Here is a 56,169-nt window from a genome sequence, read left to right on the forward strand (position 1 = left end):
CAGAACCGCATCTGCTCGATGGGGGAGACGTCCCAGCGCTCGACCTTCTCCAGCGCCTGCAAGAAACGCGTCTCCTGCTCCATGACCGCCGGGGAACAGAGTTTGCGGGTACTGCCGATCTTGCCGAAACTCAGCCGGTCGCCCTTCAGGGTGTACGGCGCGAACCAGTGGTTGCAGCCGGCATTGCCATAGGCCCGGCCATCATCGCCGAGGGTGATGGTCAGGTGGCTGTAGTCCATCAATGGCCGCTCGCCGATCCATTCAAGGATGTAGCTGCGGTTTTGTTGCAGCTGCACCGGCTCGCTGGCGCAACCCATCAGGCCGACGCCGATCAGTACCGCCAGGACCAGGGATTTCATCAAGCGGCTTCCTGGCATTGAGGGCACAGATGCTTCTCGCCAACCGTTTTCCAACCCAGTTCGGCGATGCGCGCGGTGGCGGCGGGTTTCTGGGCCTTGGTGCCGAGCTTGGCATCGACGGCAAATTCGAAGCTCAATTCCTTGGCGCAGCGGTCGCAATTGACCTGCCAGGTGTGGATCGCCAGCTCGCCGAACACCGGACCGGTGGTCATGGCGGTCCACTGGCCCATCGGCTTGAGCAAATGGCGGACGGTGTCCACGGTCAGGCGCATGGACAGGTCCTTGCTGCCCTTGAGGGTCACGAGCAATACGTCGTTGGCCTGGATCGAACCGCCATTGCCGGTGACCTGGTAACGGCCCGGCGCCAGTGCGCGGACCTCGGTCAAGGTGTGCTGTGGGTTCATCAGGGTGTAGCGAAAATCGTGTTCGGCCATGGGTCCTCCAAATAGGCGCGACATGCTAGCACGGGGCATGGCTTGGGCATGGACTCGATGAAAGGTTGGCCGACGAAATCCCTCCCAGGGGGGTTAGTTGTCCACCAGGTTCTGAGGTGCGCCAGCTGCCCAGGCCGCAATGTTGTCCAAAGTGGTGGCGGCAATCGCCGCCAATGCTTCCCGAGTCAGGAACGCCTGGTGGGCGGTGACCATAACGTTGGGGAAGGTCAGCAGCCGCGCCAGTACGTCATCCTGCAAAGGCAGGTTGGAGCGGTCCTCAAAGAACAGCTGGGCCTCTTCCTCATAGACGTCGAGTCCCAGGTAGCCGAGCTGACCGCTCTTTAGCGCCTCGATCAATGCCGGCGTGTCCACCAGGCCGCCACGGCCGGTGTTGATCAACATCGCGCCGCGCTGCATGGTTTCCAGGGAACGGGCATTGATCAGGTGCCGGCTCTGTTCCTTGAGCGGGCAGTGCAGGCTGACGATTTGCGCGTGCGCCAGCAAATCTTCCAAGGACACGTAGCGAGCGCCAAGGGCCTCGACCCGGGGATTGGGGAACGGATCGTACGCCAGCAACTGGCAGCCGAAACCGGCCATGATCCGGGCGAAGGTCGCGCCGATCTGGCCCGTGCCGACCACCCCCACGGTCTTGCCCACCAGGTCGAAACCGGTCAACCCGTTGAGGCTGAAGTTGCCATCCCGGGTGCGGTTGCAGGCGCGATGCAGGCATCGGTTGAGGGCCATGATCAGCGCCACGGCGTGTTCGGCCACGGCATGGGGCGAATAGGCCGGTACCCGGACAATGCTCAATCCGAGGCGTTTGGCGGCGGGCAGGTCCACATGGTTGTAGCCGGCCGAACGCAAGGCGATCAGTCGCGTGCCGCCCTCGGCCAGCCGCTCCAGCACCGGGGCGCTCAGGTCGTCGTTGATGAAGGCACAGACCACTTCGTGCCGTTCGGCCAGGGCCACGGTGTCCAGGTTCAGGCGTGCGGGTTGGAACTGCAGCGCCAGGCCAGCGGGCAAAGGCACGTTGCTGAAACTGTCGCGATCATAGCTCTGGCTGCTGAAAAGAATGGCACGCATGACCGCCTCCTGGCGTTGGGATGGAACCAGCGTAGCAGCCCTTGCGCCGGTAACCATTGCCCTGGGTCAGGCGCTGATGCGTGCCTCTTCGGCCAGGCGATCAATGGCGCGCTCCAGATCTTCGAGGGCCGCTGCCGCTTTGGGGTCCTGTTGCTTGAGCAAGGTTTCGCTGCGCTGGCAGGCGGCGCGCAATTGCGGTACGCCGCAATAACGCGTGGCACCGTGCAGGCGATGGACCCGCTCGATCAGTGCATTGTGATCATTGGCTTCGCTGGCCTGGCGAATCGCTTCGCGGTCGGCTTCCAGGGAGGCCAGCAGCATTGCCAGCATGTCCGCGGCCAAGTCGGCCTTGCCGGCGGCCAGGCGCAGGCCTTCTTCGTGATCGAGCACCAGCAGTTCACCGCTGCCATGGATGGCCAGCCCGCGGTCCGACACTTGGTTGCGCAATGCCAAGCCGGTCCATTTGAGCACGACCTGGGCCAACTGCCGCTCGCTGATGGGTTTGGTCAGATAGTCATCCATGCCGCTTTGCAGCAAGGCACGTTTCTCGTTGGCCATGGCGTGGGCGGTGAGGGCGACAATCGGCAGCGGCGTGCAGTGCCGCTCGCTTTCCCACTGACGGATTGCCTCGGTGGTCTGGCGACCGTCCATGCCAGGCATCTGCACGTCCATCAAGACCAGGTCGAAGGTTTCCTTTTGCACGGCCTTGACCGCGGCATAGCCGCTTTCCACCGCCAGCACTCGCGCGCCCATGTCTTCGAGCAGGGTTTGCACCAGCAACAGGTTGGCCGGGTTGTCGTCCACGCACAGTACTTTCGGGGCGCGGCTGGGCGCCGGTTCGCTGGGTTCGTTGCGCGGTGGACGCGGGTTGACCAGATCGGAAAGCGAGCGCCGCAACTTGCGCGTGCAGGCCGGCTTGGCCTGCAACTGGCTGTGGGGGTTGGGAACGGAGAGGTGATACAGCGTCTGCTCGGTGGTCGGGCAGAGCACGAGGACCTTGCAGCCCAGGTGTTCGAGGTCCCAGATGTGCTGGTTGAGACGCTCCGGTGGCACCTCATTGCTGGTAACGCCCAGCACCGCCAGATCGATGGCCTGGTCGGTCTGGTGAGCAACCGTGACCCCGTTGGTCAGGTTTTCCAATGTGTTGAACGGCGTGACTTGCAGCCCACAATCTTCTAGCTGGTGCTGCAAGGCCTGGCGGGCCAATTCGTGATTTTCCAGGACGGCCACGCGTCGGCCCAGCAGCGGCGGCCCCGGCAGGTCCTCGGCATCATCGCGGGTCTTGGGCAGGCGCACGCTGATCCAGAACTCGGAACCTTCGCCCGGGGTGCTGTCCACGCCGATCTCGCCGCCCATTTGTTCCACCAGCCGCTTGGAAATCACCAAGCCCAGGCCGGTGCCACCGGGTTGCCGGGACAAGGAGTTGTCGGCCTGGCTGAACGCCTGGAAAAGCGCCCGTACGTCCTGGGCGGAGAGGCCAATACCGGTGTCCTGGATGCTGATGCGCAATTGCACGCTGTCTTCGTGTTCTTCCTCCAGCATGGCGCGAGCGACGATGGTGCCTTCACGGGTGAACTTGATCGCGTTGCTCACAAGGTTGGTGAGGATCTGCTTGAGGCGCAGCGGATCGCCTACCAGGGACAACGGTGTGTCGCGATAGACCAGGCTCACCAGTTCCAACTGCTTGGCGTGGGCGGCGGGGGCGAGGATGGTCAAGGTGTCTTGCAACAGGTCCCGCAAGTTGAACGGGATGTTGTCGAGCACCAGCTTGCCGGCCTCGATCTTCGAAAAATCGAGGATCTCATTGATGATCCCAAGCAGGCTGTCGGCGGATTTTTCGATGGTACCCAGGTAGTCGAGCTGGCGTGGAGTCAGTTCGCTTTTCTGCAATAGATGAGTGAAACCGAGGATACCGTTGAGCGGTGTGCGGATCTCATGGCTCATGTTCGCCAGGAATTCGGATTTGATCCGGCTCGCTTCCAGGGCCTCCTTGCGGGCCAGGTCCAGCTCGATGTTCTGGATTTCGATGGTTTCCAGGTTCTGGCGCACATCCTCGGTGGCCTGGTCGATGCTGTGCTGCAATTCTTCCTGGGCGTTCTGCAACGTGCCGGCCATGCGATTGATGCCCGACGCCAATTCGTCCAGCTCCTGGCTGCCCAACGGCGGCAAGCGGGTTTCCAGGTGGCCGTCCTTGAGCTGCGCCACGGCTTGCTTGATCTGGCTCAGCGGGCGGTTGATCGTGCGGCCCATGCGCAGGGCCAGCAGCGCGGTCAGGCACAAGCCGGCGGCGATCAACAGCAGGCTGGCAAACAGGCTGCGATAACCACGCAGCAACATGCCGCTGTGGGACAACTCCAGCTCGACCCAGCCGAGCAGGCGGTCGGCTTCTTCGGGAATCAGTTCGCCGGCCAGGTTGCGGTGCTTGCCGAACACCGGCAGCAAGTAACGGGTGGCATCGTTGCCGGTACGTTGCAGCAGTTGGGTACTGTTGCCCTCCGGTGCCCGGTTGAGCATGGTCGGGCCGGCATGGGCCAGTGGCGCGCGGTCGGGGGCCAGGAAGGTCACGGCGCGTACATCCGTTTGCTCGAGAGACTGGGTGGCGACTCGCTCCAGCAGTTCGATGTCCTGGCGGCTCAGCGCAGGTGCGACCAGCGGTGCCAACTGCTCGGCGATCATCTCGCCCCGTTGCAGTAACTGGGCGTGCAGGTCCGATTGCTGCATCCAAGTGAAATAGCCGCCCAGGACCAGCGCCATCAGGCTGGTCGGCAACAGGGTCAGCAACAGGACGCGGCCTTTGATTCCCAGTTTCTTGAGCACACTTGTCTCCTGCATCCAGCGGTTTTATTGAGCTTTGCGCGCATCCGGCACGCAATACCTGCGCAGTGTAGCGACTTGCGGGCGAGCCTTCTCCGTAAAAATCATGTCGCCGTGCATCTGGGCGCCGGGCATTTTGCTGCGCAGACAAGCGGTGCTGGCCTTTGGAATCAATCTTTCAACGACTTGGCAGGAAACATCGAAGCACGTGTCGGCTCTGACTCGCCGTAAGACCGTCGGTCGGGACTGTCAACTTTGACAGGTGTCCAATGCCTTCTAGGTATTTAAAACTCGGCGTTGTCGAGTGATACAAAACCAATAGGAGAGCAACGTGAATATCTTGAACAAAGAAAAGCAACTAGCATCGCTAAAGACGGCTCCTAAATTTGTTGCGGAGGGAAAAATAACTTTTGAAATTGATGGGAAAACTACCGAAGCTACGGATGTTATTATTCAAGATTCGCCTGACAACTCACTCGTAGGATTGATGGGGGCGGATATAGTCATCGTGCAATTCCCCACTTTAACGAAGCCTGGCACTTACAATCTTAAGGATGAGAAGCATGTCTGGATCTATATATCGCTTAATGGTGTTCCCTGGGATGCGGAAACAGGCAGTTTAACGCTTGAAATAATCGAGATGAGAAGCAGCTACAAAGGTTCTTTTGACTTTAAAACCAAAGATCATCGTAAGGTAGACGGGACATTTAACGTTCGGAGGATCTAGGCTTGAATATCGCTGGTCGGCAGGCGTTTTGATTCCACAGTAAAGGCGACCCTGGCTGCAAGCGCCTTTCCCCGCAAGGGCGGGCAGGTGTCGGAACAAGAATGGCGCAACAGGGTTACGCTTGAGTCCGCGGTTGTTGGCCGCTGAGCCGGACAAAGCGCTTGTGGCGAGGGGGCGAGCTGTCTCGCCACGGGAGCACACCTGTTTTTCCATGGCTTATTCCCATAAGCCATAACCACTACACTTTGCGTGATATGGCCTTGCCGGGTTTGCCGGTATGATAGGCGCCCCCGCAGCCCGGATTGCGAATACGCCATGACTCTGCAGTACCCCACCATCGCCGATTGCGTCGGCAATACTCCGCTGGTTCGCCTGCAGCGCCTGCCCGGTGCGACCAGCAATACGCTGTTGCTCAAGCTCGAAGGGAACAACCCGGCGGGTTCGGTCAAGGACCGCCCGGCGCTGTCGATGATCACTCGCGGCGAGTTGCGCGGGCAGATACAGCCCGGCGATACGCTGATCGAGGCGACGTCCGGCAACACCGGCATCGCCCTGGCGATGGCGGCGGCAATCAAGGGTTACAAGATGATCCTGATCATGCCCGACAACTCCAGCGCCGAGCGCAAGGCCGCGATGACGGCCTACGGCGCCGAGTTGATCCTGGTGACCCAGGAAGAAGGCATGGAGGGCGCCCGCGACCTGGCCGAACGCATGCAGGCCGAAGGCCGTGGCAAGGTGCTCGACCAGTTCGCCAACGGCGACAATCCCGAGGCCCACTACACCAGCACCGGCCCGGAGATCTGGCGCCAGACCGACGGCACGATTACTCATTTCGTCAGCTCGATGGGCACCACCGGCACCATCATGGGCACGTCGCGCTATTTGAAAGAACAGAACCCGAACGTCCAGATCGTCGGCTTGCAACCGATGGAAGGTTCGGCGATTCCCGGAATTCGCCGCTGGCCCCAGGAGTACTTGCCGAAGATCTACCAGGCCGAGCGCGTGGACCGCATCATCGACATGGCCCAGAGCGAAGCAGAGGATGTGACCCGTCGTCTGGCGCGTGAAGAAGGCATTTTCTGCGGCGTGTCTTCGGGCGGTGCCGTGGCGGGAATGCTGCGCTTGTCCAAAGAGGTTGAGAATGCAGTGATCGTCGCGATCATCTGCGACCGTGGCGACCGTTATCTGTCGACCGGCATTTTCGACGCGCCCAACTGATGGCCAAGCAAGAAAGAGGCTTGCGCTTCCAGCCCAGCGGGGGAAGCCGGGCCCCGCAAGTGCCCACCGGTAAAAAGCAGCGCCTGACCATTGAACGCCTGGCCAATGATGGCCGTGGGATCGCCTTTGTTGACGGGCGCACCTGGTTTGTCATCGGTGCCCTGGCGGGTGAAGAGGTCGAGGCGCGGGTGCTCGGCGCCCACGGCAAGGTGGTCGAGGCCCGTACCGAACGCGTGTTTTCGCCCAGCGAACTGCGGCGCCCGGCGCCGTGCGTCCATGCCGGTCGTTGCGGCGGTTGCAGCGTCCAGCATTTGCCCCACAACGAACAACTTGCCCTGAAACAGCGCATGCTCGCCGAGCAACTGTCGCGGGTCGCCGGGGTCGAGCCGGACGAATGGGCCGAGCCTTTGAGCGGGCCGGAGTTCGGCTACCGGCGCCGCGCCCGGGTAGCGGTGCGTTGGGACCAGAAGGCGAAAAAACTCGAAGTGGGTTTCCGCGCCGTCGGCAGCCAGGACATCGTTGCCATCGGTGATTGCCCGGTGCTGGTACAGCCCTTGCAGCCGATCATGAGCCGCTTGCCGGAGATGCTTCGGCGCTTGGGTAAACCCCAGGCGTTGGGCCATGTGGAGTTGTTCGCCGGTTCGTCCCTGGCCTTGTTGCTGCGCCACATGGCGCCGTTGTCGGAAGTCGACCTGACGATCCTCAAGGATTTCTGTGCGTTCCATGAAGCCCAATTGTGGCTACATGGCGAAGGTGAGCCGCAACCGGTCGATACGGGACAATCCCTGGGATATCGCCTGGAAGCCTGGGATCTGGATCTGGCTTACCGGCCAGGGGATTTCATCCAGGTGAACGCCGCCGTCAACGAAGCGATGGTCGCCCAAGCGTTGCGATGGTTGGCGCCTGGATCCGAAGAGCGGGTGCTGGACCTGTTCTGTGGCCTGGGCAACTTTGCCTTGCCGCTGGCCAGGCAGGTGCGCGAAGTGGTGGCGGTGGAGGGCGTGCAGACCATGGTCGACCGCGCCGCTGCCAACGCTGTCAGCAACAATTTGCATAACACTGCTTTTTTTCAGGCCGATTTATCCCAGCCATTGGCGGGTGCCGAATGGATCGGCGAAGGCTTTTCTGCGGTACTCTTGGACCCACCCCGTGACGGTGCTTTCGAGGTGGTGCGCAAGCTGGCATCCCTCGGTGCCAGACGGTTGGTTTATGTCTCGTGCAACCCGGCAACTTTGGCGCGGGACACGGTCGAACTGATCAAGCAGGGCTACCGGTTAAAACGTGCCGGGATTCTCGATATGTTTCCTCAAACGGCGCATGTCGAGGCCATGGCGTTATTTGAAGCGAGCCAGGATGGCTTGTCCGACTGACCCGTTCGTGCCAACCCGCCACAGCCCTGGGCGGGAACACGGGCAGCGAAGGTCAGCGAAGTTGACGCATTGAATCTGCGTCGTAGGGAAGGTAGGTAAAGATGGTACAGGTGAGAGCACACCAGCCGATCAACACTGACGGCAGTATCAATCTCGAGGCTTGGCTCGATCACGCGGTCAGTATCGACACGGCACTGGATCGCGAAGCCTTGAAGGCCGCCTGCGAGTTCGCTCGCGAGGCGGAGCAGCAACACAATGCGGCGAAGAACCTGTGGTCCGAAGGGACGTCGAGTTTCCAGACGGGCCTCGAGATTGCCGAGATCCTCGCCGACCTCAAGCTGGACCAGGATTCACTGGTCGCCGCAGTGCTTTATCGCGGTGTTCGCGAAGGGCAGATCCAACTCCCGGTTGTCAGCCAGCGTTTCGGCACCGTGGTCGCCAAGCTGATCGACGGCGTGTTGCGCATGGCGGCGATCAGCGCCAGCCTCAGCCCGCGCCAGTCCATGGTGCTGGGCACCCAGGGCCAGGTGGAAAATCTGCGCAAGATGCTGGTGGCGATGGTCGACGACGTGCGCGTCGCGCTGATCAAATTGGCCGAGCGCACCTGCGCGATCCGCGCCGTGAAGTCCGCCGATGACGAAAAGCGCAATCGCGTTGCCCGGGAAGTCTTCGACATCTACGCACCCCTGGCCCACCGTCTTGGCATCGGTCACATCAAGTGGGAGCTGGAGGACTTGTCCTTCCGCTATCTGGAGCCCGACCAATACAAGCAGATCGCCAAGTTGCTGCACGAGCGGCGCCTGGACCGCGAGCGCTTTATCACCGATGTGATGACCCAGTTGCGTGAAGAGTTGCAGGCCACCGGCGTCGAAGCCGACATCAGTGGCCGGGCCAAGCATATCTACTCGATCTGGCGCAAAATGCAGCGCAAGGGGCTGGAATTCAGCCAGATCTACGACGTTCGCGCCGTTCGCGTGCTGGTCCCTGAAATGCGTGACTGCTACACCGCGCTGGGGATCGTCCATACCTTGTGGCGGCACATTCCGAAGGAGTTCGACGACTACATCGCCAACCCCAAGGAAAACGGCTATCGCTCGCTGCACACTGCGGTGATCGGTCCGGAGGGCAAGGTACTGGAGGTGCAGATCCGCACCCACGCCATGCACGAAGAAGCCGAGTTGGGCGTTTGCGCCCACTGGAAATACAAGGGCACCGACGTCAAGTCCGGCTCCAACCATTACGAAGAGAAAATCTCCTGGCTGCGCCAAGTGCTGGAATGGCACGAGGAACTCGGCGATATCGGCGGCCTCGCCGAGCAGCTGCGGGTCGATATCGAGCCGGATCGCGTCTATATCTTCACCCCTGACGGCCACGCCATCGACTTGCCGAAAGGCGCGACGCCGCTGGACTTCGCCTACCGCGTCCACACCGAGATCGGCCACAACTGCCGGGGTGCCAAGATCAACGGGCGGATCGTGCCGCTCAACTACAGCCTGCAGACCGGTGAGCAGGTAGAGATCATCACCAGCAAGCACGGTACGCCAAGCCGCGACTGGCTGAACCCGAACCTGGGATACATCACCACCTCGCGGGCACGGGCGAAAATCGTCCATTGGTTCAAACTGCAGGCCCGTGACCAGAACGTCGCGGCCGGCAAGACCTTGCTCGAACGTGAGCTGAGTCGCCTGGGCCTGCCGCAGGTGGACTTCGACAAGCTGGCCGAAAAAGCCAACATGAAGACCGCCGAGGACATGTTCGCCGCCCTCGGTGCCGGCGACCTGCGCCTGGCGCAACTGGTCAACCTCGCCCAACAGTTGGTGGAGCCGGAACGCGGCAACGAGCAACTGGAGCTGATTCCGCGCAAGGCCACTGGCTACAAGCCAGGCAAGCGCGGCGACATCCAGATTCAGGGCGTAGGCAACCTGATGACCCAGATGGCTGGTTGCTGCCAGCCGCTGCCGGGGGATGCGATCGTCGGCTACATCACCCAGGGTCGCGGCGTGAGCATTCACCGCCAGGACTGCGCCTCGGTGCTGCAACTGGCGGGGCGCGAACCGGAACGGATCATCCAGGTCAGCTGGGGCCCGGTGCCGGTGCTCACCTATCCGGTGGACATCGTCATCCGCGCCTACGACCGATCCGGGCTGCTGCGTGACGTGTCCCAGGTGTTGCTCAACGAGCGCATCAACGTGCTCGCGGTCAATACCCGTTCGAACAAGGAAGACAACACTGCGCTGATGTCCCTGACCATCGAGATTCCGGGGCTGGATGCGCTGGGGCGGTTGCTGGGGCGGATTTCCCAGTTGCCGAACATCATCGAGACCCGGCGTAACCGGACACCGGGTTAAGCGCTGGTTGTCTTGGTTCATGTGGGAGCGAGCTTGCTCGCTCCCACAGGGTTCTTTTGTGACGGGATGGATTGATGTACAGCCTCGAAGACCTGCTCCACTTGATGAGCCGCTTGCGAGATCCGCAATACGGTTGCCCCTGGGACATCAAGCAAACTTACGCCACCATCGTCCCTCATACCCTGGAAGAAGCCTACGAAGTGGCCGATGCGATCGAGCGCGGCGATTTCGATCATTTGCAAGGTGAGTTGGGCGACTTGCTGTTTCAGGTGGTGTATTACAGCCAGTTGGCCCGGGAAGAGAACCGCTTCGAATTCGCCGGCGTGGTCGACAGCATCACGCGTAAGCTGATTCGCCGCCATCCCCACGTGTTTCCCACCGGTGAGCTGTATGCGCCTGTCGATATCCCGCGTCTGAGCGAAGAACAGGTCAAGCAGCGCTGGGAAGAAATCAAGGCTGAGGAACGGGCCGAGAAGGCGTCGGCGCCCGAGCAGTTGTCGCTGCTCGACGATGTGCCGGCGGCGCTGCCGGCCTTGTCCCGTTCGGCAAAACTGCAAAAGCGTGCGGGCCAGGTGGGTTTCGACTGGCCGGGTCCCTTGCCGGTGCTCGACAAAGTCCGCGAGGAACTGGATGAAGTGCTCGAAGCCATGGCGGACGACGATCCGGTGGCCATCAGCGATGAGGTCGGCGACCTGCTGTTCAGCGTGGTGAACCTGGCTCGCCACCTCAAGGTTGACCCGGAAACCGCGCTGCGCGACGCCAACGGGAAATTCGAGCGGCGGTTCCGATTTATCGAACAGGCATTGCGCGACACCCGTCGTCCCATGGAAGATTGCACCCTCGAAGAGTTGGACGCCTTGTGGGGCGAAGCCAAACGTCAGGAAAAGAATTTGCCCAGCTGTGGCTGAGGCCGTTGCCTAAGTGAGTAAGCACCATGAGCCTTTCCCTTCGCGACCAGTTGCTCAAAGCAGGGCTGGTCAACCAAAAGCAGGCCAAGCAGGTCGGCAAAGAGAAACAGAAACAGCAGCGCCTGGCCCACAAAGGCCAGATCGAACTGGATGATTCCCAGCAGCGGGCGGCGCAGGAAGCCATGGCCGAGAAGGTCAAGCGCGACCAGGAACTCAACCGTCAACAGCAGGAGAAGGCCGAGCAGAAGGCCCGTGCCGCGCAGATCAAGCAACTGATCGAAGTCTCGCGCCTCCCGAAGCTGACCACTGACGACTACTACAATTTTGTCGACGACAAGAAGGTCAAGCGTATCTCGGTCAATGCCCTGATGCGCAACAAGCTGAGCAGTGGTTCCCTGGCGATCGTCCACCATGCCGGCGGCTATGAAGTGATCCCGCGCGAGGCTGCGCTGAAGATTCAGGAGCGCGACCCCAAGCGCATCGTCCAGCTCAACACCCAGACCGAAGAAGTGGATGCCGATGATCCGTACGCGGCTTATCAGATTCCTGATGATTTGATGTGGTAAGCGGGACAATGCTATTGAGTTGAACACAAACCCCGTGGGAGCGAGCTTGCTCGCGATGGCGGTCTATCAGTGACAGAGATGTTGGCTGATGCCCCGCTATCGCGAGCAAGCTCGCTCCCACAGGTGTTTTGTGTGGTTCAGGATTGCGCGGTCTCACGCAAGCGCTGCCTTTCCTCCCGCTCCAGCTCAGCCTTGTAGCTGTGAGCATCCGTTTCGGAGTGGAACATTCCCACCAGCAAATCCTGTTGATGCACGTCCCAGATCCGGATGCCGGCGGCAATGCCTTCGTGGGACATGTGAGCGTCGTCGCGTTCAGTTACTTTCACAGTCATCTTGCAAGCTCCAATCTCTGTTATCTGCAGCAAGGCGTGTGCAGGGTTTTGTTATAGATTTTGGTAGCGTGCTAAGTAAATCCCTCGGTCCGTTAAGAAGTTTTCATGAAAAGCGCAACAATCCTGTAGGCCAGGCAGGGCGCGGCATTCGGTCGCAGGTGGCGTTCATGAAGAAGGTTTCATGTTGTCAAGAGTGATGGTGCGCGTGGAATTCCAGCCAACAAAAAGCCCCGCATTTGCGGGGCTTCGTGTTGTCAGCGTGGATCAGCTGCCTTTCACAGCCTTGCCATTGACCGTACCGTCCTGGAGCATGATGTTGTACTCCTTGCCGTCAGTCTCGACCTGTTGCAGGCGCACCAGCAGGTAATCCCAGTCCTTGGCGAACCAGAGCACGGTGATGCGCTTGCTCTGTGTCGGGTCGCGCACGCGCTCTACCTTGATCGCGTCGATCTGGCCGGCCTTGGTGTCGACTTTCTCCGAGCCCAGCACGCGGAAATCATAGGTATCGATTTCGCCATCATCGACGACCTGATAACTCATGCTTTTCTTGCCGGCCGCCACATCGTGCTGAAGCGCCAGCTGATAGGTGGATTTGTCGACCATGCCCCGGTTCAGCGGAATCTTGACCGCGTCACCGCGATCAGTGCCGGTAACCATCTTGGTGTTCCAGTCGAAATCCAGGTCAGCCTTTTTCGCCTTGCCCAGGCCGCCGCGCTCGAAGTGATAGGACTGCGGCAGGAGGGTGTCCTTGTCCAGGGTCAGGGTGCTTTCTTCGGTCAGGCTGGCGATCATCATCGAAGCCTTGAAGCTCAGCTTCCAGGTGCCGTTGGCTTCCTTGGTCAGGCTGCGCTCGGCGGTACCGCTCATGGGCAACTGCTTCCAGTCGGCGGTGTAGCTGGCGGAGAACGGTTGAAGGTCTGCGGCCTGTGCCAGGGGCAAGGCAAGCAGAGCGCAAGCGAAGAGCAGGGCGCGACGCATAAAATCTCCTAGTATCGAATCAAATGGCCGCTGGCGGCGAGCAACTGGCCGTCCAGTGAGGCTCCCCGATCATCGAGGGTCAGCCGGCCTTCGGCAAACCAACGCACGGCCATCGGGTAGATCTGGTGCTCGCGGGCATGAACCCTTTGCGCCAGGCTTTGCGGCGTGTCGTGCAACTCTACCGGTATTACTGCCTGTACGACCAGTGGTCCGCCATCGAGTTCCTCGGTGACGAAGTGCACCGAGCAGCCATGCTCCGTGTCTCCGGCCTCCAGCGCGCGCTGGTGAGTGTGTAACCCTTTGTATTTGGGCAACAGCGAGGGATGGATATTGAACAGGCGTCCCTGGTAGTGACGCACGAAGCCGGGGCTGAGGATGCGCATGAAGCCGGCGAGCACCACCAGTTGCGGATCGAACGCGTCGATCTGTTCGATCAGCGCGGCGTCGAAGGCTTCGCGGCCCTCGAACGCCTTGTGATCCAGGACGCGGGTGTCGATACCTGCGTCCTTGGCACGCTGCAGGCCGTAGGCATCGGCGCGGTTGGAAATCACCGCGCGGATCCGGACCGGGCTGTCGCCGGTCCGTGTGCTGTCGATCAGGGCCTGCAGGTTACTGCCGGTGCCGGACAGCAGCACCACGACGTTACAGGTTGCAGGCATCTGCTCGTGCATCAATGTGCCCTAAGATTTTTCAGCTCGACCTGTGCGGCGCCTTCGGCCGCAGTGGCGATCTGGCCGATGACCCAAGGTTGCTCACCGGCTTCACGCAATACGTTCAGGGCGGTCTCGACGTGCTCCTGGGCCACGCAGATGACCATGCCCACGCCGCAGTTCAGCACGCGGTGCATTTCGGTTTCATCGACGTTGCCTTTCTCTTGCAGCCAGTCGAACACGGCAGGGCGCGTCCAGCTCGCCACGTCGACCACGGCCTGGGCGCCTTTTGGCAGTACGCGCGGGATGTTGTCCAGCAAGCCGCCACCGGTGATGTGGGCCATGGCCTTGACGGCGCCGGTGTCCTTGATCAGCTTGAGCAGTGGCTTGACGTAGATGCGGGTCGGGGCCATCAGCAGGTCGGCCAGCGGCTTGCCGTCGAGCTGGGTGTTCTCGATGTCGGCGCCCGATACTTCGATGATCTTGCGGATCAGCGAGTAGCCGTTGGAGTGCGGGCCGGAGGACGGCAGGGCGAGCAGCGCGTCGCCGGCGGCCACTTTCGAGCCGTCGATGATCTCGGCTTTCTCCACGACGCCGACGCAGAAACCGGCCAGGTCGTAGTCTTCGCCTTCGTACATGCCAGGCATTTCAGCGGTTTCGCCGCCCACCAGGGAGCAACCGGACAGCTCGCAGCCGGCGCCGATGCCGGTCACGACCTGGGCAGCGGTGTCGACGTTCAGCTTGCCGGTGGCGTAGTAATCGAGGAAGAACAGCGGTTCGGCGCCGCACACCACCAGGTCGTTCACGCACATGGCCACCAGGTCGATGCCGATGCTGTCGTGCTTGTTCAGGTTCAAAGCCAGGCGCAGCTTGGTGCCGACGCCGTCGGTGCCCGAGACCAGGACCGGTTGCTTGTAGCCCGCCGGGATCTCGCAGAGGGCGCCGAAACCGCCCAGGCCGCCCATGACTTCCGGGCGCGCAGTGCGCTTGGCGACGCTCTTGATGCGTTCGACCAATGCTTCACCGGCGTCGATGTCCACACCGGCGTCCTTGTAGCTCAGGGAGGGTTGCTTGCTCATGATCCAGGCCTTTAAAGGGGGGAATTCTGGGTAACGACCGATCGCCGGGGCCCTTGAATAACCGTTGTACGAATTATTCCGGATGCCCAGCCATTGCCGGTCTGCGAAGGCGCGCGATTTTATCAGGCTTGAGGGGCAGCGGCCATCCTCGTGCCGACGGGCAGGGACATATCCTTGGAAAAAACCGATATTTCTTCTGTTGGTACTGCGTGGCGCGTCTGTATAAGGTGTAGCGGTAAGCGACTATGGTTGTGGCAGCGTCGAAAGATGCATCGGGCGGCTGAATGTTTTGCCAGGCGTCGTGTCACAGCCATGCTCAGTCTTCTCCACACGGCCGGTGCCAGCCGTTATGTCCGGGAATTTTCCATGCGTCTGTTCAAACTCTTGTCTGTTGGCTGCCTGTCGCTGATCAGCCTGGCGAGCCATGCCGAAAACCTCAACAACCTTTATCAGGTGCGTGAACCGGTCAGCAGCCAGGCGCCGGATGAGCGTAACCAGGCAACGTTGCGAGCGCTGGATACCCTGGTGCTGCGCCTGACCGGCGACGCCAAGGCCGCACAGAACCCCGGCCTGGCGGCGATCCGTAAGGATCCGCAACAAATCATTCTTCAATATGGCTACGACGCCGGCCCGCCGGAAAGCCTGCAGGTGGATTTCGATCCCGCCAGCACCGACCGCGCGTTGCGTTCGGCTGGGTTGTCGCTGTGGGGTGCCAATCGCCCCTCGATCCTGGGGTGGTGGCTGAACGACTCGGCGGAAGGGTCCAGCCTGGTGGGGGATGGCCAGGCCAGCGCCACGCCGCTGCGTCGCGCCGCCCAGCACCGGGGCTTGCCGCTGCACCTGCCGCTGGCGGACTTGAGCGAGCAGATTGTTGCCACCGCGCCGAACCTGGAAGGCAATGATCCGGCGCCGTTGCGCGAGGTGTCGGAGCGTTATGGGTCCGACGCGTTGTTGGCGGTCCACGCCAAGGAAGAGGGCGGCCAGTGGCAAGCGACCTGGCGCCTGTGGCTGGGTGACCAGCGCGAGCAGGGCAGTGCCCAGGGCGGCGACCCTGCGGCACTGGCCGATGCCGTGATGTTGGCGGTGAGCCAGCGCCTGGCGCCGCGCTTCGTCGCCAAGCCGGGCGTGGCGACCGAACAGTTGCTTGAGGTGCAGGGCATGAATCTAGAGCGTTATGCGGCGCTGGGGCGCTTGCTTGAACCGTTTGGGGGGCAGTTGCAACGGGTCGAAGGCGACGTGATCGTCTACAAGGTCAATGGCAGCGCCGAACAGTTGAAGGCGCAATTGGCCCTGGCCAAGTTGCAGGAAATGCCCGCCGGTGAGGTTGTCGCGCCACCACCCGTGGCCCAGCCAGCGGCCGATGGGGCAATTTCGCCGCAACCAGCGCCCGCGCCAGCGCCGAACCTGCGGTTTCGCTGGTAGGATTTCTTCCTTTATAGAGTCAGGAGTGGTTCATGGGCGATACGCGGCGTTGGTTCTGGTTGGGTGGGGTCGCCCTGCTGGTTGCGTTTATCTATTTGCTGCACCCGATCCTCACACCGTTCCTGGTTGCGCTGCTGTTGGCCTATCTGTTCGATCCGGTGGTGGATCGCCTGGAAAAACTCGGCTTGTCCAGGACGTGGGGCGTGGTGGCGGTGTTCGCGCTGTTTACCTTGATCGTCTGCGCCCTGTTGCTGGTACTGATCCCCATGCTCGCCAAGCAACTGTTGCGCCTGTACGAATTGGCGCCGCAGATGCTCGATTGGCTGCAACACAGCGCGGTGCCGTGGGTGCAATCGAAACTGGGGTTGGCGGATGGCTTCTGGAAGTTCGACAAGGTCAAGGCGGCCATCAGCGAGCATATGGGCCAGACCACCGACATCGTCGGAGTGGTGCTGAGCCAGGCCACGGCTTCGAGCCTGGCGTTGATGGGCTGGCTGGCGAACCTGGTGCTGATTCCGGTGGTGGCTTTCTACCTGCTGCGTGATTGGGACCTGATGATGGCCAAGATCCGCAGCCTGCTGCCCCGACATCGCGAAGAACGCATCATGACCCTGACCGGTGAATGCCATGAAGTGCTGGGGGCGTTCGTGCGTGGGCAGTTGCTGGTCATGGTCGCGCTGGGCTTTATCTATGCGGCGGGGCTGATGCTGGTGGGGCTGGAGCTGGGGCTGTTGATCGGCCTGATCGCCGGCCTTGCGGCGATCGTCCCGTACATGGGGTTTGTGATTGGTATTGGCGCGGCATTGGTCGCCGGGTTGTTCCAGTTCGGCGGCGACCTCTACCCGATGATCGGCATCGTGGCAGTGTTTATGGTCGGGCAGGCCCTGGAGGGGATGGTGCTGACGCCGCTGCTGGTGGGCGACCGCATTGGCCTTCATCCGGTGGCGGTGATCTTTGCGATCCTGGCGGGCGGAGAGTTGTTCGGCTTCACCGGGATACTGCTGGCGTTGCCGGTAGCGGCAGTCATCATGGTGCTGGTGCGGCATATGCACGATTTGTACAAGGATTCGGACATCTACAGCGGCATCGAAGACCCCGACCTGTAGTGTGTAGGGCGGACGGGGTGTCAGGGAAACTGGCGCTCCGCGCCCTTGCCGCTGCAAACCTTTGATTTTGCTCGTGGTCCGGCGCATTGTGCGGTCCGCGTCACGGGTATAAACTTTGCGAACTTTACACAGAGGCCACTAATGGTTCCTTTGGAACCGTTCAGTCAGCATGAAACCGATTCAGCTGCCCCTTGGTGTGCGTCTGCGTGATGACGCCACCTTTATCAATTACTACCCAGGCGCCAATGCCGCTGCACTCGGCTATGTCGAGCGGCTTTGCGAAGCCGACGCCGGCTGGACCGAAAGCCTGATCTATCTGTGGGGCAAGGACGGAGTAGGGCGTACGCACCTTTTGCAGGCCGCGTGCCTGCGGTTCGAACAATTGGGCGAACCTGCGGTGTACCTGCCGCTGGCGGAGCTGTTGGATCGCGGCGTTGAAATTCTCGACAACCTGGAGCAGTACGAACTGGTCTGCCTGGACGATCTCCAGGCTGTGGCCGGCAAGGCCGACTGGGAAGAGGCGCTGTTTCATTTGTTCAACCGACTGCGCGACAGTGGCCGACGCTTGCTGATCGCCGCGTCGACGTCACCACGGGAGCTGCCGGTGAAGCTGGCGGACCTCAAGTCCCGTCTCACCCTGGCGCTGATTTTCCAGATGCGCCCGCTTTCCGACGAAGACAAGCTCCGTGCCTTGCAGTTGCGCGCTTCCCGCCGTGGCCTGCACCTGACCGATGAGGTCGGGCATTTCATCCTCACCCGTGGCACTCGCAGCATGAGCGCATTGTTCGAACTGCTGGAGCGCCTCGACCAGGCCTCGCTGCAGGCCCAGCGCAAGCTGACTATTCCTTTCTTGAAAGAAACCCTGGGCTGGTAGAACCATTACCCGTAGTGGCTGATAGCCTCCTCTGGGCGCGGCGAAACCCGCGGTCCTGCTGGGCGGCAGGCCACGTGACGTTCAAAATAGGCTTAAGCGCTTAGATGTAAACGTAAAACCGAGAAGTCACATTTGCATCGATTGAATTTGCAAATGAGGTTGATAGAAGGCATAGTCTCGCCATCTTTACTACTTCAGCCACGGTCGTGCCCATGCTAAATCGCTTCGCACCCCTCGTGCCTCTCGCACTCGTTACCCTGTTGTTCGGTTGCGCTGCCCACTCCCCAGTGTCCCAGCAAGCACAACAACCACAGGTCAAGAACACCGTAACCGCCCAGTCTTCCTCCGTAGCGTTCCAGGAAGAAGTGGCCTCCGATAAAGAGCTGGCAGACTTCGCCGGCAGCAAGCCTTATCAGCTTCCGGTGCTGGCAGACAGCATCCTGGAACGCGGCATGTCCTTGATCGGCACTCGTTATCGTTTTGGCGGTACCTCTGAAGCCGGCTTCGATTGCAGCGGGTTCATCGGCTACCTGTTTCGCGAAGAGGCGGGTATGAACCTGCCACGTTCCACTCGCGAAATGATCAACGTGAAGGCTCCGCTGGTCGCTCGCAACCAGCTCGAACCCGGTGACCTGTTGTTCTTCAGCACCAATGGTCGTCGCGGTCGAGTCAGCCACGCCGGTATCTACCTGGGCGATAACCAGTTCATCCATTCCAGCAGCCGCCGCAGCGGTGGCGTACGGATCGACAGCCTGGGCGACAGCTACTGGAGTAAGACCTTCATCGAAGCCAAGCGCGCCCTCGCCATGGCCCCGACCGTGGTCACGGCTCGCAAGTAAGCACACAACTTGTAAGGCAAACTTAAAGTCTTACTTGAAGTTTGCCCCATAGCCGCTAGAATCCTTGATCATTGATTGATGGCAATCCGCCTGCGTACTACGCGGGCGGATCTGTTTCCATCTCCACGGCAGAAAAGCCGCATCCAGATCAGGATTGTTCTGCATATGTCGACGTCGGCCCGCCTCGCTCTGATTGTTCTTGCCGCGCTGCTCAGCGCCTGTGCCAGTCGCACTCCACCGCCCGCGCCAGTGCGCGCTCCGGTGGTATTCGCACCCTCCCAGACTTTTTCCCCCGCTGCCGAAGACGTGCTTTTCCGCGCGCTGGGCCTGGTGGGGACGCCCTATCGTTGGGGCGGCAACACGCCGGATTCAGGCTTCGATTGCAGTGGCTTGATCGGTTATGTGTACCGCGACGCCGCCGGTATCTCCTTGCCACGTTCCACTCGCGAGATGATCAGCATGCGCGCGCCGCAGGTCGGCAAAGACGCGTTGCAGACGGGCGACCTGGTGTTCTTCGCCACCAATGGCGGTTCCCAGGTCAGCCATGCCGGAATCTACGTGGGCGAGGGACGTTTCGTCCATGCGCCTGCCACGGGCGGGACGGTCAAGCTCGACAGTCTGTCCAAGGCCTATTGGCAGAAAGCGTACTTGGGGGCCAAGCGTGTATTGCAGCCGGAGCATCTGGCGCGCAATCCCTGAGGTGCACTTCTGATCAGCTCACCTCTGTGGCGATAGGATCAATCCCCTCGCCACAGGGCACGTTTGCCTTATTTGCCCGACACCCGCCAGATCTTGTTCCCTACATCATCGGCCACGAGCAATCCACCCTGTTTATCGATCACCACGCCCACCGGCCGGCCCTGGGCCTTTTCGTCTGCGTCGAGAAAACCCGTCAGCACATCCACTGGCTGCCCCTCGGGCTTGCCCGCCTTGAACGGGACGAAGATCACTTTGTAGCCGCTGTGGGGCTTGCGGTTCCACGAGCCGTGTTGTCCGACGAAGGCGCCCTCCGCGAACGGCGCGGGCAATGTGCTGCCTTCGGCGAAAGTCAGTCCCAGGGATGCAGTGTGAGGGCCGACGGCATAGTCGGGGGCGATGGCCTTGGCCACCAGCTCGGGATTCTGTGGCTCGACCCGGACGTCGACGTTCTGCCCGTAATAGCTGTAGGGCCAGCCATAAAAGCCGCCGTCCTTCACCGAGGTGATGTAGTCCGGCACCAGGTCGCTGCCAATCTCGTCCCGTTCGTTGACCGCCGTCCACAATGCACCGCTGCGAGGCTCCCATGCCAGGCCGTTGGGGTTGCGCAGGCCTGAGGCGAAGATGCGGTGACTGCCGGTAGCCCGATCCACCTCCCATATGGCCGCGCGACCTTCTTCCGCTTCCATGCCATTCTCCGCGACGTTGCTGTTCGAGCCGGTGGTGACGTACAGCTTGCTGCCGTCGCGGCTGGCGATCACGTTCTTGGTCCAGTGGTGGTTGAGCGTGCCGCCGGGTAAATCGACGACCTTGGTGGGTTGTGCCTTGATCTGCGTGTCACCCTCTTTGTAAGGGAAACGGATCAACCGGTCCGTGTCGGCCACATACAGGTCAGTGCCCACCAGCGTCATGCCGAACGGTGAATTGAGGTTCTCCAGGAAAATCGTCCGGGTCTCGGCGACGCCGTCGTGATTGGCGTCGCGCAGCAGGGTGATGCGATTCGGACTGGGGACGCCAGCGCCGGCACGGTCCATGACTTTTTTCATCACCCAGCCACGGATGCCCTGGGTATCGTCGGGCTTGGGCGGAGCGTTGGTCTCGGCTACCAGCACATCGCCGTTGGGGAGCACGTAGAGCCAGCGTGGATGATCCAGGCCTTCGGCAAAGGCCACCACCTGCAGGCCTGGCGCCGGTGTTGGCTTGGCGCCATCCGGCCAGCCGACGGCTTCGGCGATATTCACCGTAGGCATCAGGGTCTTGTTCGGCTCGGGCAGTTTCGGTGACGGGCCGATGCCGTCGGAAACCTGCAAGGTCGACGACTCGCCGCAAGCGACAAGCCCTGTGGCAAGGGCGGCGATCAACAGGTGGTTTGGTTTGAGCATGCGGGCTTCCCTATGAGTGCATGTGGTTACTCATAGAGAAGCGTAGACGTGGGATGGTTCAACGGTGGGAGGCGGCTAAGCCAAGCGAAGTCTGGCCGCCAGGTCCAGCTGATCAGCCGTGAGCCTGCTTGAACAGCACCGCGATCCCAGGGTGATAGTGGCCGGCCTCGTTGCGCAATTTGCGGTAGGCATAAGGGAAATACCAGGCCACGGCGCAGGTGTTTTCCTTCTGCAGGTCGTCGATCATGTCCTGCAACTCTTCTGGCGTGGCGCTTTGCTGGGCTTTTTGCGGGGCGACGAACAGGCAACCCAATTTCAGGTCGCTGGCGTAGCTGATGCGCTTGGCGTCGCTGGTGGCTTCCAGCAAAGGTTGGGTCAGGTTCAGGTTGTTGACCTTCGGCCAGCGTTGCGTTGCCTGGATGAAGGCGCGCTCATCGCTGCTGGCGATCAACAGGTCGGCACTGACGTTGCGTTCGCCTTCTTCATTCTGTTTGCGGGTCGCTGCGTCCTGGAGCGTCACCATCTCCGCCATCCAGGCGGCGGCCGCCAGCAATCCGAGATTGGCTTTTTCATTGTGCCAATAGGGCGTGTCGTTATCGCCGCGCACGGCGTTGTATCGGTCGATACAATCAAACCAGCGTTCCAGCACTGGGCGCAGGAATTCCAGCTTCGGATTGCTGATGATCATGCCTTGCATGTGTTTTGCCCTCTTGTTCTTGTGATATCGGGTCGTAATGTCTCTTTGATATCACTTGCGCCAGCTTCACACAAGATTGACGTCAGTTTATTGATCCCGGCCAATATCCCTCGTGGTGCCCATCGCGGCTTTAATTGACGCTCCACCCCCAACCCTCTAACCTTCGCGGCTTGTTTCAGGTGCTCTATGGCAATGGCCGATAGGGTGAAACAGGGAAGCCGGTGCGTACATGCAAACCCGGCGCTGCCCCCGCAACGGTAAATGAGTCAACGCTGCGCTTGTGGCCACACAGGCCCCCGCCACTGTGTCGAATGACATGGGAAGGCGCGCAGCCAGGCATCACGCCGCTCATGAGCCCGGAGACCGGCCTGATTCATCCAACGGCATCACGGTGGGCGATGCCAGGCACCTTGCCGTCCTTTTTCTGCCCGCCCGCCGTTATCCAGTCCCAACGGAGAGCTCCCCATGACCGATACGCCCGATCGCGACGAACGCCACCTGGCGCGCATGCTGCGCAAGAAAGCCGTGATTGACGAGCGTATCGCCAATTCACCGAACGAGTGCGGCCTGCTGCTGGTGCTGACCGGCAATGGCAAGGGCAAGAGCAGTTCGGCGTTCGGCATGTTGGCCCGGGCGATGGGCCATGGCATGCAATGTGGCGTGGTGCAATTCATCAAGGGCCGCAACAGCACCGGTGAAGAGCTGTTTTTCCGCCGCTTCCCGGAACAGGTGCGCTTTCACGTCATGGGGGAAGGCTTTACCTGGGAAACCCAGGACCGCCAGCGCGACATCGCCGCCGCCGAAGCTGCGTGGGCCGTGTCGCGCGAGTTGCTCAGCGATCCGTCGATCGGCCTGGTGGTGCTCGACGAACTGAACATTGCCCTCAAGCACGGCTACCTCGACCTCGATCAAGTCTTGAGCGATCTGCAAGGCCGTCCGCCCATGCAACATGTAGTCGTGACCGGGCGTGGCGCCAAGCCCGAGATGATCGAGCTGGCCGATACCGTGACCGAAATGGGCATGATCAAGCACGCGTTCCAGGCCGGTATCAAGGCGCAGAAAGGCGTCGAACTGTGAGCCATGCGTCGACTGCCAGCCGCCACTGTCCGGCGGTATTGATTGCCGCCCCGGCCTCGGGCCAGGGTAAGACCACCGTCACCGCGGCCCTCGCACGGTTGCACCGCAACCAGGGACGCAAGGTGCGCGTGTTCAAGTGTGGTCCCGATTTTCTCGACCCGATGATCCTTGAGCGAGCCAGCGGCGCGCCGGTCTATCAGTTGGACATGTGGATGGTCGGCGAACAGGAAAGTCGTCGGCTGTTGTGGGAAGCCGCTGCGGAAGCAGACCTGATTTTGATTGAAGGCGTGATGGGCCTGTTCGACGGCACGCCGTCCAGCGCCGACCTGGCCCGGCATTTCGGCGTGCCGGTGCTGGCGGTCATCGACGGCACGGCCATGGCCCAGACATTCGGCGCCCTGGCCCTGGGCTTGGCGCGGTATCAACCGGACTTGCCCTTCGCCGGGGTCTTGGCCAACCGGGTCGGCACCTTGCGCCATGCGCAGTTGCTCGAAGGCAGCCTGACCGAGGGCTTGCGCTGGTATGGCGCGCTCTCGCGGGAAACCGGTATCGAACTGCCGAGCCGCCATCTGGGCCTGGTGCAGGCCAGCGAACTGAATGACCTGGACGCTCGCCTCGATGCCGCCGCCGAGGCCCTGGCGGGCAGTTGTGAAGTGGCCTTGCCGCCTTCGGTGGAATTCGCGGCTCCGCAATTGACAGCCGTTGAACCGTGGCTCGACGGAGTACACATCGCCGTGGCCCGTGATGAGGCGTTCGCCTTCACCTACGGCGCGAGCCTCGATCTGCTTCGGGCCATGGGTGCGCAGTTGAGCTTTTTCTCGCCCATTCATGACAGCGAGCTGCCCCAGGCGGACAGCCTTTATCTTCCCGGCGGTTATCCCGAACTGCACCATGTCGCGCTCGCGCAGAACGCGCCCATGCTGGCGGCGATCCGTGCCCACCATGCAGCCGGCAAACCATTGCTCGCCGAATGCGGCGGCATGCTCTACCTGCTTGATTCGCTGACCGACGTCGACGGCACCCGCGCCGAACTGCTCGGTTTGTTGAGCGGTGATGCGCAAATGCAAAAACGCCTGGCGGCGCTCGCATTGCAATCGGTGGATTTGCCGGAAGGCAATCTGCGCGGGCATACCTACCATCACTCCCTGACCAGCACCTCCCTTGAGCCGATTGCCCGAGGCCATAGCCCCAATGGTGGGCGAGGGGCGGAGGCGGTTTTTCGCCAGGGACGGATGACGGCTTCCTATGTGCATTTTTATTTTCCGTCCAATCCGAGGGCGGTTGCCGCACTGTTTGCTCCGGACCCTGTTGCAGTCTTTGCGAGCAAGCCATGACTGACGCCTTCTCTGCGGCCGAACGCGAAGCCGTCTACCGCGCCATCGCCGAGCGCCGCGACATGCGCCATTTCAGCGGCGGCACCGTTGAGCCGGAGATGCTGGGCCGTTTGCTGGAAGCCGCGCACCAGGCCCCCAGTGTCGGGCTGATGCAACCGTGGCGATTCATCCGCATCAGTGATCGCGTCTTGCGCGGCGAAATCCAGCATTTGGTGGAAGAAGAGCGTATCCGCACTGCCGAAGCGCTGGGGGAGCGCAGCGATGAATTCATGAAGCTCAAGGTCGAAGGCATCCACGATTGCGCCGAGGTGCTGGTGGCAGCGCTGATGGACGATCGCGAGCGGCACATCTTTGGCCGCCGGACCTTGCCGGAAATGGATTTGGCCTCGCTGTCCTGCGCCATCCAGAATCTATGGCTGGCGGCCCGCGTCGAAGGGTTGGGGATGGGCTGGGTGTCATTGTTCGAGCCCCAGGCCCTGGCTGACCTGCTGGGCCTGCCCGCCGGGGCAAAACCGCTGGCGATCTTGTGCCTCGGGCCGGTCGAGGGCTTTTATCCGGCGCCGATGCTCGCCCTGGAAGGCTGGGCGCAACCGCGGCCGCTCAACGAACTGATCTACGAAAATCGCTGGGGAGTGCGCCCATGAGCGTAGCGTTGCTCAGTGCCGCCGCGGTGGCGCTGGATGCGCTGCTGGGTGAGCCCCGGCGCGGGCATCCATTGGTCGCGTTCGGTCGTTTTGCCAATCGTCTTGAACAACGTTTCAACTCCGGTGGACGGGGCTGGCGCAGTCACGGTGTCACGGCGTGGATCATCGCCGTGTTGCCCTTGACCTTGCTGGCCACGGCCTTGTCCTGGGCGCCATGGGTGGGCTGGCTGGTGGACATCCTCGCGTTGTACTGCGCCCTCGGCTTGCGCAGCCTCGGCGAGCATGTCGAACCGGTCGCACGCGCGCTGCGCAGTGGCGACCTGGATGAGGCGCGTCGACGGGTGAGCTATCTGGTCAGCCGCGAAACCACCGAGCTGGATGAAAACGCCGTGGCCCGCGCCGCCACCGAGTCGGTGCTGGAAAATGGCAGCGACGCAGTATTCGCCGCCCTGTTCTGGTTCGCGGTGGCCGGCGCGCCTGGGGTGGTGTTGTATCGGTTGAGCAATACCCTCGACGCGATGTGGGGTTATCGCAACGAGCGCTTCGAACGGTTTGGCTGGGCGGCGGCGAAGATCGATGACCTGCTCAACTATATTCCGGCGCGGCTGGTGGCGTTGACCTACGCGCTGCTTGGCAAGACCCGCCTGGCGCTCAAATGCTGGCGCACCCAGGGGCCGACCTGGGACAGCCCCAATGCCGGGCCGGTCATGGCCGCTGGCGCAGGGGCGCTGGGCGTGGAACTGGGTGGCGCGGCGGTCTATCACGGCGAGCTGCATCAACGTCCGCCCTTGGGCGAAGGCGTTCCGGCCAGTGCCGACTCGATTGATCGCGGCTGGCAATTGGTGCAGCGCGGCGTATGGTTATGGCTGCTGATTCTCTGCCTCGGAGCCGAGTTCTATGCTTGAGCATGGTGGACGACTGCGCAACGCTTCCCGGCAATACGGCATTGCCGAGGCCGATTGGCTCGACCTGTCCAGCGGCCTGGCGCCCTGGCCGTTCGATATTCCGCCAATTCCACCGCGGGCCTGGGCGCGCCTGCCCGAGGCCGATGATGGGTTGGAACAGGCCGCTTGCGATTATTACGAAGCGACGCACGTGTTGCCGGTGGCCGGTTCGCAGATGGCCATCCAGCTCTTGCCGCGCTTGCGCCGGGCCGGCAAGGTCGGTGTCTTGTCCCCTTGTTACGCCGAACACGCCGAAGCCTGGCGGCGCAGCGGTTACATCGTGCGCGAAGTGCTGGAGACGGAAGTGGATTTTTTCCTCGACAGCCTCGACGTGCTGGTGGTGGTCAATCCGAACAATCCCACGGGCCTGAGCCTGAGCCCCGAACGCTTGCTGGACTGGCACGCGCGGTTGGCCCAGCGCGGTGGCTGGCTGGTGGTGGACGAAGCGTTCATGGACATCACGCCGCACCTGAGTCTCAGCGCCCACGCCCATCAGGTCGGGCTGATCGTGTTGCGATCGTTTGGCAAGTTCTTTGGCCTGGCCGGGGTTCGCCTGGGATTTGTCCTGGCCGAGCGGCGCCTGCTCAAGCTGCTTGCCGAGCAAGTCGGGCCGTGGGCCGTGAGCGGGCCGACACGGGTCCTGGGCGAGGCGTGCCTCTTGGATACCGAGGCCCACGTTCGCCAACGACAGCGCTGCGAAGCAACCAGCGAACGCTTGGCTCTGATGCTCGAGCGCTTCGGCTTCAAGCCCCACGGCGGTTGTGCGTTGTTCCAGTGGCTGGTCACCGAGCACGCCCAGGCCCTGTACGAATTCATGGCCCATCGCGGCATTCTGCTGCGCTTGTTCACGCACAACAGTAGCCTGCGTTTCGGGTTGCCGGCCGATGACGCCGGTTTCCTGCGCCTCGAACAGGCTTTCGAGGCCTACACCAAGGACATCCGATGAAGACGTTGATGGTGCAGGGCACCACCTCCGATGCCGGCAAAAGTACCCTGGTTACCGCATTGTGCCGTTGGGTCACGCGCCAGGGCGTGAGCGTGGTACCGTTCAAGCCGCAAAACATGGCGCTCAACAGCGCGGTGACTGCCGACGGTGGCGAGATCGGCCGGGCCCAGGCGGTCCAGGCCCAGGCCTGCGGCCTCGAACCGCACACCGACATGAACCCGGTCCTGCTCAAGCCCAACAGCGACACGGGCGCGCAAGTCATCATTCATGGTCGTGCCGTCACCACCATGAACGCCGTCGCCTATCACGATTACAAAGCCATTGCGATGCAAGCGGTGCTGGCCTCCCATGCACGGTTGAGCGCGACGTATCCGGTCGTCATGGTCGAGGGGGCGGGGTCGCCGGCGGAGATCAACCTGCGGGCCGGCGACATCGCCAACATGGGTTTCGCCGAGGCGGTGGACTGCCCGGTGCTGTTGATCGCCGACATCAATCGAGGCGGTGTATTCGCCCATCTGGTCGGCACCCTGGAGTTGCTTTCGCCCAGTGAACAGGCACGGGTCAAGGGTTTCATCATCAACCGTTTTCGCGGCGATATCGCCTTGCTGCAACCGGGGTTGGATTGGTTGGAAGCGCGAACCGGCAAGCCGGTGGTTGGCGTGTTGCCCTACGTGATGGACCTGCACCTGGAGGCCGAGGATGGCCTCGACCGGCGCCAGGCCGACAAGGCCGAACAGGTGCTCAAGGTGGTGGTACCCGTGTTGCCACGCATCAGCAACCACACCGATTTCGACCCGCTGCGCCTGCATCCGCAGGTCGATCTGCAATTCATCGGCCCTGGCCAGCTCATCCCGCCAGCCGACCTGATCATCCTGCCCGGTTCCAAAAGTGTGCGTAGCGACTTGGCGTTTCTACGAGCCAATGGCTGGGAAACGGCGATCCACCGACACCTGCGCTACGGCGGCAAGTTGTTGGGCATCTGTGGCGGTTTGCAGATGCTCGGCCAGCGGGTCCACGATCCGCTGGGGCTGGAAGGCGCGGCGGGCTCCAGCGCCGGTTTGGCCCTGTTGGATTTCGAAACGACCCTGGAGCGCGAGAAGCAACTGCGCAATGTGCGTGGACGACTGGCCTTGGAAAATGCTGACGTCAGCGGCTACGAGATCCACGCGGGCGTGACTGTCGGTCCTGCCCTGGAAAACGCTGCGGCGCACCTGGACGATGGCCGTTGCGATGGCGCCCAGAGCCTCGATGGGCAGATTTTCGGCACTTATCTGCATGGGTTGTTCGAATCGCCCGCGGCCAGCAGTGCCTTGCTGCGCTGGGCCGGTCTGGAGGACGTGCAGGCGGTGGATTACCACGGCTTGCGTGAGCGCGATATCGAGCGGTTGGCGGACCTGGTGGAGCGGCATCTGGACACTGGATTGTTGCGTGAACTCTGTGGGATCTAGGGTCGCCAGGCTGGCCTCATCGTGAGCAAGCTCGCTCCCACAAGGGAATGCATTTCAAACTGTGCGAGCTTGCTCGCGATGACGACAGTCGCCCTGCGCCAAATGAAAGGTAATGCCTCATGCTGCAACTGATCCTCGGCGGCGCCCGCTCCGGCAAGAGTCGCCTGGCCGAAAAACTCGCGGCAGACACTCGTTTGCCGGTGACCTACATCGCCACCAGCCAACCCCTCGACGGCGAGATGAACCAGCGTGTCGCCCAGCATCGCGCCCGGCGTCCGGCCGAATGGGCGCTGGTGGAGGAACCCTTGGCGCTGGCGTGGGTGCTGCGGGAAAACGCCGCAAGCGATCGGTGCCTGCTGGTGGATTGCCTGACCCTCTGGCTTACCAACCTGCTGATGCTCGACGATCCCGAGCGGTTGATCGCCGAGCGTGAAGCGCTGTTGGACTGCATCAGCGCGCTCCCCGGTGAGGTCATATTCGTCAGCAACGAGACCGGCATGGGCGTCGTGCCGCTGGGCGAGTTGACGCGCCGTTATGTCGATGAAGCCGGTTGGCTGCATCAAGCCCTGGCCGAACGCTGCCAACGTGTCGTGTTGACCGTCGCCGGCTTGCCCCTGACTCTTAAAGGAACTGCGTTATGAATCACCGCTGGTGGCTGGAACCGTGCAAGCCCGTTGATACCCAAGCGCTGGAGCAGGCCACGGCCCGTCAGCAACAGCTGACCAAACCGGCCGGCTCCCTCGGGCGCCTGGAATCGGTGGCGGTGCAACTGGCGGGCCTGCAAGGGCAGCTCAAGCCGAGCCTGGACCGGCTCTGGATCACGATTTTCGCCGGCGACCACGGCGTGGTGTCCGAAGGTGTCTCGGCTTATCCCCAGGAAGTCACCGGGCAGATGCTGCACAACTTCGTCAACGGTGGCGCCGCCATCAGCGTGCTCGCCCGGCAACTGGGCGCTTCGCTGGAAGTGGTGGACCTGGGCACCGTGACGCCTTCGCTGGACTTGCCCGGCGTGCGTCATTTGAACCTTGGCCCTGGCACCGCGAATTTCGTCCAGGGGCCGGCGATGACCCAGTCCCAGGGCGAGCAGGCCTTGCAAGCCGGGCGCGACAGCGTAATGCGTGCCGTCGCCGGCGGGACGCAGTTGTTCATTGGCGGCGAGATGGGCATTGGCAACACCACTGCGGCCAGCGCCCTGGCTTGTGCATTGCTCGATTGCCCAGTGGCGCACCTGGTTGGGCCGGGCACAGGGTTGGATGCGGCGGGTGTCAACCGCAAGGGGCAGGTGATCGAGCGTGCCCTGGCGCTGCATGGCGGCGCGAATGGCGATCCGTTGCAGGTTTTGTTCAATCTCGGTGGCTTTGAAATCGCGGCATTGGCCGGCGCCTATCTGGCCTGTGCCCAGCAAGGCATCGCCGTGCTGGTGGATGGGTTCATCTGCAGCGTTGCGGCGTTGGTGGCGGTGCGGCTCAATCCTGGATGCCGGGCATGGTTGCTGTTCGGTCATCGCGGCGCCGAGCCGGGGCACAAGCACGTCTTGGAAACCCTCGGTGCCGAACCGCTGCTGGATCTGGGTTTGCGCCTGGGCGAGGGCAGTGGCGCGGCGCTGGCGGTGCCGCTGTTGCGCCTGGCCTGTGACCTTCATGGGCAGATGGCGACGTTTGCCGAAGCGGCCGTGGCGGATCGCCCGGCATGACCTTGCGCCTGGACCTGCTGCGTCACGGTGAAACCGAACTGGGCGGTGGATTGCGCGGCAGTCTCGACGACGCCTTGACGGCCAAAGGGTGGGAGCAAATGCATGCAGCGGTGGCGCAAGGCGGGCCCTGGGATCGCCTGGTGTGCTCGCCATTGCAGCGATGCGCCCGTTTCGCCGAACAACTCGGCGCCCGGCTGGAGCTGCCGGTGCATGTGGACAAAGACCTGCAAGAGTTGCATTTCGGCGCGTGGGAAGGCCGCAGCGCAGCAGCGCTGATGGAAACCGACGCCGACGCCCTCGGTCGCTTCTGGGCCGATCCCTATGCTTTTACGCCTCCCGACGGCGAGCCGGTGCTGGCGTTTTCGGCGCGGGTCCTGGCGGCAGTCGAGCGCTTACACCTGGCGTATGCCGGACAGCGCGTCTTGCTGGTCAGTCATGGCGGCGTGATGCGATTGCTGCTGGCCCAGGCCCGCGGAATGCCGCGCGAGCAATTGTTGAACGTCGAAGTCGGCCATGGTGCGCTGTTTTCCCTGGCGGTGTCCTCCGGTCCAGTGCTTGAAGAGGCGGGCTGAGCATGTTGCCCTTCTGGATCGCCCTGCAATTCCTCAGCAGCTTGCCGGTTCGCTTGCCAGGCATGCCAGAGCCCGGACAGCTCGGGCGTTCGCTGTTGTTCTATCCCATGGTGGGGCTGTTGTTCGGTGGTCTGCTGTGGCTGCTCGATGCGGTGTTGATCGGCGCACCGGCAATGCTCCATGCCGCGCTGCTGCTGACGGCGTGGGTGCTGCTCAGCGGCGGCTTGCACCTGGATGGCCTGGCCGACAGCGCCGATGCCTGGCTCGGCGGTTTCGGTGATCGCGAGCGTACGCTGCTGATCATGAAGGATCCGCGCAGCGGGCCGATCGCCGTGGTCACGTTGGTCCTGGTGTTGCTGCTCAAATGGACGGCGCTGGTGGCGCTGATCGAGCAGAGGCAGGCGCTTGCGTTACTGATTGTGCCAATGCTGGGGCGTGCTGCTTTGCTGGGCTTGTTCCTCACCACGCCGTATGTGCGTGCCGGAGGGCTGGGCCAGGCGCTGGCTGAGCACTTGCCGCGCCGCTCGGGTTGGCAGGTGCTGTCGGCCAGCGCGCTGGGGTGCGTGTTGGTGATGGGTTGGGCAGGGCTGTGGACGCTGGTGGTCGCCGCGGCCGTATTCATCGGCTTGAGGCAGATAATGTTGCGCAGGCTGCAGGGATTCACCGGCGACACCGCGGGTGCCTTGCTGGAGCTGCTGGAAGCGGCCGTTCTGGTGGCATTGGTCTTAAGCTGAACTTGCACATTGCCAGCGGGCGAGCGCTGATTTAAATTTGCATTCAACTAGTCGCGGGTATATACACGCATCATGCTTCCTTCCCAATGTCTGTGCATCAACCTGCGTCGCGCCGCGCGTGGCGTCAGCAGGTATTACGACGGCGCTCTCGATGGCTTCGGGATCAACGTTGCCCAGTATTCTTTGCTCAATAACCTGGCGCGCCTGGACCAGCCGAGCATTTCCTCCCTGGCCGAGGCCATGGGCCTGGACCGCAGCACCCTCGGGCGCAACCTGCGGGTGCTGGAAGGCGAGGGGTTGGTGAAGCTGGCTGAGGGCGACGATTTGCGCAACCGCATCGTCGTGCTCACTGACGCGGGGAAGGCCCGGTTGGCGGCGGCGTTGCCGGCCTGGGAGGTGGCGCAACAGAAATTGATCGATAAGCTCGGTGCCGAAAAGCGCGCGACCTTGCTGGCCTTGCTGGATGAACTGGCGTGACGCCGGTTAATCCGATGATAAGTGGGTATATACCCGCGACCGGAGAATAAGAATGACATCGATGTGGCGTACCTGTGGTTGGGTCCTGGTGGGCAGTGCGCTGATCCTGGCGTTGTCATTGGGCGTGCGGCATGGCTTCGGGCTGTTCCTGGCGCCGATGAGCGCGGAATTTGGCTGGGGCCGCGAAGTGTTTGCCTTTGCCATTGCCTTGCAGAATTTGATCTGGGGCTTGGCGCAGCCTTTCACCGGTGCCCTGGCGGATCGCTTCGGCGCGGCAAAAGTAGTACTGATCGGTGGCGTTCTGTATGCGCTCGGCCTGGTGTTCATGGGCATGGCCGACTCGCCCTGGTCGCTGTCGTTGAGTGCCGGCCTGTTGATCGGTATCGGCCTGTCCGGTACTTCGTTCTCAGTGATCCTTGGCGTGGTTGGACGGGCCGTGCCGCCAGAGAAACGCAGCATGGGCATGGGCATCGCCAGTGCGGCCGGCTCCTTCGGCCAGTTTGCCATGCTGCCGGGCACGTTGGGCTTGATCGGTTGGCTGGGCTGGTCCGCGGCGCTGTTGGCGCTGGGCCTGTTGGTGGCGTTGATCGTGCCGCTGGTGAGCATGCTCAAGGACGCGCCGGCGCCGCTGGCCGGGCATGAGCAAACCCTCTCCGAAGCGTTGCGCGAAGCGTGCAGTCATTCAGGGTTCTGGCTGCTGGCCGTTGGCTTTTTTGTGTGTGGTTTCCAAGTGGTATTCATCGGCGTACATCTGCCGGCCTACCTGGTGGACCAGCACCTGCCGGCCAGTGTCGGCACCACCGTGCTGGCCCTGGTCGGGCTGTTCAATATCTTCGGCACCTACACCGCGGGTTGGCTGGGCGGGCGAATGTCCAAGCCGCGCCTGTTGACCGGGCTTTACCTGGCGCGGGCGGTGGTCATCGGGCTGTTCCTGTGGTTGCCGGTGACAACCACCACGGCATATCTGTTCGGCATGGCGATGGGCTTCCTCTGGCTGTCGACGGTGCCGCTGACGAACGGGACGGTCGCCACGTTGTTCGGCGTACGAAACCTCTCGATGCTGGGTGGGATCGTGTTCCTGTTTCACCAGTTGGGATCGTTTCTCGGCGGTTGGCTGGGCGGCGTCGTGTACGACCGCACCGGCAGCTACGACTTGATCTGGCAGGTGTCGATCCTGCTCAGTCTGCTGGCTGCGGCATTGAACTGGCCTGTACGTGAGCGTCCGGTGGCGCGCCTGCAAGCCCAGGCTGGTGCGGCATGAGCCGCGTCGGCCCATGGTTGATCGCACTCGGCGCCGCGGCGCTGCTGGCAATTGCCTGGTGGGGCTGGCACCAGGGCGGGTTGGCCTTGATGCAGCTGGGCATGGGCAATTGTTGACGTGTGGACGGCACCGGGCGCGCGGAGTAACGTCGTGGTCTGACAGGCCTACAAGGAAAATCCGACATGATGCGTTGGTTTGCTGTTCCCACCCTGTTGCTGGCTGTGACCGGGCACGTATGGGCAGCCGGGTGCCCGCCGCTACTGGAGGGGTCGCTGCCCAAGTTGCGGGCCAAGGAAACCGTTGACTTGTGCCAGCGCTTCGCCGGCAAGCCTTTGGTGGTGGTCAACACGGCCAGCTTTTGTGGGTTCGCTCCGCAGTTCAAAGGGCTCGAGGCGCTTAACCAGCGCTACAAAGGTGAAGGGCTGGAAGTGCTGGGCGTGCCGTCCAATGATTTCAAGCAAGAATCGAAGGACGGGGCGGAGACGGCCAAGGTCTGCTACGTCAATTATGGCGTGACCTTCACCATGACCGAGCCGCAGCCGGTACGGGGTGCGGACGCCATTCCCTTGTTCAGGCATCTGGCCGAACAGTCTGGCGCACCGAAGTGGAATTTCTACAAATACGTCGTTGATCGCCAGGGCAAGGTGGTCGGCAGTTTTTCCAGTCGGATCAAGCCCGACGATCCTGATTTCATCAAGGCCGTCGAGACGGCTATTGCTTCCAAACCCTGATCATCAGCCATCAAAAAGCCCCGCCTCCTTGCAGAGAGCGGGGCTTTTTTCGCCTCAGGTGGCGAGCAGCTGTGTTGGTTAGAGCCAACCTCGCCTTACATCATCAGAAGCGGTAGGTTGCGCCGACGCCAAAACCGTTGGCGCTGTTTTCGTATTCAGCGTTGTAGGCCTGGCCCAGGTTGTTGCTGCCACTGACGTTGACTTTTTCTTCCTTGAGGTAGGAATAGGCCACGTCGATGGTCAGGTCGTCGGTTGGGCTCCAGCCGGCACCCAGGCTGAAGATAGTCCGGTCGCCGGTAGGAATGCGTGGCGAACGGTCGGCGTTGTTGGCGGGCGACTGGTCGAACGTCAGGCCGGTGCGCAATACCCACTGCTTGTTCAACTGGTAGGACGTACCGATGGCGTATGCCCAGGTGTCGTGCCAGTTCTGCTCTTCGGTGATGGTGGTGAATGCACCTGGAGCCAACAATCCATCGCTTGCGGGTGTGACACCCTCGTTGTCCACGGTGATATCTTTCAGGCGGCTCCAGCGCGTCCAGGTACTGCCGGCATAGACAGTCCAGGCATCATTGATCTGTTGGGTGACCGAGAAGTCCACGGATTCCGGCGTGGTGATATCCAGCGAAGCGTCGTAGCGTGCGCCGCGCAGGAATGCGCCAGGAACACCCGCGCCCGGCGTCACCTCGGTATGGCCTTCAAGCTTGTACTTCACCTTGGAGTGGTAAGTCAGGCCGACGCGAGTGGTGTCGGTCGCCTGGACCAGCAGGCCGATGTTGTAGCCATAGCCGATGTCGTCACCCTTGATCTTCACGTTGCCGTCAGTGCCCGGCAATGGAGCGGGCAATGTCAGCGCCGATTCCAGCGAACCAGAAATCCGGTTGATGGTCGGACCGAAGCCGATCGACACCTTGTCGTTGAAGGCATAGCTGATGGTGGGCTGGAAGGTCACGACCTTCACTTCGCTCTTGCTACCGAAGTTGCGGCCCTGGAAGCTGTTTTCGTAGTCGGTGATCAGGCCAAACGGGGCGTAGACGCCCAAGCCGAATGCCCATTGATCATCGATAGGCTTGACGTAGTAGCCCATCGGAACGCCGGTGAACGGGACCATGTCGCCATCGTTGGTGCCGGAGCGGGTGCCGCTGGCATCGTTGATATCGGTGGACGCGTCGATGACGGCGAAGCCACCGGTCACTTGCTCGCGCTTGAGGCGCGACATGCCGGCAGGGTTGCCAAACACAGTGCTTGCATCATCGGCAGAAGAAGAACGACCTGCGAAGCCAGTACCCATGCCACTGATGCTTTGTTCGTTCAAGGCAAAACCACTGGCAAAAATCTGTGTGGATGCCAAGGTCACGGCAAGGCCAAGGGTGGTTTTGAGCATCATTTTTTTCATTGTTAGAACTCCAGGTGATCACCGTCGCGAAAATTACCAACATTTTTGCCCAAGCGCTATAGCTTGTATGGCTTGATTTAGAGGGGTTTTGTAGGACAATCCGACCAAAATCGTAGCATTTGTAGGAAGTTTCTTTTTTTGCACTCAGCAAGCGACCTGATTCAACGGTGAAACACAGGTTCGCCATGCGTAGGTGAAATCCCGCAGGCGGCCGGGGGGATGGAAGACTTGGCGCCAGACCCGGGCCATGCCTAGCAAATCGTCCGCATCGGGAAGCGGAGTGGCATGTTCCTCTACCATCAGCCAGGCGATGGCCGTGGCGTAGCGCAAGTTGACGGTCAATTCCAAATGAGGGCCGCTTAAAAAAGCATGCTGGCTCGCCAGGCCGCGCACCAGGCTGGCTCGTTCCGGGTCCAGTGCCAAATAGTTGTCCCAAAGGGCTTGATGGCGAGGTTCGGTAATGCGGTACAAGCCGTGTCCGCGGCGATCATGCAAGGCGGCGCCCAGGCCTGACTGGCTAGCGGCGATTCCGAGTAACAACGCTTCCGCCGTGGGGCTGTGGCTCCCCAGGTATAGGAGCGTCGGGCGGATCACATATCGACACAGTTCGCTGGCAGCGATACCCATAAAACCCTCGAAACGAGTGGTGGGCGAAGCCTGATGATGTGGGCTTGGCAGCAATGAATCGGATCAGGCTTCGCCGAAGCGGATCATGCCGCTCGAGTTGAAGTGTAGTGTCATATCTGCGCTGTAAAGGCCTGTTTTTAAACCATGTTCGTCGAACGGTTATGACCGTTATAGCGGTTCGTGCTTACGCCGTTGCGCTTTATCGAGAAACGTGGGGCAATAAAAAGCCCCGCGTTTTGGGCGGGGCCTTGGGAGCTTCAGCGGTCTTGGCGTCTCAGGCAACCAGTGCCTGACGGGTACGCTCGATCACGGCCTGCAGCGGTTCTGCGCTGGAGTACTGGTCGGGATAAAGGCGTTCGCTGTGACGAGCGATGCCGTGTTCGTTGACCAGTGTGAAGCTGAAGCAGCCTTTGCGAGCGGCCATGATCAGGCAGTTCATTGGTGCAAAGGCGTTGGTTAGGGTGCGGATGGCATCCTGTGTCTGGATTTGATTAGACATGTTATGGGTGTTCCTACAAATGACACGGTTAAGAACCGTGCAACGTTAAAACGTTCCAGTAACGTCGACCACCATTGGTCGAACGAAGAACCCGACTGGAACAAAGCAGCCAGTTTGAGCGCTATATGAAGTGCGCGCTTGGGCTGGCAGGTAGGTACTTAGGAGGGCAGGCAACACATCGAGGGCAAAGGTTCTGGGCCCGGGGTGCAGATCCTGATCAATTTTGCAGGTTGGTTCGGTCAGAGTAATGAGCCTGGCCGCAGCTTCGGATTCGTTCGAAGTGCGCAGCGTAAGGATTACCTGGAAACCATCGAGGGGGACGGTCTCTTTTTTCGGTGAGGCTTCCCGTGGGGATGGCTGACCGTAGAGATGTTTCCGACCCTGAATTGACTTTCAGCTTGGTACTAACGCCGCGGATACTATCGGGTTGGATCGGGAAAGGGAAGACCATTGGTCAGAAAGAACCCGACCCGCTGCTGTGGCGCGACGCGGTCACCGTGTGGATGGCTGCGTTACCAAGGTTGTCCACAGGTCCTGAGCGCCGGATGCATCAAAAAACGCAGCGATATAACCACTTCAGCTGTTACTTGTACACACTCCTGGCGGCAGCTGTCACCGTATTGTCATGTTGGGGCAATCGAGGGTGGGTGCCTGTATCCAAAATTTAAGTCAATGAAAAACATCGCTTTTTTTTACTGGTGAAAAAATCGACAGTTTGAGCGCAGGCCCCGTTCCATAGGGCTTGCGGCGGGTTCAAGGTAGGTTGTCCACTGAGTTATCCACAGCTTCTGTGGATTGTCCCAAGCGCTTGCTCTAGGACGGGCGTGCCGGTTTTTTTCGACTTTACCCGTACGAAAAAAGGAGTAGAGTGGCGCGCCTTCCGATCTGTCCCGTAGTGCGCTATGAAGTTTCGCTCAGTATCAAATCCTGTTACCTCCGTACCCTCCGGTGTTACCCCGCCCAAGCGCATTTCAATGCGTGTAGCCGAGTGGCTGCTGGATAGCCCGAGCCTGGGAGAACGTCCGAGCGTCAAGCACCTGGCCGGCCGCTTGCTCAAGCAACCGGCCCGTGAAGGCGTGGTGGCTGCGCAAAGTCGCCTCGGCCAATTGATGTGCCGCGAATGCGGCAATGCACGAGACCGCCGTATCGGCCAGGACTTGCTGCGCCAGGCCGCGCGCGCTGGTGATCACCGTGCCCGCCAGGCATTGGGCGAAATCGAAGACTGAGCTGGGCATCGCCGGGTTGCTTGGTTAACCTTCGGGCTTTATCTCTTGCGTGGGAATCGTCATGGCGATGGATTTGACCAGCCTGTTGCTTGGCCTGGCGGCCGCTGCGGTGCCGTTGTTGGCGCTGGCCTGGCACCTGCAACGCCAGGCAAGTGCCGCGCAGACCGAACTGGCGCTGCTTGAAGAGCGCCTGGCCACCGCCCACATGGCCCATGATGGATTGAATGCCCAGCTTGATGCCTGCCGCGACGAAATCAGCGACCTGAGCCAGGCCAACGCCGCCAAGCAAGCCGAGCTCGCGGCCGCGCGTCGCGAGGTCGAGCTGCTGCAGATCGAGCGCGACAATGCCAGGGACGCCGCTCACGCCTGGAGCCTGGAGCGTGCTAATAAAGAAGCGGAGCTGCGACGCCTCGATGCCCAGGCGGCTTCGTTGCACGCTGAGTTGCGCGAGCAACAGGAAAACCACCAGCAACGCCTGGACGACCTGCAAGGCTCGCGCGATGCATTGCGGGCCCAGTTCGCCGAGCTGGCGGGAAAGATCTTCGACGAGCGTGAACAGCGGTTCGCCGAAACCAGCCAGCAACGCCTGGGGCAATTGCTCGATCCGCTGAAGGAGCGCATCCAATCCTTTGAGAAACGCGTCGAAGAAAGCTATCAGGCCGAGGCGCGGGAGCGATTTTCCCTGGGCAAGGAGCTGGAGCGCCTGCAGCAGTTGAACCTGCGCTTGAGCGACGAAGCCACTAACCTTACGCGCGCGCTCAAGGGCCAGAAGACCCAAGGCAACTGGGGCGAATTGATTCTTGAGCGGGTCCTGGAACACGCCGGCCTGGAGAAGGGCCGGGAATACCAGACCCAGGTCAGCCTCAAGGGCCCCGATGGCGAACGCTTCCAGCCAGACGTGTTGATTTACCTGCCGGGCGACAAGCAGGTGGTGGTGGATTCGAAGGTCAGCCTCACCGCCTACCAGCAGTACGTGGCGGCCGAAGACAATGCCATCGGCCAGCTCGCCCTGAAGCAGCACGTCGTGTCATTGCGCGCCCACGTCAAAGGCTTGGCCGGCAAGGACTACAAGCGCCTGGACGGTTTGCACAGCCTGGATTTCGTCTTGCTGTTCGTGCCGATCGAAGCGGCATTTTCCGCTGCCCTGCAAGCCGAGCCGAATCTGTTCCAAGAGGCTTTCGACCGCAACATCGTGATTGTCAGCCCGACGACGCTCCTGGCAACGCTGCGGGTAATCGACAGCTTGTGGAAACAGGAACGCCAAAGCCAGAACGCCCGGGAAATTGCCGAGAGGGCGGGGTGGCTGTATGACAAATTTGTACTGTTCATCCAGGACCTGGACGAAATTGGCAGTCGCTTGCAGCAGTTGGACAAAGCCTACGCCGCTGCGCGCAACAAACTGACGGAAGGCCGCGGCAACCTCGTCAGCCGTAGCGAACAACTGAAGCTGCTCGGCGCCCGGGCAAGCAAGAGCCTGCCGACGGAATTGCTTGAGCGAGCGATGGCGGATGTGGATGGGTTGCCTGAAGAAGCCGGCGAAGAAAGCCAGGGTCAGTAGCTTTCAAGACTTACACCGAATCACAACGGCAAGTGCCGACTCAACAACGCCCGCAACGCCGCCGGTTTCACCGGTTTGGCCAGGTAATCCAGGCCCGCCGCGTGCACTTGGGCCACGGTCTCGGGCCGACCGTCGGCGCTGATCACCACCCCGGGCACCGGTTCGCCCATGCGGGTGCGCAACCAGGCCATCAATTCAGTCCCGGTTTCGCCATCGTCCAGATGAAAATCCACCAGCGCCAGTTGCGGTCGGCCGCCCTGGGCGAGCCAGCGCTCGCATTCTTCACGGTTGCGTGCCGTCCATACGCGGCAACCCCAGCGTGTCAGCAAGCTGTCCATGCCAATCAGGATGCTGTCTTCATTGTCGACACATAGCACCTGTGCGCCGCTGGGCAGGTGGCCGTTGGCCTCGATCACGACATTGGGTTTGACGGCTTCGCTGCTGGCCAATGGCACGTTGACGCTGAACACGCTGCCACGCCCAGGCCAGGAACGCACACGCAACGGATGGCCCAGCACGCGGCACAACCCATCGGCGATTGCCAGGCCCAGGCCCAGGCCTTTTTCGGCGCGGGTCTGATGGCTGTCGAGGCGCTTGAATTCTTCGAAGATCACCTGTTGTTTGTCTTCGGCGATGCCCGGTCCGCGGTCCCATACCTCCAGGCACAGCTCGCCGTTGCGGCGGCGCACACCTAGCAGCACCGGGCCCTTGGCGTAGCGGAAGGCGTTGGTGAGGAAGTTCTGCAACACCCGGCGCAGCAACTTGATGTCGCTGTCGACCCGCAACCGCGAACCACGAACCCGGAATTTCAAGCCTTGCTCCCGAGCCAGCACGGTAAATTCGGCGCCGAGGGTATCGAACAGATCATTGAGGACAAATGGCTTGCGGTCGGGGTTGATCTTGCCGTTTTCCAGGCGGGAAATGTCCAGCAGGTCAGTGATCAAGTCTTCGGCCGAGCGCAATGAACTGTCCAGATGCTGCACCAACTGCTGGGCTTCGCTTGGCAAACCGTCGTGCTGGTGGGACAGCGCGGCGGAGAACAGGCGCGCAGCATTGAGGGGTTGCATCAGGTCATGACTGACGGCGGCCAGGAAGCGGGTCTTCGATTGATACGCGGATTCGGCAGTGCTCTTGGCTTCGGTCAGCGCCAGGTTCAGTTGCGACAGTTCGCGGGTGCGTTCGGCCACCCGTTGTTCCAGTCCTTCGTTGGCTTCGGTCAGGGCTTGTTCGGCTTCACGGTAGGCAGTGATGTCGGTGAAACTCATGACAAAACCGCCGCCGGGCATCGGGTTGCCGATCAGCTCGATCACCCGGCCGTTGGGGAACAAGCGTTCCGAGGTGTGCGCGCGGCCCTGGCGCATCCAGTGCAGGCGCCGGGCGACATGGACTTCGGCCTCGCCCGGCCCGCAGAGACCACGCTCGGCGTTGTAGCGGATGATGTCGGCGATCGGCCTGCCGACGCTGATCAAGCCGTCGGGATAATTGAACAGTTCCAGGTACCGACGATTCCACGCTACCAGCCTGAGTGACTGGTCAACCACGCTGATGCCCTGGGTGATGTTTTCGATGGCGCCTTGCAACAGCGCGCGGTTGAATTGCAAAACCTCGGAGGCTTCGTCGGCGATCCGCACGACGTCTTCCAGTTGCATCTCCCGGCCTTCAATGGCGGCTTTCACCACCGCCCGCGTCGACGAGGCACCCAGCACACCCGCCAGCAGGCGTTCGGTGTGGGCGATCCATTCACTGTCGGCATTCTGGCTCGGGTTGAAACCCTTGCCTTGGCGATAGGCAAAGCGGATGAAGCTTTGGCGCGCCCGTTCCTCACCGACGAAGCGGGCCGCGAGCTGAAGTAAGTCGTCGATCTGGACCGCAAGCATTGAGCGCGGGTTGGGCCGGGCGCTGATTTCCTGGCCGATGAAGCGTCCAGCTTGCCAGTGCTCCGACACGCGGGTGCGCGACAGCACCGAGACCCAGGCGAACAATATGAAATTGCCGGCCAGGGACAGGACGACGCCCTGGGTCAGTGGGGTGATCGGCAAGTCCAGCGGGTTGCCATGCAACCAGGCCAGGCCGGGAAAACTGCTCAGCGACCAGCCCAGGCTATGGGCGGCGATGGGTAGCACCAAGGTGTAGAACCACAGGAATATGCCCATGGCGAGGCCGGCAAACACACCGCGTCGATTCGCCTGTTTCCAGTACAGCGCGCCGAGCATGGCGGGCGCCAGTTGCGTCACGGCGGCAAAGGCGATCTGGCCGATGGTGGCCAGGCTCGCGGTCGAACCCAGTAGCCGATAGCTGACGTAAGCCAGCAGAAGAATCGCGACGATGCTCACCCGGCGTACCGACAGCATCCACTGGCGGAACACCTCGAAGGGGCGCTCGGCGTTGTTGCGGCGCAACAGCCACGGCAACAGCATGTCGTTGGACACCATGGTCGACAGCGCGACGCTCGCCACAATGACCATGCCGGTAGCGGCCGAGGCTCCGCCGATGAAGGCCAGTACAGCCAGCGCCGGATGGGCCTGGGCGAGCGGCAGGCTGATGACGAACGAGTCCGGCAATACCGAACTGGGCAGCATCATTTGCCCGGCGAGGGCGATCGGCACGACGAACAGGGCGGCCAAGGCCAGGTAGGCGGGAAAGACCCACTTGGCCAGGCGCAGGTCCTGGGGCTCGATGTTCTCGACCACGGTGACGTGGAACTGCCGTGGCAGGCAAATGATCGCCATCATCGCCACACCGGTTTGCACCACCATGGACGGCCAGTTGATGGTTTCCTTCCAGTACTGTTCCAATCGTGGCGCGAGCATCGCTTGGTTGAACAGATCGTCGAAGCCGTCATAGAGGCCAAACGTGACGAACGCACCGACCGCCAGGAAGGCGAACAGCTTGACGAGGGATTCGAAGGCGATCGCCAGTACCATGCCGCGGTGGTGCTCAGTGGCGTCGAGGTTGCGCGTGCCGAAGACGATGGTGAACAACGCCAGGATCAGCGAGACGATCAGCGCGGTGTCCTGGGCACGGGTGCCCATGGCGTCGGCACCGGCGCCGATCAACAGGTTTACCCCGAGCACGATGCCCTTGAGCTGCAGCGCAATGTAGGGCAGGACGCCGACCAGGCAGATCAGCGCGACCACCACCGCCAGGGATTGGGATTTGCCATAACGGGCGGCGATGAAGTCGGCGATGGAGGTGATGTTTTCCTGCTTGCTGATCATCACCATCTTCTGCAAGACCCACGGCGCCAGCACCAGCAGCAGGATCGGCCCGAGGTAGATCGGCAGGAATGACCAGAGCTGTTCGGCGGCCTGTCCCACGGCGCCAAAGAACGTCCAGCTGGTGCAATAGACCGCCAGCGACAGGCTATAGACCCACGCCCGCACGCGTGGCGGCAGCGGCGTGCTGCGGCGGTCGCCGTAGAAGGCGATGGCAAACATGATGGCCATATAGGCCAGGGCGACAACGGCGATCAGCCCGCTGGACAGCGACATGGAAACTCCCAGACAAATGCACCCGGGCTCGGGCCCGGCAAGACAGTCTCGCATGCCCGCTCGGGTTCGTCAGTGTCGACCAAGGTCGAGGCGTGGCGGGGTGTCGCGGGCGCTGGGCTATGGGGTGTTTGAAAGGGCCTCTTCGCGAGCAGGTCTGTGGCTACTGAAGACCCGTGTGGGAGCGAGCCCGCTCGCGAAGAGGCGCTACTGACCCAACGCCATATCAGCCAACCGATACATTTCGGCGAGGTATTGCTCGGCCCAGGCGCGCAGATCGCCGCGCAGGTATTGGCCGGCTTGGCGCGCTGGTGGGCTTGCTGCGCCGGCCAGCGAAACTGCCGGCGAAAGCGGTTCGATTCTGGTTGCTTATCTATAAAACAGAATATATATAGAGAAATTACCCGTTATATAGATATTCATTCGAGTTCTAGCATGGTTCACCTCATCCGAGGAGAGGAGTGACCATGACTTGCTGTGCTGAAAACCGTTTTCGACCGCTGAGCCATTTGCCGGGGCCGTTGGAAGTCGTTCGCCAGTTCACCCCGAACTGGTTTGCCGCGACCATGGGCACCGGTGTGCTGGCGCTGGCCTTGGCGCAACTGCCCGGCGTCAACCCTGGCGTGTACGCCTTCGCCGAAGGATTGTGGCTGTTCAACATTTTCCTGTTCGTCCTGTTCACCGGGCTTTACACCGCTCGCTGGCTGCTCTTTTTCGACGAGGCGCGGCGGATTTTCGGACATTCAACCGTGTCGATGTTCTTCGGCACTATTCCGATGGGGCTTGCAACCATCATCAATGGTTTCTTGCTGTTCGGCGTGCCGCGCTGGGGCGAGGGCGTGTTGTCGCTGGTGGAAGCGTTATGGTGGATCGACGTCGCCATGTCGGTGGCCTGTGGCGTGCTGATTCCGTTCCTGATGTTTACTCGCCAGGAACACCGCATCGACCAGATGACTGCCGTGTGGTTGTTGCCGGTGGTGGCCGCTGAGGTCGCGGCGGCGAGCGGCGGACTGTTGGCGCCGCACCTGGCCGACGCGCATTGCCAACTGATCATGTTGGTCACCAGCTATATCCTCTGGGCATTTTCCCTGCCCGTGGCGTTCAGCATTCTGACGATCCTGCTGTTGCGCATGGCCTTGCATAAACTGCCCCACGAAAACATGGCAGCTTCGAGCTGGCTGGCCCTCGGCCCGATCGGTACCGGCGCCTTGGGCATGTTGCTGCTGGGCGGCGATGCGCCAATGATTTTTGCCGCCAATGGCCTGCCGGGTGTGGGCGAGGTTGCTTCAGGCCTGGGCTTGGTGGCTGGCGTCACGCTGTGGGGCTTTGGGTTTTGGTGGATGTTGATGGCGCTGCTGATTACCGCGCGCTATTTGCGCGAAGGCATCCCGTTCAACCTTGGTTGGTGGGGCTTCACCTTTCCCCTGGGCGTGTATGCGCTGACGACGTTGAAGCTGGCAGGCCTGCTGGGCCTGGTTTTTTTCAACGTATTCGGCTGTGCGCTGGTGGCGCTGCTGATGGTGATGTGGCTGATCGTTGGTTGGCGCACGCTGGTCGGCGCCTGGCACGGTGAGTTGTTTGTGTCGCCATGCCTGGTGGCGAAATAATCGTCAAAGACAGGTAATGTGTGGCCTGGATCGAAAAAGCGTCATTTCAATAAGCGTCCACGCCACTCAGGAACATGGAAGATGAGTCACCCTTCACAGTTCACCTTGCTTCGCACGCGGCGCTTCCTGCCGTTCTTCATTACGCAATCCCTCGGCGCGTTCAACGATAACGTCTTCAAGCAATCGTTGATCCTTGCCATCCTCTACAAACTGACCATCGAGGGCGACCGCTCGATCTGGGTCAACCTCTGCGCCCTGTTGTTCATCCTGCCGTTCTTCCTGTTCTCCGCGCTGGCGGGGCAGTTTGGGGAAAAGTTCGCCAAAGATGCGTTGATTCGCCTGATCAAGCTCGGAGAAATCGCCATCATGGCGGTCGGTGCGGTGGGGTTCCTGTTCGATCATCTATGGCTGATGCTGGTGGCGTTGTTTGCGATGGGCACCCATTCGGCGCTGTTCGGACCGGTGAAGTATTCGATCCTGCCGCAGGCTTTACGCGAAGATGAACTGGTCGGCGGCAACGGCCTGGTAGAGATGGGTACGTTCCTCGCGATTCTCGCCGGCACCATCGGCGCAGGGATCATGATGTCGTCGGCACACTACGCGCCGGTGGTGTCAGCGGCGATTGTCGGCATTGCCGTTGCCGGCTACCTGGCCAGTCGCAGCATCCCCCGGGCAGCAGCCGCCTCGCCACAGATGCGCTTGAACTGGAACATTTTCAGCCAGTCCTGGGCGACCTTGAAGTTGGGCCTCGGGCAGACCCCGGCGGTGTCCCGTTCGATTGTCGGCAACTCCTGGTTCTGGTTCGTCGGGGCGATTTACCTGACGCAGATTCCCGCCTACGCGAAGGAGTGGATGCACGGCGACGAAACCGTGGTGACGCTGATCCTCACCGTATTCTCGGTAGGGATTGCGCTGGGTTCGATGCTCTGCGAAAGGCTGTCGGGGCGCAAAGTGGAAATCGGCCTGGTGCCGTTCGGTTCGTTCGGGCTGACGGTATTCGGCCTGCTGCTGTGGTGGCACTCCGGTGGAATTCCCGACAGTGTCGACGGCCACGGCTGGCTGCAGATTCTCGGATTTGGCCACGCCTGGCTGGTGCTGATCGATATTCTCGGCCTGGGTGTTTTTGGCGGCTTCTATATCGTGCCGCTGTACGCGCTGATCCAGTCACGTACGGTCGAAAACGAGCGGGCGCGGGTGATCGCCGCCAACAACATCCTCAATGCACTGTTCATGGTGGTTTCGGCAATCGTTTCCATCGTCCTGCTGAGCCTGGCCGAACTGTCGATTCCCCAGTTGTTTCTCGTGGTGTCGCTGCTGAACATTGGCGTCAACGCCTACATCTTCAAGATCGTGCCCGAGTTCAGCATGCGCTTCATGATCTGGCTGCTCAGCCATTCCATGTACCGCGTGGAGCATCGCAACCTGGAGGCGATTCCCGATGAGGGTGCCGCACTGCTGGTCTGCAACCACGTGTCGTTTGTCGATGCCTTGCTGATTGGCGGCGCGGTGCGTCGGCCGATTCGCTTCGTGATGTACTACAAAATCTACAACCTGCCGGTCTTGAACTTTATCTTTCGCACCGCCGGAACGATTCCGATAGCCGGACGCCAAGAAGATATCCATATCTACGAAAAGGCCTTCAGCCGTATCGCCCAATATCTGAAAGACGGCGAGCTGGTGTGCATTTTCCCTGAAGGAAAACTGACCGCTGACGGTGAGATCAATGAGTTCAAGAGTGGCTTGACGCGCATCCTCCAGGAAACGCCCGTGCCGGTCATTCCGCTGGCATTGCAGGGCTTGTGGGGCAGTTTTTTCAGTCGCGATCCGAGTAAAGGAATGTTTCGTCGTTTTTGGTCGCGAGTGACCCTGGTGGCGGGGGCGGCGGTAGCGGTCGAGGCGGCGGAGCCTGCGAAGTTGCAAGCGCTGGTGGGGGAGTTGCGTGGGGCTGTCAGATAAGCCGAAATCCTGTGGGAGCGAGCAAGCTCGCTCCCACAGGAACGGATCTAGGCGCTGACCTTGAGCCCGATCAACCCGGCAATGATCAGTGCGACGCTGGCCAATCGAACCAGCGCCATCGACTCACCAAACAAAATGATCCCGGCGATCACCGTGCCCACGGCACCGACCCCGGTCCAGATCGCATAGGCCGTACCCAGTGGCAGCTCCTTCATGGCAAGGCCCAGCAGGCCAAGGCTGATCGCCATGGCCGCGATGGTCAATGCGGTAGGGAGCGGGCGGCTGAAACCGTCGGTGTACTTCAGGCCGACGGCCCAGCCGACTTCGAACAGGCCGGCAAAAAACAGAATGATCCAGGACATCACACACCTCATCGATGGATGGGGTCGTCCCCGGACAAAAAAGCAGGATTGCAGGGTCGTCCCCGCATCGGGCGCCAGAATGCCCAATGCTGACTATTCGGTCAAGTCCGCCTATCAGTCCGCAGTCTGTCGAGCGAGCTCCTCGCGATCCTGCTTTTCGCTCATGCGGCGGAACCAGGTCGAGAGCAGGGCGCCGGAGATGTTGTGCCAGACGCTGAACAACGCGCTGGGTACCGCCGCCAGGGGCGAAAAATGCGCACTTGCCAATGCCGCGCCGAGGCCGGAGTTCTGCATGCCCACTTCCAGCGACAAAGTCTTGCGCTGGGGCAGCGGCAGGCCAAACAGTCGGCCGGTGAAATAGCCCAGTAGATAACCGAAGCTATTGTGCAGGACCACGATGGCCATGATCAGCAAGCCGGATTCGGCAATCTTCGCCTGACTGGCCGCTACCACGGCGGCGACGATGATCACGATGCTCACCACCGACACCAGAGGCAGCACTTCTACGGCGTGACGAACCCGCGCGCCCAACAGGCGCTGGGCAACGATGCCCAAGGCAATGGGCAGCAACACGATTTGCAGGATCGACCAGAACAAGGCGGAGAACGACACCGGCAGCCAGGCCGAAGCCAATAGCCAGATCAGCGCCGGGGTCAGCAGAGGGGCGAGCAACGTGGTGATGGCGGAAATTGCCACGGCCAGGGCCAGGTCACCGCGTGCCAGCCAAGTCATCACGTTGGAGGAGGTGCCGCTCGGGCAGCAGCCCACCAGAATCACCCCGACGGCAATCTCGGGTGGCAGGCTGAACATTTGGCAAAGCAGCCACGCCGTACCCGGCATGATCACGAACTGCGCAATCACACCTAGGGCCACGCGTCCTGGACGACGAGCCACTTCGGCAAAATCTTCCAGCTTGAGCGCCAGGCCCATGCCGAACATCACCAGTCCCAGCAAGGGGACAATGGCGACCTTCAAGCCGACGAACCACTGCGGTTGCATGAATGCCAGCACGGCAAAAAACAGCACCCAGTAAGCGAACGTATTGCCGACAAAGCGACTCAATGCAGCCAGTGCACGCATGACCTGATCCTTATTATTTGAAAACACCGAATACTAATGTGGGAGCGAGCTTGCTCGCGATAGCGCAGTGACAATCACTGGGATGTCGACTGGAGTTCCGCCATCGCGAGCAAGCTCGCTCCCACAGGGTAGTAACTGCAGGGTATTAAATCCCCTGCGGAATTTCTTCACCACCCAACGCTTCCACCAGCGCCGGCAGGAATTCGCCGAACGTCAGCATCATCAAGGTGAAGCTGGCGTCCAACTGGCCGAGGGCTTCGTCGCCGCCATCCTGCTCCGCCTGGTCCTGCAGCAGGTCTTCGAACTTCAGGCGCTTGACCACCATTTTGTCGTCGAGCACGAAGGACAACTTGTCCTGCCAGGCCAACGACAGCTGTGTCACCACCTTGCCGGTGTTCAGGTGCAGTTGGATTTCGTCACTGGTCAGGTCCTGGCGCTTGCAGCGGACGATGCCACCGTCTTCATGGGTATCGCGCAGTTCACATTCGTCCAGCACGTAGAAATCGTCCGCGGCTTTCTGGGTCTTGACCCAGTCGGTCATGATTGCGGTCGGGGCCGTCTTGACCGTCAGTGGGCGCACCGGCAGCGTGCCGATGACTTCGCGAAGGGTGGAGAGCAGGTCTTCAGCGCGTTTCGGGCTGGCGGAATTGACCAGGATCAGGCCCTGTTTCGGCGCGATGGCGGCGAAGGTGGACGAGCGACGGATAAACGCTCGAGGCAGGAAGGCCTGGATGATTTCATCCTTGATCTGGTCCCGTTCCTTTTTGTAGACCTTGCGCATTTGCTCGGCTTCGATCTCTTCGACCTTTTCCTTGACCGCGTCACGCACGACGCTGCCCGGAAGGATGCGCTCCTCCTTGCGTGCCGCAATCAACAGGAAATCCTGGCTGACGTGCACCAGGGGCGCGTCTTCGCCTTTGCCAAATGGCGCGACGAAACCGTAAGTGGTCAACTCCTGGCTTGCACAGGGGCGCGCCAGTTTGCTCGCCAGTGCAGTTTCCAACGCCTCGGCATCAACAGGCAGATCTTGGGTCAGGCGATAGATAAGCAGGTTCTTGAACCACATGGGGTGAGTCTCTCCTTTATACAAAGGGGGGCATTATTCTCTTCGCGGCGCGATAGGCCAACCCTTCGCTAAGCCTTTGGAAGGCCTGAAAAAATTAATTTAAAAAGTGCTTGCCAGCTTGGGGACTGCTCCGTAGAATGCGCGCCACACCGAAAGTGAAGGGTGATTAGCTCAGCCGGGAGAGCGTCTGCCTTACAAGCAGAATGTCGGCGGTTCGATCCCGTCATCACCCACCATTCGCTTCCAGTGTTACGCGCAGCGGTAGTTCAGTCGGTTAGAATACCGGCCTGTCACGCCGGGGGTCGCGGGTTCGAGTCCCGTCCGCTGCGCCATATTCGGTTACCTGGAACACTGAACGCCAGGTCACCACGGAAAGCCCGCTCACGCGGGCTTTTTGCTGTTTGCAGTTCCCGCGGTGCGCGTTGCTCAAGTTTTTTGCTGAATTTGTTAATTAAATCAGCACGTTACAAAAAACTGTGAGAGAATGCGCCCCGCATCGAAAGTGAAGGGTGATTAGCTCAGCTGGGAGAGCGTCTGCCTTACAAGCAGAATGTCGGCGGTTCGATCCCGTCATCACCCACCAAACTTTCAATGTTACGCGCAGCGGTAGTTCAGTCGGTTAGAATACCGGCCTGTCACGCCGGGGGTCGCGGGTTCGAGTCCCGTCCGCTGCGCCATATTCGGCACTTGGAATACTGAACGCCAGGTTGCCAACAAAAAGCCCGCTCATTTGAGCGGGCTTTTTGTTGCCTGTCATTTGCCGACTTGCTACTGCTCGGCATTGCGGCTGTGACGATAGTCGCTGACCGCCTCATACACCGCCTTGCGCAAACGGTTGATACCGCCAATCGGCCGATGGGCCTCAACACCGAACCACGGGTTGAACGACTGGTTATCACACGCCAGGTTCAGCTTGGGCGTATCGAAATCCTGGGCCGGCACTTTGATCCGCGCCACCGTTTCGAACGGCGCATCACTTTCCTGCCATTCGATGCTGGTGTCTTCGATTGGCATGTATTTGCTTGGGTCCTGGCGCTGGATCTGCAGGACGAAACAGGCCGGTACACGATCGGTGGATAATTGTTGATTCAGCGCGCTACGCAAGAAATTCGGCAAGTCCTGATTCTGCGGTGGCAAGTTATAGCTTGGGCAACTGTCAGGGTCCGGCGCGACGCGGAACTTGGCGTTGGCTTCGCCGAATTTATACGGCGCGACCGAGAAATAGGTGGTCTGGGTCGGGCTGGCCGGAGGCGGCGAGAGTGTCGCCAGGGCGATGAACAAGTGGCGGATTTGCCAAGTGCGCGGATCCAGGCTTGGAAAGAACGCCATCGCCTTTTTTCCATCAGCCTGGGCGGCCACATTCTGACGGTACTCGGCGACGTCACTGACGAAGAAGTTCGGATGGTTGAACATCACGAAGTCCTGCTCGCCTTTGGATTGCCGATCAGCCAGCAGTTGCTTGCCGGGCACGTCCATCAACTTGATTGCCATGCCCCGGGCATCGCGCAGGCTGTCGAATTGCGGATACGCGTTGCCATTGGACAGGCGGATCGTCGCCTGCCAGGTCTTGCCAGGTTCGGCGAATACCCCCTGGCGCAACGGCGCAGGCAAGTCGTTGGGCACCTGGACTTCGGCCATGACGCAACCATGGGCCTTGGCATGGGCATCGCGCAGGTAGCGCGTGCCCTCGCGGTGTTGGTCGACGATGCGGATGGCGGTCTGGATGATGTCCTGGGTCATGGCGCTTTCGCCGGGGGGTATTTGTTCCTTGTCCGGGACCGGCCCGCTGTGTTGCCAGGCAAACCAAGCAGTAGCCAGGGCCCAGCCGAGCAGCCCGATGCCCAGCAGCCATAGGAGCGTCTTGCCCAAAAAGGCGCCGAGGCGCAGCCAAAGCGTGATCAGCATGCAAACATCCTTCTACCTGTGGGGTTCATCATTACAGTTGCGACTCCAGTGGCCCGCCCAGCACCTTCAGGTATTCCAGCAAGGCCCAGCGCTCCTGCGGCTGCAGCAAGCGACCGATGACGCCATTGCCTCGCTCGCCCGCGCGGAACTCATGGCCACTGTTGTGATTGCCGGTGATCCGCGTATCGAAGAGAAAACCGTTGGCGAAGGCTTCGGTACGATAGCCCAGGTGTCGCGGATCGTATTCGAAGCTGCCTTTATAGAAAGTGGTCGCTCGCTCAGCCTGGGGCGACAACAATTGATAGAGGGTCGGCACCGAGCCGTTGTGCAGGAACGGCGGCGTGGCCCAGACGCCCGCCAGTGGCCGCGCTTTGTAAGCGCGCAGCTCCCGAACGCCGATCGGCAGTCCGAAACCGTCCAGGGCCGGGCGCTCGGCTGGCGTGACGCCGGCGTCGCGATAGGCGCGGTTCTCGACGAAAGCCGTGACGTAGGCCAGGCCCTTGGCGACCGAGACCTGGCTAAGGTCAAGTGGTTCTGTCGGAGTCGGGTGCAGTTGGACTCCCAGCTTCGCCAGTTCTGCCGGATCCCACTGCAGGCTGGTCAGGTTGAAACGGTGATCGGCGATATTGTTCGCAGTGCCGGGGTCGGTGCCGATCACGTTCACCGGCAACATGTGCAATTGCTGGACCGGCCTGTCGGGCCCCTGGACAACCTTGGGCACATGGCAGCCGGCACAGTTCTCGGTAAACAGCGCCCGGCCTTTTGCGGCCAACGGCTTGTCGATCGAACCGAGCAGCGTTTCCGGCCATGCCGGCGGCCTGAGCAGTTGCAGGGTCTCTTCGATCTTGTTCAGGTCGCGCACGCGCACGCTGGAAGGGTAGCGCGCGTCGCCCTGTAGCGGCTTGCCTTGGGCGTCGAAGAAGCTCAACGTCGCGCCGACGCCCAAGGCTTCGCCGACGTTGCGGGCCATCGGCTGCTGGGCCGAGCCGTTCCACTGCACCCAGTCGAATGTCCACATTTCCCATAATTGCGGGTAATCCACGGGAGCGTTGGCGATCCGGTAGTTTTCAGCCGAAATCGCGTCGCCAAAGCTCGCATTGGCGATACGGCCAAAGGCGTCGGTACGACCCGGGCCTTCCTCGGTTGGGTAGAGGCCGCGATGGGTGTCGTTCCAGGCCGTGCGCAGGAACGTGTCCAGGGAAACCTTGAACGCCTTGCGCAATTCTTCATGGCGGGCGTCGTAATCCTTGCCCAGCACTTGGCGGGCGAAGCGTTCGAATTTCCATGGGTTGTAGTAAGTCGAGGCGAGACTTGCGACCAATGCTTGTCCGAAACTGCCTCCGCGGAGTGTCGGAACCGTTGACGGCAATACATGCTGGGCTGAGCCACCGTCGATCCGTATCGCTTGGCCCTTGAAGTGCAATTCGCCGGTGTGGCAGGCCGCGCAGGTGATATCCAGGTATTGCGCGTTGCTGTCGGCGTTCTGATGCCGGGTGAAGCCTACCGGCAGATTGCCGGGATTATCCGGCGTGGGCTTTTGCGCTGGATCGACCAGGAAACCGAAGCGTGCCAGGTACTCCGGTGAAGCGAAGCGCTGTTGCGAGAACGGCAGTTCAAGGGCGGTGAACCATTCGTAGCGCAGGCCTTTGACCTGGGTGCCCTGGGGCGTGAAATAGTAGGTCTGGCGCTCAGCGGCGCTCCATTGGTCCAGGTAGTGGACCTTTTCAACCGGTGTATACGCCGGTAGGCGCGGGTTTGCGACGTAATAAAGCACCACGGCCACGATTACGATGAGGAGCGCGAGGGCCAGCAAGAGAACGCGAGAGAGGAGGCGCACGGTAACGTCCTTGTTTTTTTGATATGCCCTTATGCCTCAGTGCCGCTTGGCCGGCAAGTGGCCATTACCGTTGGGGAAGGGGAGGCGGCAATTTGTCTCTGTACGTAATAGATGACAGATGCTTCATCAGCCCAGGATTAAAAAGCGTTTGGCGCCCTGAACTTATCATCGCTTTGTGGCTCACATGCCGGTAGCCATTGGTCGTGGCCGCCTGATAAGCTCGCGGCTTTACTCGATTGCCCTTTAGGCGCATGAACAAGGAAATAGCATGAAACAGCATCGGTTGGCGGCGGCGGTTGCCCTGGTTGGCCTGGTACTCGCGGGTTGTGACTCGCAGACCAGCGTAGAGCTGAAAACCCCGGCGCAGAAAGCTTCCTACGGTATTGGCCTGAACATGGGCAAGAGCCTGGCTCAGGAAGGTATGGATGACCTGGACTCCAAAGCAGTCGCCCAGGGCATCGAAGATGCCGTCGGCAAGAAAGAACAGAAGCTGAAAGACGAAGAATTGGTCGAGGCCTTCGCCGCACTGCAAAAGCGTGCCGAAGAGCGCATGGCCAAGATGAGCGAAGAGTCGGCAGCAGCCGGCAAGAAATTCCTCGAAGAAAATGGCAAGAAGAGCGGCGTGACTACCACCGCTTCGGGCCTGCAATATGAAGTCGTCAAGAAAGCCGACGGCGCTCAGCCAAAGCCAACTGATGTAGTGACTGTTCACTACACTGGCAAGCTGACCAACGGCACCGTGTTCGACAGCTCCGTGGAGCGTGGCAGCCCGATTGACCTGCCGGTCAGCGGCGTGATCCCGGGTTGGGTTGAAGGCCTGCAATTGATGCACGTCGGTGAGAAGTACAAGTTGTACATCCCAAGCGACCTGGCCTATGGCGCTCAGAGCCCGAGCCCGGCGATTCCTGCCAACTCGGTCCTGGTGTTCGATCTGGAACTGCTGGCCATCAAGGATCCGGCAAAAGAAGACGCAGCCAAGTAATCGCGTCTGCTATAAAGACAACGCCTCGCTTATGCGGGGCGTTGTTGCATTCGGCTTTTGAAAATGACTAAAAAAACCGAACGTCCGACGCGGGCTACAGTCACAGGCAATACAGGCGCTGTGCTAGACCCAGTCGGCCGATCAAGTCAATGAAATGTTGGGTTTTTTTATGTGAGTAAAAAACGCCCGATCTAAGCCGGGCCCTTATGAAACGGGGGCTTCAGCGGTGAAATGCAGCTCTGTTCACAAGGTTATCCACAATTTGTGTGGATAACATTTCAGTGGGAGAAAAAATGAAGGCGCCGTGGAATTTCACGAGATTCCTGCCCCTGGCGGGACGGCTGCTCGCCCGCGGCAGATTGCCGACTTTACTGTTTGCCGTTGCCAGCAAGGGCGCGCGTGAAGGTGGTCGTCTTGGCAAGCTCAAGGACGACCTGCGGTTGCTCCAGGCGTTGTGCCTGGCTTACTGGCGTGGCGAATACCGGGCCGTCAGCGCCAAGTCGTTGCTCTCGGTAGTGGCGGGGCTCATGTATTTCCTTAGCCCTTTGGACGCGATTCCAGATCTGCTGCCCATGTTTGGCATGTTCGATGACATCGCCGTGCTGGCTTGGATCATGAAGACACTCGACGATGAGCTAAGCGCCTTCCGTGCCTGGCGCGACCGGCAACCCCCCGAGAAACTCGCGTTGGTGGAGAGGCTTCCCGATACCCCGGAGCAACTTCAGCTCCAGGGTCCGAAAAAGACCTGATTCCGGCGTTTCCCTCCAGAACATCATCGCCCCGCGACCTTGGCTGCTATTTAGGATTACACTTCCTAGGAAAAAGCTGACTCGCTAAGTGTTGTTGTCCTACGGGGTAGTCATGGATATTCAAATAATCACACGCGACGGAGAGCCCGAGTACGCGGTTTTACCGTGGGATCAGTACCAGTCGTTATTGAAGGCAGCAGGCATCAATCAAGCTCCGCCGCGTGAGGCAACGGTCCAGCATGCGGCGGCACCCGGCCAGGTTCTTCCTGGTCTGGATCAACTGCGCAGTCTGCGTGAAGGGAAGGGCATCGCCATCGAGGCGCTGGCCCGCACGGTAGGCATCAGCCCGTCTTATCTGGCCATGATCGAAAGCGGCGAGCGTCAGCCCGATGCTGCGATCAAGCGCAGTCTGGCCTGGGAGTTGACGGTGCCGGGGTGGAGGGACGAATCGTGAGTGTACGCATCAGTCGGCAACATTGGGACGGGTTGTTGGGTGAGTTGGACCAGGCGCGCCGCCAGCGCCATTTATTGACCTATCGCGCCTTGCTGGAACGCTTGCAGCTTCCCAGCCCGGCCATGCAGACCTTGACCGCAGCGCTTGAACACCTGGCCGCGCTGGATGCACGGGCCGAACAGCCGCTGCGCAGTTCGCTGGTCATCAGCCAGGGCGCCAGCCGGTTGCCGCGCACCGGTTTCTTCGAATGTGTCGAGCGCTTGGGCCGTTTTTCCGGCCCTTCCGACGGTGTGGCCGCCGCATCCTGGCATGCTTCGGAAGTGGTCCGGGTATTCGAGTACGAATATCCCGAATCGGCGGAAGCCTAGTGCTCTGGCGTATCAAGGCCCGAGCCGGTTATTGGCTCGCGCGCCGGTTGTTTCATTGGTCTTGGTTCGTTCGACAGCCGCGCGGCTGGGCCTGGCTCGAAGGCCAGTTCGCACGGATGGCGAACCTGGGGGATGTCGGCGCCCAGAGTTTCTATGGTCATATCCTGACGTTTCGCGGCCAAGGTCTGGGTGCTCGGGAAGAGGGTGTTCGTCTGCTGCGGTTGGCTGCGCTGGCCGGTGATGGCAAGGCCGCTTACCAAGTGGGTGTCATCAGCCTTGCCGGCACCACCACCAAAGCGCCCGATCCGGCCGAAGCAGCGCGTTGGTGGGCCCTGGCCGCGAAGGCTGGGCACCCGTTGGCCGAAATCAAGCTCAAGACGCTCGACGGCCAGAATCCATAGCGTTATCCACAGGTTCCTTCGCCCGCCTTCCTTCCCGTCCAGAAAGGGACCTGTAAGGGCAGTTTAAGAATTGTCCTACGCGTCACGCCTCCTTATCTGACTTATTTCACCTGCCGTCCCCGGCAAAGTCTCGCGCTTCCCGATTTCTCGCGAGATGTCTTCCTATGTCTGACCGTTCTTTCCTGCTGCCTGATGGCCGAGCCATGTCCTGATGGATCAGGTGCGCCGCATCGAGGAGGCACTCGACGATTTCAAGAACACCCTTCCTCTCTACCGCGAGCAACTTGGAAACTGGTACAGCCGGGCTGCGGATCGAGCCAGCCAGGCGGCGGACCTGCCTTCGCTGATGGGCATGGAGCGATTGATTCGCTTCGGCGACAGCACCACGGCAGTCGGCATCCAAGACAGGGATTACCTCTCCACCGTCGCCCAGTGTCCGCAGGGCGGGATCATCACGATCGAAAGCAAGCTGGAGTCGGTGTACGACATTCCGCTGGGCGATATCGTGGTGGACGTGGTGACGGTGGATACGGGCGAAGTCACCCCCGTCACGCTTGATGCTCAGGGTCTTGGGACTTTCAAGGGTGAGCCGGGGCGGTTCTATCGGGTTCACGTCCAGGGTGAGGTGTCCCCCAAGCAAATTGACGATCTGTTTTCTTCCTACGACGGCTTGAGCTCCGATCTGACGGACTGGCTGCGCGGCGAGTGGCAGGGTTTCAAGCCGCAGTGGGCCCGGCAGTCGCTGGCGACTTCGGCGGCAGCGGTGGGCAATGGCTTGCTCGCCGGCGGTTGGGCGGCGATCGAAGGCGTGTGGGACAGCATCGGTTTGCTGTCAGACATCCTCAAGGACCCCAGCCAATTTGGCGAA

The 56,169-nt window shown here is 61.3% G+C and carries 53 protein-coding genes, 4 tRNA genes and 1 riboswitch (2 of these 58 only partly in view); of the genes, 38 read left to right on the plus strand and 19 right to left on the minus strand.

What is annotated here, in order from left to right; all coding sequences use genetic code 11:
• The 4 genes from J3P79_RS07130 to J3P79_RS07145 form a co-directional block, all read right to left on the minus strand.
• Positions 1–359, minus strand: partial view of an META domain-containing protein gene (locus J3P79_RS07130; RefSeq protein ID WP_434609269.1) — the 5' portion only. It extends 46 nt beyond the left edge of the window; 359 of the gene's 405 nt are visible here — the first part of the coding sequence; it begins with the start codon at positions 357–359; its stop codon lies off the left edge, out of view.
• Positions 359–793: a hypothetical protein gene (locus J3P79_RS07135; protein ID WP_434609270.1), complete on the minus strand. Its 435-nt coding sequence runs from the start codon at positions 791–793 to the stop codon at positions 359–361. Before J3P79_RS07135 ends, J3P79_RS07130 begins: the two co-directional genes overlap by 1 nt.
• A gap of 93 nt (positions 794–886) precedes the next feature.
• The gene (locus J3P79_RS07140) at positions 887–1,876 is read right to left on the minus strand and encodes a 2-hydroxyacid dehydrogenase (protein WP_434609272.1); all 990 of its coding nucleotides are present in this window, start codon (positions 1,874–1,876) and stop codon (positions 887–889) included.
• Between the two features lie 66 nt (positions 1,877–1,942).
• Positions 1,943–4,693, minus strand: coding sequence for a response regulator (locus tag J3P79_RS07145; RefSeq protein ID WP_434609274.1), 2,751 nt, complete (start codon positions 4,691–4,693; stop codon positions 1,943–1,945).
• A 328-nt stretch (positions 4,694–5,021) separates the two neighbouring features.
• Here J3P79_RS07145 and J3P79_RS07150 point away from each other — a divergent pair, with 328 nt between their 5' ends.
• The 6 genes from J3P79_RS07150 to J3P79_RS07175 all read left to right on the plus strand — a co-directional run bounded on the left by J3P79_RS07150 (position 5,022) and on the right by J3P79_RS07175 (position 11,827).
• On the plus strand, positions 5,022–5,417 hold the full coding sequence (locus J3P79_RS07150; RefSeq protein ID WP_434609275.1) for a hypothetical protein: 396 nt from the start codon (positions 5,022–5,024) through the stop codon (positions 5,415–5,417).
• Between the two features lie 315 nt (positions 5,418–5,732).
• Complete coding sequence (cysM, locus tag J3P79_RS07155; protein ID WP_434609277.1) at positions 5,733–6,635, plus strand: cysteine synthase CysM; 903 nt, start codon at positions 5,733–5,735, stop codon at positions 6,633–6,635.
• Entirely contained in the window at positions 6,635–8,005 is a 1,371-nt protein-coding gene (rlmD, locus tag J3P79_RS07160; protein ID WP_434609278.1) for a 23S rRNA (uracil(1939)-C(5))-methyltransferase RlmD, read from the plus strand. The genes cysM and rlmD overlap by 1 nt, the downstream gene beginning before the upstream one ends.
• 101 nt (positions 8,006–8,106) lie before the next feature.
• Positions 8,107–10,353, plus strand: coding sequence for a GTP diphosphokinase (gene relA, locus J3P79_RS07165; protein ID WP_030142406.1), 2,247 nt, complete (start codon positions 8,107–8,109; stop codon positions 10,351–10,353).
• Between the two features lie 74 nt (positions 10,354–10,427).
• Positions 10,428–11,261, plus strand: coding sequence for a nucleoside triphosphate pyrophosphohydrolase (gene mazG / locus J3P79_RS07170; protein ID WP_434609280.1), 834 nt, complete (start codon positions 10,428–10,430; stop codon positions 11,259–11,261).
• Positions 11,262–11,287: 26 nt separating this feature from the next.
• Entirely contained in the window at positions 11,288–11,827 is a 540-nt protein-coding gene (locus J3P79_RS07175) for a DUF2058 domain-containing protein (RefSeq protein WP_434609281.1), read from the plus strand.
• 137 nt (positions 11,828–11,964) lie between these two features.
• Here J3P79_RS07175 and J3P79_RS07180 read toward each other — a convergent pair whose 3' ends face one another.
• From J3P79_RS07180 to purM, 4 genes are all read right to left on the minus strand, one after another.
• On the minus strand, positions 11,965–12,159 hold the full coding sequence (locus J3P79_RS07180) for a hypothetical protein (RefSeq protein ID WP_039591911.1): 195 nt from the start codon (positions 12,157–12,159) through the stop codon (positions 11,965–11,967).
• Between the two features lie 264 nt (positions 12,160–12,423).
• Positions 12,424–13,137 carry a DUF3108 domain-containing protein gene (locus tag J3P79_RS07185; RefSeq protein ID WP_030142402.1) on the minus strand — a complete coding sequence of 238 codons (714 nt, stop codon included), beginning with the start codon at positions 13,135–13,137 and terminating at the stop codon, positions 12,424–12,426.
• A gap of 8 nt (positions 13,138–13,145) precedes the next feature.
• Positions 13,146–13,796: a phosphoribosylglycinamide formyltransferase gene (gene purN, locus J3P79_RS07190; RefSeq protein ID WP_434609284.1), complete on the minus strand. Its 651-nt coding sequence runs from the start codon at positions 13,794–13,796 to the stop codon at positions 13,146–13,148.
• A gap of 11 nt (positions 13,797–13,807) precedes the next feature.
• Positions 13,808–14,866 (minus strand): phosphoribosylformylglycinamidine cyclo-ligase, encoded by a 1,059-nt coding sequence (purM, locus tag J3P79_RS07195; protein ID WP_434609286.1) that lies wholly within the window; start codon positions 14,864–14,866, stop codon positions 13,808–13,810.
• Between the two features lie 366 nt (positions 14,867–15,232).
• Here purM and J3P79_RS07200 point away from each other — a divergent pair, with 366 nt between their 5' ends.
• The 5 genes from J3P79_RS07200 (at position 15,233) to J3P79_RS07220 (ending at position 19,806) form a co-directional block, all read left to right on the plus strand.
• Positions 15,233–16,288: a DUF2066 domain-containing protein gene (locus J3P79_RS07200; RefSeq protein ID WP_434611387.1), complete on the plus strand. Its 1,056-nt coding sequence runs from the start codon at positions 15,233–15,235 to the stop codon at positions 16,286–16,288.
• A gap of 32 nt (positions 16,289–16,320) precedes the next feature.
• Positions 16,321–17,394, plus strand: a complete 1,074-nt coding sequence (locus tag J3P79_RS07205; protein WP_434609288.1) for an AI-2E family transporter — start codon at positions 16,321–16,323, stop codon at positions 17,392–17,394.
• Between the two features lie 169 nt (positions 17,395–17,563).
• Positions 17,564–18,268: a DnaA regulatory inactivator Hda gene (hda, locus tag J3P79_RS07210; protein WP_003178999.1), complete on the plus strand. Its 705-nt coding sequence runs from the start codon at positions 17,564–17,566 to the stop codon at positions 18,266–18,268.
• Positions 18,269–18,480: 212 nt separating this feature from the next.
• Positions 18,481–19,107, plus strand: coding sequence for a C40 family peptidase (locus J3P79_RS07215; RefSeq protein WP_039591914.1), 627 nt, complete (start codon positions 18,481–18,483; stop codon positions 19,105–19,107).
• Between the two features lie 165 nt (positions 19,108–19,272).
• Positions 19,273–19,806: a C40 family peptidase gene (locus tag J3P79_RS07220; protein WP_039591915.1), complete on the plus strand. Its 534-nt coding sequence runs from the start codon at positions 19,273–19,275 to the stop codon at positions 19,804–19,806.
• Between the two features lie 68 nt (positions 19,807–19,874).
• On the opposite strand, the gene J3P79_RS07225 is transcribed toward J3P79_RS07220, so the two are convergent.
• Positions 19,875–21,185, minus strand: a complete 1,311-nt coding sequence (locus tag J3P79_RS07225; RefSeq protein ID WP_434609292.1) for a PQQ-dependent sugar dehydrogenase — start codon at positions 21,183–21,185, stop codon at positions 19,875–19,877.
• A gap of 112 nt (positions 21,186–21,297) precedes the next feature.
• A complete protein-coding gene (locus J3P79_RS07230) occupies positions 21,298–21,882 on the minus strand; it encodes a hypothetical protein (RefSeq protein ID WP_198725468.1) in 585 nt (194 codons plus the stop codon).
• A 160-nt stretch (positions 21,883–22,042) separates the two neighbouring features.
• Positions 22,043–22,268, plus strand: a riboswitch (cobalamin riboswitch).
• 79 nt (positions 22,269–22,347) lie between these two features.
• Here J3P79_RS07230 and cobO point away from each other — a divergent pair.
• The 13 genes from cobO to J3P79_RS07295 all read left to right on the plus strand — a co-directional run bounded on the left by cobO (position 22,348) and on the right by J3P79_RS07295 (position 33,743).
• On the plus strand, positions 22,348–22,959 hold the full coding sequence (gene cobO, locus J3P79_RS07235) for a cob(I)yrinic acid a,c-diamide adenosyltransferase (RefSeq protein WP_434609298.1): 612 nt from the start codon (positions 22,348–22,350) through the stop codon (positions 22,957–22,959).
• Positions 22,956–24,293 (plus strand): cobyrinate a,c-diamide synthase, encoded by a 1,338-nt coding sequence (locus J3P79_RS07240; protein WP_434609301.1) that lies wholly within the window; start codon positions 22,956–22,958, stop codon positions 24,291–24,293. Before cobO ends, J3P79_RS07240 begins: the two co-directional genes overlap by 4 nt.
• Positions 24,290–24,937 (plus strand): 5,6-dimethylbenzimidazole synthase, encoded by a 648-nt coding sequence (gene bluB, locus J3P79_RS07245; RefSeq protein WP_434609304.1) that lies wholly within the window; start codon positions 24,290–24,292, stop codon positions 24,935–24,937. Before J3P79_RS07240 ends, bluB begins: the two co-directional genes overlap by 4 nt.
• Entirely contained in the window at positions 24,934–25,842 is a 909-nt protein-coding gene (gene cbiB / locus J3P79_RS07250) for an adenosylcobinamide-phosphate synthase CbiB (protein WP_434609306.1), read from the plus strand. Before bluB ends, cbiB begins: the two co-directional genes overlap by 4 nt.
• Entirely contained in the window at positions 25,835–26,827 is a 993-nt protein-coding gene (cobD, locus tag J3P79_RS07255) for a threonine-phosphate decarboxylase CobD (RefSeq protein ID WP_434609308.1), read from the plus strand. Before cbiB ends, cobD begins: the two co-directional genes overlap by 8 nt.
• Positions 26,824–28,275, plus strand: a complete 1,452-nt coding sequence (locus J3P79_RS07260; protein WP_434609310.1) for a cobyric acid synthase — start codon at positions 26,824–26,826, stop codon at positions 28,273–28,275. The genes cobD and J3P79_RS07260 overlap by 4 nt, the downstream gene beginning before the upstream one ends.
• Before the next feature lie 119 nt (positions 28,276–28,394).
• Positions 28,395–28,916 (plus strand): bifunctional adenosylcobinamide kinase/adenosylcobinamide-phosphate guanylyltransferase, encoded by a 522-nt coding sequence (gene cobU, locus J3P79_RS07265; protein ID WP_434609313.1) that lies wholly within the window; start codon positions 28,395–28,397, stop codon positions 28,914–28,916.
• Complete coding sequence (gene cobT / locus J3P79_RS07270; protein ID WP_434609316.1) at positions 28,913–29,968, plus strand: nicotinate-nucleotide--dimethylbenzimidazole phosphoribosyltransferase; 1,056 nt, start codon at positions 28,913–28,915, stop codon at positions 29,966–29,968. The genes cobU and cobT overlap by 4 nt, the downstream gene beginning before the upstream one ends.
• The gene (gene cobC / locus J3P79_RS07275) at positions 29,965–30,540 is read left to right on the plus strand and encodes an alpha-ribazole phosphatase family protein (protein ID WP_434609318.1); all 576 of its coding nucleotides are present in this window, start codon (positions 29,965–29,967) and stop codon (positions 30,538–30,540) included. Before cobT ends, cobC begins: the two co-directional genes overlap by 4 nt.
• A gap of 2 nt (positions 30,541–30,542) precedes the next feature.
• Positions 30,543–31,274: an adenosylcobinamide-GDP ribazoletransferase gene (locus J3P79_RS07280; RefSeq protein WP_434609321.1), complete on the plus strand. Its 732-nt coding sequence runs from the start codon at positions 30,543–30,545 to the stop codon at positions 31,272–31,274.
• Positions 31,275–31,346: 72 nt separating this feature from the next.
• Positions 31,347–31,751: a MarR family winged helix-turn-helix transcriptional regulator gene (locus J3P79_RS07285; protein WP_434609324.1), complete on the plus strand. Its 405-nt coding sequence runs from the start codon at positions 31,347–31,349 to the stop codon at positions 31,749–31,751.
• Positions 31,752–31,803: 52 nt separating this feature from the next.
• The gene (locus tag J3P79_RS07290; RefSeq protein ID WP_039591929.1) at positions 31,804–33,012 is read left to right on the plus strand and encodes an MFS transporter; all 1,209 of its coding nucleotides are present in this window, start codon (positions 31,804–31,806) and stop codon (positions 33,010–33,012) included.
• Positions 33,013–33,194: 182 nt separating this feature from the next.
• Positions 33,195–33,743, plus strand: coding sequence for a glutathione peroxidase (locus J3P79_RS07295; protein WP_434609326.1), 549 nt, complete (start codon positions 33,195–33,197; stop codon positions 33,741–33,743).
• Between the two features lie 103 nt (positions 33,744–33,846).
• Here J3P79_RS07295 and J3P79_RS07300 read toward each other — a convergent pair whose 3' ends face one another.
• The 3 genes from J3P79_RS07300 to J3P79_RS07310 all read right to left on the minus strand — a co-directional run bounded on the left by J3P79_RS07300 (position 33,847) and on the right by J3P79_RS07310 (position 36,262).
• Positions 33,847–35,136: an OmpP1/FadL family transporter gene (locus tag J3P79_RS07300; protein ID WP_434609328.1), complete on the minus strand. Its 1,290-nt coding sequence runs from the start codon at positions 35,134–35,136 to the stop codon at positions 33,847–33,849.
• Positions 35,137–35,280: 144 nt separating this feature from the next.
• A complete protein-coding gene (locus tag J3P79_RS07305) occupies positions 35,281–35,763 on the minus strand; it encodes a hypothetical protein (protein WP_434609330.1) in 483 nt (160 codons plus the stop codon).
• Between the two features lie 274 nt (positions 35,764–36,037).
• Positions 36,038–36,262, minus strand: a complete 225-nt coding sequence (locus tag J3P79_RS07310; RefSeq protein ID WP_249875763.1) for a hypothetical protein — start codon at positions 36,260–36,262, stop codon at positions 36,038–36,040.
• A 902-nt stretch (positions 36,263–37,164) separates the two neighbouring features.
• Here J3P79_RS07310 and J3P79_RS07315 point away from each other — a divergent pair.
• Both J3P79_RS07315 and rmuC read left to right on the plus strand, forming a co-directional pair.
• On the plus strand, positions 37,165–37,488 hold the full coding sequence (locus J3P79_RS07315) for a hypothetical protein (RefSeq protein WP_080942569.1): 324 nt from the start codon (positions 37,165–37,167) through the stop codon (positions 37,486–37,488).
• A gap of 175 nt (positions 37,489–37,663) precedes the next feature.
• The gene (gene rmuC, locus J3P79_RS07320) at positions 37,664–39,046 is read left to right on the plus strand and encodes a DNA recombination protein RmuC (protein ID WP_434611389.1); all 1,383 of its coding nucleotides are present in this window, start codon (positions 37,664–37,666) and stop codon (positions 39,044–39,046) included.
• 20 nt (positions 39,047–39,066) lie between these two features.
• On the opposite strand, the gene J3P79_RS07325 is transcribed toward rmuC, so the two are convergent.
• Positions 39,067–42,537 carry a hybrid sensor histidine kinase/response regulator gene (locus tag J3P79_RS07325; RefSeq protein ID WP_434609332.1) on the minus strand — a complete coding sequence of 1,157 codons (3,471 nt, stop codon included), beginning with the start codon at positions 42,535–42,537 and terminating at the stop codon, positions 39,067–39,069.
• Positions 42,538–43,001: 464 nt separating this feature from the next.
• Between J3P79_RS07325 and J3P79_RS07330 the strand changes: the two genes are divergently transcribed.
• Both J3P79_RS07330 and J3P79_RS07335 read left to right on the plus strand, forming a co-directional pair.
• The gene (locus tag J3P79_RS07330) at positions 43,002–44,141 is read left to right on the plus strand and encodes a TDT family transporter (protein ID WP_434609334.1); all 1,140 of its coding nucleotides are present in this window, start codon (positions 43,002–43,004) and stop codon (positions 44,139–44,141) included.
• Between the two features lie 81 nt (positions 44,142–44,222).
• Positions 44,223–46,097: an MFS transporter gene (locus J3P79_RS07335; RefSeq protein ID WP_434609336.1), complete on the plus strand. Its 1,875-nt coding sequence runs from the start codon at positions 44,223–44,225 to the stop codon at positions 46,095–46,097.
• A gap of 47 nt (positions 46,098–46,144) precedes the next feature.
• Here the strand turns inward: J3P79_RS07335 and sugE are convergent, their stop codons facing one another.
• From sugE to rdgC, 3 genes are all read right to left on the minus strand, one after another.
• A complete protein-coding gene (gene sugE, locus J3P79_RS07340) occupies positions 46,145–46,459 on the minus strand; it encodes a quaternary ammonium compound efflux SMR transporter SugE (protein WP_039594604.1) in 315 nt (104 codons plus the stop codon).
• Positions 46,460–46,573: 114 nt separating this feature from the next.
• A complete protein-coding gene (locus J3P79_RS07345; RefSeq protein ID WP_434609338.1) occupies positions 46,574–47,539 on the minus strand; it encodes a bile acid:sodium symporter family protein in 966 nt (321 codons plus the stop codon).
• A gap of 145 nt (positions 47,540–47,684) precedes the next feature.
• The gene (gene rdgC, locus J3P79_RS07350; RefSeq protein WP_030142368.1) at positions 47,685–48,605 is read right to left on the minus strand and encodes a recombination-associated protein RdgC; all 921 of its coding nucleotides are present in this window, start codon (positions 48,603–48,605) and stop codon (positions 47,685–47,687) included.
• Between the two features lie 160 nt (positions 48,606–48,765).
• Here rdgC and J3P79_RS07355 point away from each other — a divergent pair.
• The 4 genes from J3P79_RS07355 to J3P79_RS07370 all read left to right on the plus strand — a co-directional run bounded on the left by J3P79_RS07355 (position 48,766) and on the right by J3P79_RS07370 (position 49,282).
• Positions 48,766–48,841: transfer RNA gene (locus J3P79_RS07355), tRNA-Val, on the plus strand.
• 19 nt (positions 48,842–48,860) lie between these two features.
• Positions 48,861–48,937, plus strand: a tRNA-Asp gene (locus tag J3P79_RS07360).
• 175 nt (positions 48,938–49,112) lie between these two features.
• A tRNA-Val gene (locus J3P79_RS07365) sits at positions 49,113–49,188 on the plus strand.
• Positions 49,189–49,205: 17 nt separating this feature from the next.
• Positions 49,206–49,282, plus strand: a tRNA-Asp gene (locus tag J3P79_RS07370).
• 91 nt (positions 49,283–49,373) lie between these two features.
• Here the strand turns inward: J3P79_RS07370 and J3P79_RS07375 are convergent.
• Positions 49,374–50,510, minus strand: a complete 1,137-nt coding sequence (locus J3P79_RS07375; protein ID WP_434609342.1) for a catalase family protein — start codon at positions 50,508–50,510, stop codon at positions 49,374–49,376.
• A gap of 31 nt (positions 50,511–50,541) precedes the next feature.
• Positions 50,542–52,347, minus strand: coding sequence for a di-heme-cytochrome C peroxidase (locus J3P79_RS07380; RefSeq protein WP_434609344.1), 1,806 nt, complete (start codon positions 52,345–52,347; stop codon positions 50,542–50,544).
• Between the two features lie 268 nt (positions 52,348–52,615).
• Between J3P79_RS07380 and J3P79_RS07385 the strand changes: the two genes are divergently transcribed.
• The 6 genes from J3P79_RS07385 to J3P79_RS07410 form a co-directional block, all read left to right on the plus strand.
• On the plus strand, positions 52,616–53,329 hold the full coding sequence (locus tag J3P79_RS07385; RefSeq protein ID WP_434609346.1) for an FKBP-type peptidyl-prolyl cis-trans isomerase: 714 nt from the start codon (positions 52,616–52,618) through the stop codon (positions 53,327–53,329).
• Between the two features lie 293 nt (positions 53,330–53,622).
• Positions 53,623–54,078 carry a YkvA family protein gene (locus J3P79_RS07390; RefSeq protein ID WP_039594613.1) on the plus strand — a complete coding sequence of 152 codons (456 nt, stop codon included), beginning with the start codon at positions 53,623–53,625 and terminating at the stop codon, positions 54,076–54,078.
• 112 nt (positions 54,079–54,190) lie between these two features.
• The gene (locus tag J3P79_RS07395; RefSeq protein WP_434609348.1) at positions 54,191–54,532 is read left to right on the plus strand and encodes a helix-turn-helix domain-containing protein; all 342 of its coding nucleotides are present in this window, start codon (positions 54,191–54,193) and stop codon (positions 54,530–54,532) included.
• Positions 54,529–54,900, plus strand: coding sequence for a hypothetical protein (locus tag J3P79_RS07400; RefSeq protein WP_003179080.1), 372 nt, complete (start codon positions 54,529–54,531; stop codon positions 54,898–54,900). The genes J3P79_RS07395 and J3P79_RS07400 overlap by 4 nt, the downstream gene beginning before the upstream one ends.
• The gene (locus J3P79_RS07405; RefSeq protein WP_434609351.1) at positions 54,900–55,301 is read left to right on the plus strand and encodes a sel1 repeat family protein; all 402 of its coding nucleotides are present in this window, start codon (positions 54,900–54,902) and stop codon (positions 55,299–55,301) included. Before J3P79_RS07400 ends, J3P79_RS07405 begins: the two co-directional genes overlap by 1 nt.
• Positions 55,302–55,512: 211 nt before the next feature.
• Positions 55,513–56,169, plus strand: partial view of an RHS repeat-associated core domain-containing protein gene (locus J3P79_RS07410; RefSeq protein WP_434609354.1) — the 5' end (the start) only. Its footprint extends 4,149 nt past the window's final position; 657 of the gene's 4,806 nt are visible here — the first part of the coding sequence; its start codon is at positions 55,513–55,515; its stop codon lies off the right edge, out of view.

The sequence above is a fragment of the Pseudomonas sp. R1-7 genome (assembly GCF_051132105.1).
Lineage (GTDB): Bacteria > Pseudomonadota > Gammaproteobacteria > Pseudomonadales > Pseudomonadaceae > Aquipseudomonas.

Excerpts from the sequence above, each read along its gene's own strand:
- J3P79_RS07135 (WP_434609270.1), bottom strand. The coding sequence starts at position 793 with ATGGCCGAACACGATTTTCGCTACACCCTGATGAACCCACAGCACACC.
- J3P79_RS07140 (WP_434609272.1), bottom strand. The coding sequence starts at position 1,876 with ATGCGTGCCATTCTTTTCAGCAGCCAGAGCTATGATCGCGACAGTTTC.
- cysM (WP_434609277.1), top strand. The coding sequence starts at position 5,733 with ATGACTCTGCAGTACCCCACCATCGCCGATTGCGTCGGCAATACTCCG.
- rlmD (WP_434609278.1), top strand. The coding sequence starts at position 6,635 with ATGGCCAAGCAAGAAAGAGGCTTGCGCTTCCAGCCCAGCGGGGGAAGC.
- relA (WP_030142406.1), top strand. The coding sequence starts at position 8,107 with ATGGTACAGGTGAGAGCACACCAGCCGATCAACACTGACGGCAGTATC.
- mazG (WP_434609280.1), top strand. The coding sequence starts at position 10,428 with ATGTACAGCCTCGAAGACCTGCTCCACTTGATGAGCCGCTTGCGAGAT.
- J3P79_RS07175 (WP_434609281.1), top strand. The coding sequence starts at position 11,288 with ATGAGCCTTTCCCTTCGCGACCAGTTGCTCAAAGCAGGGCTGGTCAAC.
- J3P79_RS07180 (WP_039591911.1), bottom strand. The coding sequence starts at position 12,159 with ATGACTGTGAAAGTAACTGAACGCGACGACGCTCACATGTCCCACGAA.
- J3P79_RS07185 (WP_030142402.1), bottom strand. The coding sequence starts at position 13,137 with ATGCGTCGCGCCCTGCTCTTCGCTTGCGCTCTGCTTGCCTTGCCCCTG.
- purN (WP_434609284.1), bottom strand. The coding sequence starts at position 13,796 with ATGCCTGCAACCTGTAACGTCGTGGTGCTGCTGTCCGGCACCGGCAGT.
- purM (WP_434609286.1), bottom strand. The coding sequence starts at position 14,866 with ATGAGCAAGCAACCCTCCCTGAGCTACAAGGACGCCGGTGTGGACATC.
- J3P79_RS07200 (WP_434611387.1), top strand. The coding sequence starts at position 15,233 with ATGCGTCTGTTCAAACTCTTGTCTGTTGGCTGCCTGTCGCTGATCAGC.
- J3P79_RS07205 (WP_434609288.1), top strand. The coding sequence starts at position 16,321 with ATGGGCGATACGCGGCGTTGGTTCTGGTTGGGTGGGGTCGCCCTGCTG.
- hda (WP_003178999.1), top strand. The coding sequence starts at position 17,564 with ATGAAACCGATTCAGCTGCCCCTTGGTGTGCGTCTGCGTGATGACGCC.
- J3P79_RS07215 (WP_039591914.1), top strand. The coding sequence starts at position 18,481 with ATGCTAAATCGCTTCGCACCCCTCGTGCCTCTCGCACTCGTTACCCTG.
- J3P79_RS07220 (WP_039591915.1), top strand. The coding sequence starts at position 19,273 with ATGTCGACGTCGGCCCGCCTCGCTCTGATTGTTCTTGCCGCGCTGCTC.
- J3P79_RS07225 (WP_434609292.1), bottom strand. The coding sequence starts at position 21,185 with ATGCTCAAACCAAACCACCTGTTGATCGCCGCCCTTGCCACAGGGCTT.
- J3P79_RS07230 (WP_198725468.1), bottom strand. The coding sequence starts at position 21,882 with ATGCAAGGCATGATCATCAGCAATCCGAAGCTGGAATTCCTGCGCCCA.
- cobO (WP_434609298.1), top strand. The coding sequence starts at position 22,348 with ATGACCGATACGCCCGATCGCGACGAACGCCACCTGGCGCGCATGCTG.
- bluB (WP_434609304.1), top strand. The coding sequence starts at position 24,290 with ATGACTGACGCCTTCTCTGCGGCCGAACGCGAAGCCGTCTACCGCGCC.
- cbiB (WP_434609306.1), top strand. The coding sequence starts at position 24,934 with ATGAGCGTAGCGTTGCTCAGTGCCGCCGCGGTGGCGCTGGATGCGCTG.
- cobD (WP_434609308.1), top strand. The coding sequence starts at position 25,835 with ATGCTTGAGCATGGTGGACGACTGCGCAACGCTTCCCGGCAATACGGC.
- J3P79_RS07260 (WP_434609310.1), top strand. The coding sequence starts at position 26,824 with ATGAAGACGTTGATGGTGCAGGGCACCACCTCCGATGCCGGCAAAAGT.
- cobU (WP_434609313.1), top strand. The coding sequence starts at position 28,395 with ATGCTGCAACTGATCCTCGGCGGCGCCCGCTCCGGCAAGAGTCGCCTG.
- cobT (WP_434609316.1), top strand. The coding sequence starts at position 28,913 with ATGAATCACCGCTGGTGGCTGGAACCGTGCAAGCCCGTTGATACCCAA.
- cobC (WP_434609318.1), top strand. The coding sequence starts at position 29,965 with ATGACCTTGCGCCTGGACCTGCTGCGTCACGGTGAAACCGAACTGGGC.
- J3P79_RS07280 (WP_434609321.1), top strand. The coding sequence starts at position 30,543 with ATGTTGCCCTTCTGGATCGCCCTGCAATTCCTCAGCAGCTTGCCGGTT.
- J3P79_RS07285 (WP_434609324.1), top strand. The coding sequence starts at position 31,347 with ATGCTTCCTTCCCAATGTCTGTGCATCAACCTGCGTCGCGCCGCGCGT.
- J3P79_RS07290 (WP_039591929.1), top strand. The coding sequence starts at position 31,804 with ATGACATCGATGTGGCGTACCTGTGGTTGGGTCCTGGTGGGCAGTGCG.
- J3P79_RS07295 (WP_434609326.1), top strand. The coding sequence starts at position 33,195 with ATGATGCGTTGGTTTGCTGTTCCCACCCTGTTGCTGGCTGTGACCGGG.
- J3P79_RS07300 (WP_434609328.1), bottom strand. The coding sequence starts at position 35,136 with ATGAAAAAAATGATGCTCAAAACCACCCTTGGCCTTGCCGTGACCTTG.
- J3P79_RS07305 (WP_434609330.1), bottom strand. The coding sequence starts at position 35,763 with ATGGGTATCGCTGCCAGCGAACTGTGTCGATATGTGATCCGCCCGACG.
- J3P79_RS07310 (WP_249875763.1), bottom strand. The coding sequence starts at position 36,262 with ATGTCTAATCAAATCCAGACACAGGATGCCATCCGCACCCTAACCAAC.
- J3P79_RS07315 (WP_080942569.1), top strand. The coding sequence starts at position 37,165 with ATGAAGTTTCGCTCAGTATCAAATCCTGTTACCTCCGTACCCTCCGGT.
- J3P79_RS07325 (WP_434609332.1), bottom strand. The coding sequence starts at position 42,537 with ATGTCGCTGTCCAGCGGGCTGATCGCCGTTGTCGCCCTGGCCTATATG.
- J3P79_RS07330 (WP_434609334.1), top strand. The coding sequence starts at position 43,002 with ATGACTTGCTGTGCTGAAAACCGTTTTCGACCGCTGAGCCATTTGCCG.
- J3P79_RS07335 (WP_434609336.1), top strand. The coding sequence starts at position 44,223 with ATGAGTCACCCTTCACAGTTCACCTTGCTTCGCACGCGGCGCTTCCTG.
- sugE (WP_039594604.1), bottom strand. The coding sequence starts at position 46,459 with ATGTCCTGGATCATTCTGTTTTTTGCCGGCCTGTTCGAAGTCGGCTGG.
- J3P79_RS07345 (WP_434609338.1), bottom strand. The coding sequence starts at position 47,539 with ATGCGTGCACTGGCTGCATTGAGTCGCTTTGTCGGCAATACGTTCGCT.
- rdgC (WP_030142368.1), bottom strand. The coding sequence starts at position 48,605 with ATGTGGTTCAAGAACCTGCTTATCTATCGCCTGACCCAAGATCTGCCT.
- J3P79_RS07375 (WP_434609342.1), bottom strand. The coding sequence starts at position 50,510 with ATGCTGATCACGCTTTGGCTGCGCCTCGGCGCCTTTTTGGGCAAGACG.
- J3P79_RS07385 (WP_434609346.1), top strand. The coding sequence starts at position 52,616 with ATGAAACAGCATCGGTTGGCGGCGGCGGTTGCCCTGGTTGGCCTGGTA.
- J3P79_RS07390 (WP_039594613.1), top strand. The coding sequence starts at position 53,623 with ATGAAGGCGCCGTGGAATTTCACGAGATTCCTGCCCCTGGCGGGACGG.
- J3P79_RS07395 (WP_434609348.1), top strand. The coding sequence starts at position 54,191 with ATGGATATTCAAATAATCACACGCGACGGAGAGCCCGAGTACGCGGTT.